Origin of the sequence: Streptomyces sp. NBC_00457 (genome assembly GCF_036014015.1) — a bacterium.
GTDB lineage: Bacteria > Actinomycetota > Actinomycetes > Streptomycetales > Streptomycetaceae > Streptomyces.
In genome coordinates this window covers 10,759,031-10,802,565 of record NZ_CP107905.1, presented here as the reverse complement: position 1 = coordinate 10,802,565, position 43,535 = coordinate 10,759,031, and the positions used below count along the sequence as shown (strand labels likewise).

The following is a 43,535-nucleotide window of genomic DNA, read 5'->3' as shown; positions in this document are numbered from 1 at the left end:
CCTCCGGCAGCCGAATACTCGCTTCGCTCGTTTCGCGCGTCCCCGCGCGAATTGCCCCGCCTCCGGCGGGTGTTATGGAAATTGGCCTCCGGCCATTTTCCATAACGGCAGCCTCCGGCACGGAAAAGAGCGGGAAAGGGGTTTGTGCCTCCGGCACAAATCGAGGGTGTCTATTTTGTTTTATGGGTGGAGTGTTGGGGTTTTAGTTGACGGTTGGTCATATACCTTCGAATGAGCGGGCTTAGGGGAATCTCCGATTCCCTTAAAGATAAGGCATTTGATTTGTATTCCGTGAGGAAAAGTAAATCACGGAATACCAGGGAAAGGCAACAGAGCCCCTCCGGGGCCCAATTGCCCGTGTGCGGATGGAGGGTTGGGGCTGCCTCCGGCAGCACCCCGCCCACTCCCCCACCCCGCGCGACGGCCACAGGCCGACGCGCCGCACAAGACACCAGCCGCGCCCGATCCCCGAAGCCGCCGCGCCGACCACGCCCGCCCCCACCCCCTTCTCTTCTCATTCGGGCAGGGAGCAGCGGCAGCAGAGGGGATGTCAGCAGACGCACCACGCCTGATTGTTGGGATGACCAGGGGTGACGCGGAGACCCCCAGGAGGCCGCGCAACACCCAGCGCAACCTCTACCGCAACACCATGGCGCAACATCCAGCGCAACCCGCAGCGCAACAGGGTTCCATCCGAGCGAAAGAGACACTATTATTTGAAGTCCTGGGGGAGGCGACCCCCGGGAACCGCAAGGGACCAACGAAGGGGAAAGACGTGGAACTGACGATCACTGACGGGATCGTGCGCGGGGTGCGAGGCGCAGACGCGCCCATGACTGGGCTTGCAGTGCAGGCCCGCACGATCGCTAACTTCCTGCCCCTGCTGTGCTCGCGAGCAGGAGTGACGATCGTGCACAACTGCGACCGGAATTACACCGGAATTCGGTTCGAGACCAAGGCCGCCGGTCCGGTCGTGCTGGAAATGCCGACGGGTGAGGAGCCGTACCGCCTGGTTCAGGAATTCATCGACCCGGACGAGTCGGGGCGCATGGAAGTTGAGTTGCGGCGATTCCCGCAGATCTACAAGCCCCACGGAATCGCGCACATCACGGCCGAATTCCTCCGGTCGAACGGATTCCTGAAGTAATCCGCACGGGGGCGCCCGGTTGGGGCGCCCCCTTCCACCCGGCATCAAGGAAAGAGGAAGGGACCATGGAGAACACGCGGATTGCAGAGCAGGCCCGGGAAGCCGGAGCCCCGCTCACGGACGCCGAGAAGGAGCAGGCCCGTTACGCGCTGCGGGAGATGGCGCGCAGCGAGAGGGACCCGGACGCTCTGAGGGTGTCTCCCGAACAGCTGGACGTGGTCGGGTCGTTCTTCGAGTTGGGTTGGGCGATGGGTGTGCGCACCGGCCACACCGGCCCCGCCATGGCCGATGTGCCGGTCGACCGGGCGACGGTTGACCGCGCGTTCATGGAGCTGCTGCTGTCTGAGCGGGTGGCGAATCAGCTTGCGCTCTCAGTAGCTCAGATCCTTGACCCACAGGACGCCGGACCGGTCCTGTGGCAGAAGGTCAGGTATCACGGGAGCCTGACACGGCGTCACGGCCTCTACTGGGTACAGGCGATCAAGGCGCAGGCCGGACCGGTGGGAGCGGCTCACACCGTCCGCTACGACCTGTGCAAGGTGATCGGCGCCATGCCGGTGCCCGCTGTCACGAACGTACGACGGCAGAGCCTGACGCCGCTTCCCGAGTTCCGCGCGCCGATGGTCTAAGTGTGCAGGTCAGGGGTGGGTTCACTCACCCCTAAAACACACTATTATTGCAGTTGTTCGGGGGGCGGTGGCCCCGCCCTCCGACCCGCAGAGACCAACAGCGAAAGGGAACACCGCATGACTCAGCAGTTCGCCGAGCGCGCTACGAACGTCGCCCCCACAAGCGCCCGTAACGCCGACCTGTCCGACCTGGTCAGCATCCTGGAGGACGGACAGCGCCGGAAGCTGGACGTCATCGCCCCCGCGTCCGCGCTGCGGATGCGCGAGGGAAACGTGCACGTCGAAGGCGTTGAGGCCCAACTCAGCGCGCGCGGCGTGACGGCCGTAGACGGCATCTACCGGCCCACCGCCGTTGCCGACGAGGGGATCTCTGACAAGCTCCGCATCCCGCTGGCGTACCTGCGCCGCATGCGCGCGGAAAACGTCCCGCTGCTGGACGAGAACGTCAACGCGTGGCTTCGTGAGGGGCCGGAGCGCCGTTTCATGCTCCGCGCGTTCCGGGGCGAGAACGGCCCCGGCATGCCCGGTGAGGGCGTGGCCCGCGCGCTGCTGTCCGACAGCTACAAGCTGATGGACAACCTTGACATGCTGCTGGCCGCCCTGGACGGGGTGCAGAAGTCCGGCCACCCCACCCGGATCACGGGGTGCGACCTCACCGACCGCCGCATGTACGTGCGCGTCGAGTCCGAAGCGGTCGCGATCCAGGCCCGCAACCTGCTGCGCGGCTACCGCTCCCCGTTCGACGGCCGCAGCGGTGACGAACTCCCGATGATCTCGGCGGGGTTCGTCATCACCAACAGCGAAGTCGGAGCGGGGGCGTACACCATCACCCCGCGTGCGGTCATCCAGGTCTGCCGCAACGGTCTGACCCAGACCAAGGACGTCATGCGCGCTGTGCACCTCGGAGGCAAGCAGGACGAGGGCGTTGTGTCCTGGTCCGGCCAGACCCAGCGCAAGACGCTGGAGCTGATCACATCCAAGACCACCGACGCCGTGCGCACGTTCCTGTCACAGGAGTACGTCGAGGCCAAGGTGTACGAGATGGAGGCCGCCGCCGGTAAGACGCTGGACGAGCCGACGAAGACGATCGAGCACGTCACCAAGTCGCTCAGCATCGGCAACGAGGCCAAGGACATGATCCTTGCCCACTTCGTCCGGGGCGGGCAGATGACGGCCGGGGGTGTGATGCAGGCCGTCACGTCGACCGCGCAGACGCTCGCCGACGCCGACCAGGCCGCCGCCCTGGAAGCACTCGCGGTACCCGCCCTCGCGGCCGCCGCCGCGCACGGCTGACAGACCCCCGTGCGGGCCGGGCAACTCCCCCAGCCCGGCCCGCACGGGCCCGACCGACCCAGAGCCCGGAGCAGCGCCCCAGCCCCGCAGGGAGCGCCGAGCGCTCCCGCCCCGGCCCCTGCCGCGTAGCGGCAGCACGATGCGTCGGCGCAGCCGCCCGCGCGCCCAGGACACCCGTTGTGCCCAGGGGCGCAGTGCGGCCGGCCTCCGGCGCCCACCGCCCACCGCCCGCCATGCAAGGAGTCCTCATGCCTGCACGCCCGGAGCTCACCCACCCCGGAGACGACGCCATCGCAGCCGCCATGAGTCGCACCCTCACCGCCCTTTCCGCCGTGTTCCAGGCACTCGGAGACGGTGAGCACACACTCAACCTCGTGGCCGAGCGGACCGACCACGCATTCGTCACGGGCCGAACCGATCTCTCCATCGGCATGGAGCCGCTCCGCCTGGCCGTCCTGGACGAAGAAGAGTTCTGCGCCCTGCGCATGCTGCTGGTGTTCGCGCTGGAGGGCAGCACGATGCGCAGCGCCGTCCTGATCGCCACCACGGCCGCCGACCCCAACCCCCGTGCGTGCGGCTGGTCCATACGGGACGGGTGGCTTCACCCCATGGACACGGCCGCGCTCCAGGAGGCCGTCATTCCGTGCCCCGACGTCGCCGCTGTCAAGCGCGAGGTCTACCCCGCCCCCGTTCTCCTCCAGCTCCCCGACTCCGACTTGGAGGACCCGCATGCCTGAGCCGGAGGTTCCGCGGCCCGACGACGACGCCCCGGCGTCCGGGGCCGCCATGGGCCGCGCCCTGCACGCACTGACCGCGTTACTCCCGGCCCTGGGCGAGGGGAGCCACGAACTCAACATCACGGCCGACCGTACGGACGGCACGGAAGCGAGCGCCGACCTGTACGTCTCCGTCGAGCCGGGATCATTGCGCGTGGATCACTCCGATGAGGAGTTCGTGCAGTTCTTCATGCTGCTGACGTTCGCCCTGGACAACAGCGTCCGTGACGCCGTCCTCGTCGCTACGACCGCCGACGCTGGCCTACGCGCGTGCGGCTGGGACGTACGGGCCGGATGGCTGCACCCCATGGACACCCACGAGTTCCACGTAGCAGTCACTTCCTGCTCCGCAGACGACCCCGCGCCGCCCGTGCTGGTCTGCCATGCCCCCGTACTGCGCCACCCCCACCGATCCACCGGGGAGCGCTCATGAGCGACAAGCCCGCTGCCACGCCGGACGGCTACTGCACCAACACCGAGCCGGTTTCCGGCACGACCGAGCAAGTCAACGGCCTCGCACTCGGCGGGAAGTTCGTCAAGATGCACGGCCGCCGCTACGCGGACTGTCCGTGTGGCCGCCTGACCGACCGGGGCAACCTCCGCCGACACAAGCAGCCGCAGGAATAGCCCCACAGACGCCGTCCACGCTCCTCCCCGGTACGGGGGCGTGGACGGCCCGCCCCGGCCAGCGCGCCACTGGCCGACTGCCGCCCCGACGCTCGCCCCCTCCCCTTCGCCGAGCGCGGGGCGGCAGGCCCCCCGGCCCACCCCGTCGAGCCCCGAGGAGTCGCAGCCCATGACCAGCCTGAGCCTGACCATCGACACGCCCGCCGGCCCCGTGCGCGCCACCGCCGGCCCCCGCGACGCCGACGCCGTCGTGTTCGAGCTGGGCGGAGCGATGCGCGGCAGCGTGCACGTCACCGGCACCACCGACCCCCACCACTGGGACCAGTTCACCGCCGTACGCGCCTGTCTCGGCCCCGTGAACGCCTTCAAGACCACCGCCCCCGACGAGGACCTCCCGCGACTCGCCAACGGCCGCACCGGCTACCACGGCAGCCTTACCCTCTACCGCGACAGCCTCGACCGCCCCGAGGTCTCGGTATACCCGCTGTTCTCCGCCGCAGATCACCCACCGTCGCAGAAGACGGCCGCGGTACTCACCGCCGTCTTGCGCGGGTGCGCCGAGCACGTCGAGCAGCGCGCCGACCTGCCCGCGATTCTGGAGGCCTCCCGGCAGCGCGATACTCCCGGCCTGCTGCGCTTCCTCACCTGGTCCGCCTCCTACCACCAGGCCGAAGCCGTCCGCCTGGAGCGCGAAGCCCGTGCCGCGCTCCCCGCACGGAAAGCCGCCGAAGCCGCCTGGCGGACCGCCGCACAGTGGCTCGCTCTCTCCCCGCACCCGGTCCTGCTGCTGGTGCTGGCCGACCGTCCCGACTCACTGACCCAGAAGGTCAGGGGATTGCAGTGGTGGGCCCCCTACTGCGTCGACGCAGCCGCTGAAGAGCGCGAGCGCGCCCACCGCACCCAGGAGGAAGCCGACTCTCTGCGCGCCCAGCAGCGCAGGCGCCCGCGCGGCCACCGCCCGTACCTGGTCGGCACTCCCTGACACCCGAAAAGAAGCGCAGGTCAGGGGTGGGTTCACGTCACCCCAAAAGACACTATTATTAGTAGTGCGAGAGGGGGCGACCCGGATCGCCCCGCCCCCTCTCGCACCCGGAAGCCGAGCCGAAGGAGCCACCGTGCCTGAGGAGTTCACGTTCACCGCCAACACCGGCTCGTACGGCTACCGCGTCCTCGACCGCCGAGAGCGCGCCACCTGCTACGGGGTCGCCTGGTACCACGCGGACTGCCGGGCATGGGTGGCCGAGTATCCCGGCAACCGCCCCGGCAGCGGCGGCGGCATCCCCGGCTTCGCCAGCCGCACGTGGGCCGCGCGCTTCCTCTACCGCTACCGCAAGCCCGAGCCGTCCGGGCGCCCCTGACCCACCGCCCCGCACCCCAGACCGACACCGCCAGCCCGACGAGGGAGATGTTCTGACCATGCGTTGGCTGATGAGCCTTGGTGAGCGCACCCGCCCCGACGCACCGACCTACGCCGAGGCCCCCGCCCCCGACCAGGCGCGCGCCCTGGCCCTGGTCGACGACTTCGCCCACCTCTTCACCGTCCTGAAGGAGTGGCGCCAGGAATACGGCGAGGAACTGACCGCCTGGGCCGTACAGGTGGAGGCCGACGACGTCGAGAACCTCCCCGCGGAACTCATCGAGCAGTGGGAATGGGAGGGCGCCCCGGTCCGCCTCGACACCGAGCGGGGCGGCTACGTGAAGGTGTCCGACTACCGCGACGTTCCTGTGCGCCCGGGCGTCAGCGCCCGCACCACCACCGGGCTCCCCCTGTGGACCGCCGCCCCCTGACCCGTCCGGCAGGCCGCCCGCGCTGCTCACCACCCCCTTGGAAGGAGAAACCGTGTCCGCCGGACGCCACTTCGGCCTGGTCATCAGCCGCATGCCCCGCCTGACGTACGCGGCAACGGTCCTCGCCTCTGCGGACTGCCGGTTCGTGTGCTCGACCTGCTACACGGACTGCTGGGCCATCTACCGGCTTCACGGCGAGACGGTGTGGATGTGCTCGGGGTGCACCGACCTGAAGGACAACGGCCTGACGCCTGGCCCCCGCAGCTTCCACACTCAGCCGCCCCGTCCACTCCGGGTGGGTGAGCAGCTGCGCAGCCCGGAGGGCGTGTGGGAGGTCACCAGCTTCCGGCGGGTCTGGACCTGGGGAGGGCGCCGCCTCCAGCAGCAGGCCTGCGTGTATGTCGTCACCCGTGAAGACGGTCACAAGGAAGAGTGGCGGGGCCACGACATGGCCGACTTCCACCTGATCCCGGCCGAGTTCGAGCACATCACCCGGTCGCGCTGCAACGAGCTGGGCAGCGTGCTCACGGCCGCCGGCCTTTCCTGGGCCGACAACGGACACCGGGCCACCCCACGGCGTCTGACCTACACCGTCACCGGCCCCCGCGGCCGCCAGTGGTCCATCCGGCCCGTCCCCGGAATCGACTTCGACCCGTGGCAGCCCTCGAATCTGTGGCGCGCCGTCCGCGCCACCCCGCCCTACCAGAGCCCCGTCATGTCCGCCCGAGCCCTGGCCGACCACATCCGGGAGAGCCCCGCGTGAGCGGCCAGCTGCACCCGTGGCGCCCGGAGGACTTCGACGACCAGTCCGAGACCTGCGGCGCACCCCCAGGCCAGCTGTGCCGCCCAGGGTGCGACACCGGATATACCGCCGAGGACCCCGCCGGGAGGCCGAGCTCCGCGACCAGGGCGCGAGGAACCACGCGCCCGGCACCACCTCCAGCCAGCCGAAGGAGTGAACAGACTGCCATGACACGCGAGTTGACTACGCAGGAGCAGGTGGACGCTTTCGCCGCCGAAGTGGCGCGGGAGCTGGGTACGCACTGCCGGACGGCCAAACTCACGGGCTACGTACGCGGCATGGGACGGCTCATCATCGACGGCGAGGGCCGCGCCCTGCGCCTGTGCCAGCCCGACGACCGCCGCCCCGATCGCCTGAAGATCCACGCCACGGACGAGACCAAGATGATCGCGCCGTCGATCGGAGTCACAGCCAGCAGCGCCCGCCACGTGGCACGCGAGATCACCCGGCGGCTGTATCCCTTGCACGCCGAGGCCGCGCAGCAGGCCGCCGAACTCGCCGCACGGCAGGAGGCGGAGGAGAGCAGCCGACGCGCCGTCACCGAAGCCGTGGCCGCCGCACTCCCCGGGGCCCGGGTCGACGAGCAGTACAGGCGCACCCGGATCATCTGGCAGCACGACACCAGGCCGCCCGACGAGCGCGGCCCCGTCCAGGTCGACAGCGTCACCGTGGTCGTCGGCCCCTCTGGTGAGGGGGCGCAGGCCGAAGTGTCCGGGCGCCCCAGCTCCGTGATTTCCATGCTGACCGCGTTCACCCAGGCGGTCCGGGAGTAAGAAGCGCAGGTCAGGGGTGGGTTCCCCTTAAACCAATTGACACTATTATTAGAAGTCGAGAGCGGTTGCCGCCCCATCGGGTCCCGTCCAGCCTCCGCAGACCCTCCCAGCCCGGCCCCCAGAACGAGGCCGCGCCCCGCCCGACCGGGCCGAAGGGCGCGGCCCTCACAACCGCACACCGAGGTGCTGTAGCTCAGTTGGTAGAGCGCGGATCTTATAAGTCTTGAGGTCGTGGGTTCGAGTCCCGCCAGCACTACTCCAACGCCGTTCCACATGACTGGAGTTGTGATGACCGACACCGAGGTCACCAAGAAACCCGAGACGCCCGCCAACGTGGCGTCTGCCGTCCTGGACGCCATCGAGGCGCAGCCCAATGTCTTCAGCATGGACCACTGGGCATATCTGCCCGAGGCCCTCCGGCTGGCCCCCGAAGAGGCTCCGGCGTGCGGTTCCCAACTGTGCGCGGCCGGATGGACGGCGCGCCTCACCGGCTGGACGCTCGTGTCCCTGCCCGACGAGGAACAGACGGAGGTCACCGGCACGGACGACGACGGTGACGAGTACGAGACGCTGGCCAGCGTCTACGCGGAGCGAGGCGAGGAGCGCCGCCTGATCTGCGACGTTGCCGCCAAGGCGCTCGGCCTGAAGCCCAACGAGACGTTCTGGTACGTCGACGCGCCCACCGCCTTGAAGCGGCTGCGCGAGATCGCCGGACGCTGACCCACCATCACCCGGCCACCGCACCGGCGGCCCCAAGCCTGCGTAGCTCAGCGGTAGAGCGGCTCCACTTGTGGGTGGTCAGGGGTTCAAATCCCCTCGCAGGCACGCACCTACCTGACCGCCCCTGGAGGCCGCGATGGCCGACACCGTCAGCATCCCGTCCGAAGTCGCCGAGGCGTTCACCGACGCCTGGTGCAACAGCGTCATCACGTCCGACGTCGCCGCCAGCCTCGGATGCACCGAAGCCGACACCCTCGCCGACGTGCTCCGTGCCCTCGGTGCCGAGCAGGCCGCCGACGAATGGATCGACGCCCACGCCGAGGACGACGAGCCGGGCGACCACCACTTTCAGGGGACCGTGCCCGCAGGCGCCTCGCTCGCGGCCGACGGGATGCACTGGAGCCCCGCCCCTGCCGACACCCAGGACGAATCCCTTCAGTCCGCCCACGAGAAAGGCGTGCACGTGACCCACACACCTCAGCCCTCCCAGTGCAGCCGGGACGAGCCCCACGCTGCTCGATCGTGCGCGGGAGACAGGACACACACCGACCGCCAGACCACGCGCCGCGTTCTGCGGCGCGAAGTCGCCGGCACGATCGGCCTGCTCACCGACGAACACGACTTCCGTGCCATGCGGCATTACCGCACCTTCGCCTTCGCCGACTTCGCGACCTACCTGGAAGCGGTCGAAGACCTTCTCAGGAGCCGCGCGTCCCAGGGCGCCCACACCACGGTCGCTCACTTCGACCCGCAGGAGTACGCCGACTTCTGCGCCGACACCGGTCTCGACCCCGACAGCCCGTCCAGCCGCGCCCGCTTCACCGCCGAACTCGCCACCATGGGCCCGGCCCTCCCGTACGACGGCCAGCCTTTGGCCGACCTGATCCCGGCCCTGGCCGACGAAGCCGTCCGCCAGGCCACTTGGGAGTACGCCTCCATGCTTCTGGCCCGTCTCGGCGCCTGCACCTGCTGCGGCGAGGACATCGGTCGAACGGCCTTCGCCCGGTCCTCTAGCCTGCTGGCCCGCATCCTCGACACGGCCCGACCGGGCCACCGACACCTCGTCTGCAGCGTCTCGGCGGCACCCGAAACCCTGGTCGCCGTCCTTCACGCGGACACGGACCCGGACGGCGCGAGCCAGCTCGACGAGGCCGAGGCCCTCGAATTCACCACGGTCCTCGCCCTCGGTCTGGCGACCGGGAGCCCCGGCGGGCTCGTCGTGCGGACCACCGCCCCGAGCGCCCCGGACCAGGTCTACGGCTGGCGACTGCGCACAGGAGACTTGCAACCCCTCACCGCGGGCGAGGTCTTCGACGCCTACTGCACCGACGCCGAATCCGGCGGCCTGGTCTCCCCGGAATCCGACGTCGACTACTGCGTGCCGCCGGACCTCGGGCCGGACGCCACGCCGCCGACCCACCGGCACTGAGAGGCCCAGGCACACCGTAAACGAGCAAGTCAGAGGGGGGTTCACGCCAACTCAACTCACACTATTATGGAGGGTGAGCCCGGGTCGTCGCCGCGCCGGTATCCCACCCGCCAGGGTGACGGCCCGCCCTCTTCCCCCGTTTCCAGTTCTCAGGAGCTTGCCGTGCAAGGGAACCCGATGCCGGTCATCGACTGGTACAGCAACAAGGCCTACCAGTGCCCGCGTTGCCGCCACGACACGGTCGCGAGCCCCTCCCGCTGGGAGGTGTACACCTGCTGCAACTGCGCCACCCGCTTCGCCCGCTTCCCCCGTCTGCAACGCCTCCTGCGCCACGTCGGCGTCACCTGCGAGTTCTGCACGGAGCGCCACCCTGTACTCGTCGACGGCGAGCCCTTCGGGTTCCTGCGCTGCCGCCACAACGGCGTCGGGATGTACACGGAGCATCAGTTCGAGGCGTGGCTGTACGACACGGACGAGTTCGCCGACCACCGCGACCGTGTGCTCTACCGCAGCACCCGCGCGAGCCGCGCCGAGGCCATGGCCGACCTCGCCCACTGGCGCAGTATGTTCGGCCCCATCGAGGACGACCTCAGCCCCGTCCTCGCCGTCGTCGCCGACGAGCAGTGCAACAAGTACGGACCGGACGTGACCGGGGAGCAGCGCGACGCGTTCCGCGACGGCACGCTGGAGGTCTACGGCGTCGGCGCCCTGCGCGCCTTCACCCCGCCGCACCCCCGGCGCGGGCAGTTCTACGCCGACACCGCCACCTTCACCTGGGGCCTGATCGCCCCGTCCGGCCTGGAAGGCATCTACACCAGCGCGGCACCGAAGTCGCTGGCCGCGCACGCACCGCAGCTCTGACCTACCGCGCGCGGACGCGCACGCCTCCCCATTTGCGCAGGTCAGGGGTGGGTTCACACCCTCCCCGCTTACACTATTATTAGTAGTGAGCCCGGGGTGCCGTCACCTCCCCCACTTCCTTCACCAGGCGACGGCACCCTCCCCACTTCCAGCCCCAGGAGTTGCCATGCTTCGAACGCTGCGCCGCGCCCTGCGACCGGCACGTCTGCGCATGCCCGCCCGCCGGTTCGCCGCCGGGATCGCGGAACTGCCGCCCACCGCGCGCGAAGCACTCGGCACCGACGTCACGGCCGGGGAAGCCATCGCCTACAACCGCGTCCGTGTCGCCACCGCGACCGCCGTCGCCCTCTACCGCAGCGGATACACGCTGCCGATGACCGACGACGAGCTGGACGACGCGGTGCTCGCCCTGGACTTCCCCTACTCGGTCCCGAGCGCGGAGACCCGCGCGTCCATCCGTGCCGCGCTCGCCGTCCTGGACGCCGACTACACCGTCACCGTCACCCGCTGACCAGCTGCCCGCCCCGGCCGTGGGCCGCCCCGACCAGGGCGGCCCACACGGAAGGAGCCCGGTGTTCCTCGTCGTACCCGACCCCGCTCACGGACTCGTCGCCGCCCCGCAGTCCTCTGACGACCTCACACCCGCCACCGAACAGTCCCTCGCCGACCAGGGGTTCACCTGGAACAGCGAGATCGAGGCGTACACCCGCCAGACCGGCCACAACCCCGCGGCCGTGGACGACACCGCCGGCATGCTGCGCGAGCTCGGCCACTACGTCTTCTCCTCCCACAAGCCGCTGCCCAGGAGCTGACCGCCGCCCCGGCCGGCCCCCGTCCCGCAACCCTCCCTTGTGCAGATGGAGTTCCGCCATGTCCCGACGCCGCACCCAGCCGCAGCGGCCCGTCCGGTATGCCGCCGCAGAGCACGAGGGACGCCACCAGGTCGTTGACCAGCTCCACGGGTACGCGCTCAGCAGCCACGCTACCCGCGCGGCCGCCGAGGAGGCGGTGCACGAGCTGACCACCAACCCGACGGCCGCGATCGAAGCCGTCGAGGAGCTCGACGCCGCCCAGACGGGCCCGGCCGCCCGCGAGCGCCGGATCCTGCGCCGGTACGGGTACGCCTGGAGCCTGCGCCAGGACGAAATGCTGTCCCTGCGCGGGGAGTTCAGCCATGACCGACTGGAGACGCTGATCTCCGGCGGCCATCTGGCCATGGTGTTCAGCCCGGCCGGTCTGCCGTACTACACCACTCCCGAGCGGTACGCCCAGCTGTCGCCCCGCTGGATACGGGACGGTGACGAGTCGTTCCCGGCCGCCGACGCCGCCCGCCTCGAACGCCCCCGCCCCGCCCTGGAGTTGCTGCCCGCGCGCAAGCGCTACGAGCCGTGCGAGGCGCACGGGATCAGGCTGTGGCGGTGCCTGATCTGCGGGCCGCGCGAGCGCTTCGAGTGCCAGTGGGGCGAGTGCACCGCCAACCGCGTCACGGCCTACTGCGAGCGCTGCGTGCGCATGGACCCCCGGCGCACCTTCCCGCTGCCGCCCCGCCGAGAGCACGACTGGCCGTAAAGCGGCAGGTCAGGGGTGGGTTCACCTCACCCTGAAAGACACTATTATTGATGTTGTTGGTCCTGCGGAACACCCCGTACGGCGGGGCCGCCGCCCCGCCGTACGGGCCCCACCCCGCCGCGCACCCTCAACCGCCCCAATGCGCCGAACAGGCAAGGAGAAGGAGAGCCCCATGGCCACCGCCGTCTCGACCCAGCCCACCGAACCCGTCACGCACGAGGAGGAAGACGCGCCGCAGATCGTCCTGCTCGACCCGGCGCAGGTGGTGCGTGACGAGCAGAACGCCCGCGAAACCGACACCGAACCGGACGAGGAGCTGATCGCCTCCGTCAAGGAGATCGGTGTCGAGGAGGCCATCAGTGTCCGGCCCCGGCCCGACGGCACGTACGGCGCTTTCAAGGGCTGGCGGCGCGCGCAGGCACAGCAGATCGCCAACGACACCGCCGAACAGGACGGCCGCCAGGTGCGCAGGATCAAGGCGCACGTGCGGGAAGACCTGGTTGGCAAGGACGGCTGGACCCGGTTCCTGTCCCTGGTCGAGAACACGCACCGCGAGGAGATGAGCGAGCGCGACATCCTGAAGTCGCAGGAGCTGGCCCTGATCGACATGAGCGACGTCGAGCGCCGCCGGGCCACCAGGGCTCTCGGCGTCGGCCGGAACGCCGCCAAGCAGGCCAAGGCGGCGCAGAAGCTCGACGACGCCACCCTTCGCCGGGCAACGGCCGGAGGCATGGACCTGGAGCAGATCGCCCAGCTGGCGGAGGTCGAGAACGTGCGCGGCGCGGAGCGCCGTTTGCTGCGCGCGCTGGAGCGCGACCGTGAGGAGGGCAACGGCGGGCGCGGCCACTGGGACCAGGAGATGGCGCTGCTCAAGGCCGAGCAGGCCGACGACGACGCCCGGACCAAGGCCGAGGAAGCCCTCAAGACGGCGGACATCCCGCTGCTGGGGCAGCCGGGGTGGGGGCAGAAGGACACGTCCAAGCCGCTGGTCGAGCTGACCACCGGGCTGGGCAATCCGCTCACCGAGGACAACCACAGGAACTGCCCCGGCCACAGCGCCCGGCTCGATGACGAGCACCAGCCCGTGTGGCACTGCTCCGACCCTGCCGCGCACGGTCACAAGGTCCGCCCGCAGCCGAAGAAGCCCAGGACGGAGGAGGACGAGGCCAGGGCGGAGGAGCGCCGCAAGGTCATCGCCTGCAACCGGGCCTGGAAGGCCGCCGCCGGTCCCCGTCAGGACTTCGTCGCCCGCCTGGTGCGCCAGAAGACCCTGCCGGATGCGGCCCGCGTCTTCGCGCAGGAGGTCGTGCTCACCCTCCCGTACTTCTACAGCTCCTGGACCGACAAGCACGAGTCCGAGACCGTCGCCCGCTTCCTGGGCATCAAGGAGCCCGAGCACGCGGACCTGACGGATACGGCGGTGCAGCTGCCCAAGGCACGCGTCGTCAACGCGCTGTTCGCGCACGTCGCCGCCGCCTGCGAGTACGACATCCGCGAGCCCAAGACGTGGTCGAACCTCACCGTGCGGCAGGCCCGCTACCTGCTGCTCCTCGAAGCGCTCGGTCAGGACGACAACGGCAGCTACCGGCTGTCCGAGGTCGAGGACGAGGCGGTCGCCCGCCACCGGCCCGCCCCCGCCGCCTGACCGAACCTCCCCGCAAGCTCCGGCCGGGCACGCCCCTGCCCGGCCGGTTCCCCCATCCCCGCGTCACAGAGAGGCGAACCAGCATGACCGTCACCATGGACGAAGTCCTCGACTTCATCGGCCAGTTGCCGGATGCGATCAAGGTCTCGAAGGTCCAGGAGGCCTCCGCGAGGCGGCTCCGCGCGATCGACAAGGAGGCGTTCGCCGGACTCGTGGCCGGACGCCGGGCCCGCATCAACGAGTCGCTGCGCCCGGCCCTGCTGCGCGGTCTCACCGGCACCGTGCAGGAGCGCAACCGCACCGGCACCCGGGCGGGCTTCCTGCTGGACGAGGAATCCACCCGCATCCTGCGCCGCGACCCGCGCAACACCAAGTACCGCATCCCCGAGGACATGACGCGCTTCCGGCTCCCGGGCAGCGGCATCCCCGTCGCCTGCCTGGACGAGATCGAGGACGACTGACCGGGCCTGACGGCGCCGCCCCGGCATCGGGGCGGCGCCCGCCACCCGCCGATCAACCGGCCGGGCCCCTCCCAGCCCGGCCCGCACGTGAAAGGCCGTCATGACTGACCAGCAGGCACCCTCCCCCGGGCCGGACAGCGACGCCCCGGACAGCCCCGTGACCCTCGCCGTGCTGCGCGACCTGGTCCGGACAGACTGGAAGCACCTGCCCGGAGACACGCTCGTCGTGCTCTCCCAGGACGCCGAGGGCAACCTCTTCTCGCCCTTCTCCTACTACACCCGCTCCCGGTACGCGCCGACCCACACCGACCGCCTGGGCGACGTCTACCCGATGCCGGAAGAGCTGAAGGAGGACGAGGACCTGCGCGAGTTGTACGCGGACCGCATCCCCGACACCGCCGTCCCCGCGCTGGTGCTCTTCCCGCTCGGCTGAGCGAACGCCCACGGGCGGGGGCGCCCGCATCCGGACGCCCCTCGCCCGCAGGCCGCCAACTCCCCTTTGCCCGGGGCCCTTTTCTGGTCTCGGTATTCACGAAAGCGATGTGTCACCGCCATGTCCGCCCCAGCACTAGCCCCCAGGGAAGGACCGCAGGCCCCGGTGCTGGTCATCAGCGACAGCACCGACGACGATCCGGTCGGCCTGCGGACGTGCCCGGTCCCCCGCCTGCATCTGCCGTCGCCCCTTTTCAGCGCCGAGGAGTACCGGCGTGCCCCGCTCGTGCTCCTGGACGACCGCAGCTACAGCGACTTCACGCTCCGCCACGTGCCGCACCGCCGGGGACTGATCGTCGTCCTGGTCGACCCCGACGACGGCACCATCTACCCCCGGGCCGCCGCCATCGGGGCCGAGGCCGTCATCCGGGCCGGAGACAACCTCAGCTGGCTGCACCTGCGCCTGCACGACGCCACCGAATGCCGCTACGCCCACTGGGAAGCGCTCCTGGCCGGCGGCCCCGCCGACCCTCCCCCACCGGCCAGCAACTGACGCCGGGCGCCCGGGCCCCGCCGCGCACTCCCGCGATCCGAAGGAACTGACCCATGCACGCGATACCCCAACGCTGTGCCCACCGGCCGCTGGCGGGCGGGCTGGTGGTGCCGTACGTGACCCTGATCAACGACGGCCACGCGGCCTTCGGTGTCCTCGACGCCGACAAGACCATCAACGCCTTCCGGCGCCGCCTGTGCCAGATCTGCGAACACCCGCTGGACGAACGGTGCTTCCTGCTCGTCCGCCCGGCCGACGTCCTCAAGGGACGCTCCCCGGAACCGGCACTGCACCCCGAGTGCCTGCCGTACACCGCCGACCACTGCCCGATGCTGAACGGCACCGCCACGCACTACCGCCGCAGCCCGGTCCTGGCCAGCCACCCCGCCGGACGGCCCTGCACCGATCCCTCCTGCCTCTGCCTGTCGCGCACGACGGGCGAGGGCCCCACCGCCCGCAGCGGAAGCCCTGCCGACCGGTACGAGGCCTGGATGATCCACACCCGGAACTACCAGCTGGTCACGCTGCCCGAGCGGCCCGATGTGCCCTCCGGCATCAGCCTCGACGTGCCTGTCCTGCGCCAGCGCGTGCTGCGCACCGCGACTCTCACCCCCGACCAGCAACACCTGATGGACCTCTGGAACGCCCTGATGGACGGGTCCTGACCGCCCCGTTCCACACGGAAGGAAACCGCCATGCCGATCAAACCGGACCCGGCCACGCCCGCAGGCGGGGCCATCATCGACCTGGCCGACCTGATGGACGGCCTCCAGGAGCGCACCGGCGAATGGCCGGGGGCGGACACCGTCAGCATCCTCGAAGGGTGGCTGAGCCGCTTCAGCTTCGCCGTCGACGAGAACCTCGCCCCGCAGGTGACAGGCCGCGCGTGGGTGCTGCGCCAGTGGGACCGGCACAGCGACGATGTCACGCTCTGGTCTGACGAGGCTTCCGCCCTTGCCTCGCTGGCGCAGCACGTGCGCAATGCCTGGGACGACGTGGCGGGCGAGGACGGCGTCCCGTTCCGTCCGCCCGCCGACGACCGTACGGCCGTGGACCTGTTCTACGAGTCGAGGGAGGACATCGAGGGCTACACGCTGTACGACGCGGACATCTCCCGCTGCGTGATCGCGCCCCGAAATCCCAGCCTCTCGGACGCCGAGGAGTGCGCGGAGGCGAACAGCGCGGCGGTGTTCCACGCGATGCGGGGGCCTGACGACGAGGGCCTGCCCTGCATGGAGATCGCGGGCATCCTCGTGTTCGTCTACCTCGACGCCGACCGCGGGGCCGTACGGGTCTCCGTTCATCTGGACACCACCGACGAGCAGCTGGTCCGGGCCGACGGCACGGTGCCGCTGCTGGTGGAGATCGAGGACGCCACGGTGTTCGACAACCTCACCCCGCCGCCGGCCCCAGCGCCGCCGACCGGGTGGAAAGCCCGCTTCCGGCACCTCACCCGCCGTACCGCTCTCTCCGGCGGCGGTAAGTGCCGGCAGGGGGGTTGACCATCCCCCGAGAAACACTATTATTTTGAACAGGAGGTGTTCGCATGGCCCCGTCCGTCACGCACGTGACCGGCACCATCGCCGGTGGCGTGGAAGTCCGGTTCACCCAAGACGGCATTGCTGTCTGCCGGTTCCGTCTCACCGAGACCCCCACGCAGTGGGATGCCGCCGCGCAGAAGTGGCGTGATCTGGACCCGATTCCCTACATCTGCACCGCCTGGCGGGACCTGGCCAGCAACGCCGCCGAGTCGCTCGCCGACGGGGTCAACGTCCTGGTCAAGGGGCGCATCACCGGGGTCAAGGACGACTCTCTCTACCTGAGCATCGACGACCTCGGCATCAGCCTGCGCAAGCGCATCGCCTACACCGAGACCAGCCTGCCCAGTCCGATCGCCGCCCGCAGGTACACGGCACCGCCGGCGCCTCAGCCCGCCGCCGCGTCCCGACCGGCCACCGGGCCGGGCGGCCCGCCCGCCTGGTGGGAGCAGAAGCCGTCCGCCAACTGGTCCTAGCCCGGCCCGTCCACGGCAGCCGCCGACGGCACTCCCCTTCCCGTCGGCCGCTGGTCCCTTCTCCCTTCGCCCGCCCCGGCGCGGCACCGGTTCGCCTGCCAGTGCCGCGCCCTGCCCGAAAGGCCGGCCGCCCATGCCCGCACGCGCCGTGTCCGAACGAGCCACACGCGCCGCGCTCGCTGCCCACTTCGCCCCCGGCCAACTCGCCGCCGACCTCGATAAGTACATACCGGCCGAGGCGTGGGACCGGCGCGTCCGCGACGACGGCAACGGGCTCCTTGCCTCCTACCGGCCGCGCGAGGAGCTCGCCCAAGCAGAGCTGACCTGCCCGTTCGTCATCCCTTCGGACGAGGAGTGGCCCACCGCCCTCGCCGACCTGGGGCCTGCCTGCCCGCTGGGCCTGTGGGTCCGCGGCCGCGAGCGACTGCCGCGGCCGACCGGCAATGCCGTCGTCGTGACCGGCAACCGGGTCCCCACCGAGCAGGCCGTCACCCGCGCGCACGACTTCGCCACCGCCCTCGCCGAGGCCGGTCACACGGTCACCGCCACGCTCGCCTACGGCGTCGACTCCACCGCCCACCAGGCCGCCGCCGAGGCGGGCCGGGCATCCCTCACCGTCCTGCCGCGCGGCCTGGACGGCACCCACCCCCACGCGCACGCCCCGCTGCTGCGCTCCGTCCTCGACGGCGGCGGCGCGGCGGTCAGCCTCTACCGGCCCGGCACAGCAGCCAGCGGCGCGACGCTGAAGGCCAGCGCCGTCGTGCTGGCGGCGCTCGCCCGGGCAGTGATCCTCGTCGAGGCCCTGGACCACGTCGAGGCGATGTACGCGGCCGAGACGGCCGTCGACCTCCACCGGCCCCTGCTCGCCGCGCCCGCCACCGGCGATGTCCGCTCCAGCGGCAACGCCCGCCTCATCGACGGGCAGCTCGCCGTGAACAGCCCGGACCCCCGTCTCCCGCTCGCTCTGCCCCACGCGCGTGTGGCCCGCGCCGGCGACGTCGCGGACGGCGACCTGCTCCTGGCCGCGGTCGGGGAGCAGGGAGCCGACTACTTCAACACCCCCTACATCGCCCACCCCGAGCCTTTCGACCCGTCGTGCGGCTGCGGCGTGTGCTGCCTCGTCACGGAACCCGGCGAGGTGGTGGTGCTGTCCCAGGGCGATCCCTGGGAGTCCTGCGATCCGTGGCCCGCCGACGACCTCCTGCTCATCGTCTCCGCCCAGCGGCTGACCGGCCGGCCCCTCGAGGAGTGAGAGCCGCCATGCCCCGTCCGACCTACACGCCGCCGCTGCCCGGCCTCAGCTCCGACGACAACCTGGACACCGTCATCAACTGGGGTGCCGGCGCCGACAGCACGGCCTACATCACCAAGATGCTCACCGCCCCGGAGGCCCACGGGATCGACCTCGACCGTACCGCCGTCCTCTACATGGCAGCCGGCAGCGAGTGGCCCGAAACCCGGCTCCTGGCCGATATCGGTAATCCCGGCTATTGAATCTTGCGGAATGGAGGGTGGGGGGCCTTCTGCGAGATGCGACAGGTGCTAGTCGCCCGTTGCGCCCGGAATGCCTTCTCCCTCTTCCTGCTCGCCCCAGTATTTGCGGCTTTCTCCCAGGTTGCCGGAGGCGTAGTCCAAGAGCTCGAACGGTGGCATCCAGGCAGAAGCGAAGGCAGCGTTCATGTAGATCGTGAGGGGGAAAATGATGTCGCCCTGTGGCATCGGATCGACCAGGTGAAGGTTCGTTCCTTGTCGGGATGGCCGGAGAGCCTGCCCGTCAGGGCTGACCCAACCGAGGTAACCCTTGTTGAGAAGCCAGATGGCGTCGGGCCGCTCTGCAGGATCGTGATCGTCGCACCACTCAGCGAAGTGGGTGCCGAGAGTCTCTGGTGCGATGCTGTCGAAGGCGAAGATCATGCCGACCGTCGGGAAGGGCTTGAAGTCGGCTGGCATCAGTCGGTTCTGGGCGCCTGGGCTCTTCTGGTATGCGGATTTTTTGAGGGCCTTAGCCTTCTTGATCTTTTCGCAGTCCTGGACCAGTTGCTTGCCGTCAAGGAAGGACTTGACTTCGATGAGTCCGTATACGCACTCGTTCGGCACGATCCGGTAGTTGTTCATGTCGAGCAAAGGCGGCGTGCTTCGGTCGCAAATGAGGATGTCGCACTGACCTGACCTTTTGCCGTCGACTGAGATGATCTCGGCGTTGTGGAAGGCGCGAAGGTGGCCCGGCAGGTAGCTCTCCGTGAAGTCATGGAAGACGCCTTCGCGGGCAGTCCCCTTTCCCGTGTTATGACTGAATCCTCCAGATAGCTGGAAGTCTTCCTTCATGCGTTGGGCGATCGAGTGCAGAGTCTCTTCTAGAAAGTTCCCACTCATCCCTTGATGGTATGTTTCGCACCTTCAAGTTGCATGCCCCCAGACCTACAGACATCTTGCTTAGCCGTCCACGACCCGGGCAAGGTCCTCCTGGACCTGGACCTGGCGGTCGCGCTCGGCGGGGACTGCCTCGCCGACGTCGCGCTGCTGCGGCCCGAGCCGGCCGTGTTCGGACCGGTGGCCTCCGACCCGGCGGTCTCCCGCCTGATCGACACCCTCGCCACCGTCGGCGGGAAGGCACTGACCGTGATGCGAGCCGCTCGGGCCGAAGTCCGCGGCCACATCTGGTAGTTGGCTGCAGGTCGGGGTCGGGCTCCGGACGCCGACGGGCGGGTAACCGTGGACCTAGGCGGAGTGCTGGTCGTCGCGCACTCGGACAAGCAGGACGCCACCCTCGACCTGGAAGGAGACCTACGGCACCACCCGCCGATGGGTTCGTCGACCACGGACCGGGCAGAACCGGCGAGGCCGTCGCGGCCCTGATGAGACAGGCGTAAACGTACCTCGCGCCGCCCTGCGGATAGCGCACCATGGCGGCTACACAGGGATCCAGGACTGTCGGATGCCGCGACAACACAGGGTCAGCTTCCGTAGACTGACTAAGAAGGCACTCTCACTCTTTCGAGGAAGCCGTTCTCGTTCTTCAACCATCGCTCCGCAGCATCTTGGGGGCACAGGATGGAACTCCGTGAGATAAGCAATCCTCCCGAGTACCCCGATACCTATTGGGCCGCCGGCGACGAAGCATACCAACTTCTGGAACCACCAGGCGAGAAGCGAACATCCCGCTTGCGCGCGAATATCAACCATAATCTTCTTCTGCATCGCCGCCTGTTTCTCGCAGACACAAGTATGTTGGTGAGCCCTTCAATGTTCACCCTTCTTCGCGATGAGCGCTACGGCTCTGGCTATCAACAACTGTTCCGCGATGGGCTGATAGTGACCGCCCTGCGGGCGGAGGCCAATAACTATGCGGAAGTCGCCGAGATAGTAATAGAGAGGCGCCACTTCGTCGCCGAGATGGAGAAGGAAAGGATACGAGAATCGGCAGCCCTCCTAGACAGTCTCAATCCGCAAATCATCCGTACTGACACTCGCGACAAGATGCGAGCGATAGGGGACGAATATCTCCTGAAACCGGAGTACTGGGTATCCCTTGGCGTACCCGAGCAAGTAGCAACTGAAATGATCGATATCGTCAGCCGGAAAATTGAAGAGCGCCACATTGGGTCTATACGGCAAACCGAATTTTGGGAGTACGTTCGCGACAGCCTCGTCAGGCCTGATCAAGTGGCACTGGCGCAACAAATTCGCGTATACATGACTATCGCATCCCTGGGCACTATGGCTAAAGGAATGGGACTGCCTCCAACCTTTCCTGCGGCTTACGGACGAAGCGTTGACCGGCTCTACGGCACACACACTCCATGGCGGCATCGACCTTCCGACGGGAAGATGGAACTACTGGAGCCGTTCGAGGAGAAATCTCCGAGACGCCTTGACGAGGAACGTAACATTCATGAGATAGCAGCACTTCTAGGCGCAGATGAAATCTCCAAAATACGCCGCAGGTCGGAGCATCAGAAATTCCTCAGAGACCTCCAAAAGCACAGCCAAGAAGAGAGCGATTCTGCCGCATTTCGCATCGACCGAGCCATGCAAGAATTCAGGGACTCTCTGGAGGTGAGTACGGGCGAGTTTCTAACGGAATGGGATCATCAAAGAGTAAGCTGGCTGTGGGAGACGCCGAAAGGTCAGCTCACTCGGGTTCCCATCCCTGGAGCGGTCGGAACTATCGCCGCCAGGGTAAATGAACTAAGTCAGGCAATTCCGGATAGCGCACATCTGCTTGGTTATGGGACTGGCGCGTCCGTGGGTGCAGCTCTGACCCTTTTTACTTTGAAAAGGGCGAAAAAAATCAAGAACCGCAAAGAGGACTTCCGGGAGGCGACGGGCGAATTCTTGCGTGATCCCTCGATAATCCCCGAGCTCCGAAGTGACGGCTTCATCGAAATGAGCCTATTTGGCTCCATTCCTTATCAGTTCCGCGCCCATTAGGGCGCCAACTCATCTCGGTTATGGAGGGGAGCGACCAATGGGCCGCGATCCTCCTCCTAAATCGGGGCGGCAGTGCTGCGACGGGAAATCTCGGCAGCGTAGTCAGCTCGGGTTGAACCAGCCTCTTTGGTCCACTTCTCAGCGTCATCGCGGAGCGGGGCGACTGGCCCTGGCTCGGCCGTGCCCGCACGTGCACGGGCCCGTGGAAGACGAGGATGGTGTACCAGGCGCTCACCCCGCAGGTCCGCGCGCTCAGGAAAGAGACGGACGGCCCGCTGATGTTCGCCAACGTGCTCGGGATGCGGGCCGAGGAGAGCCCGGACCGGCGCAATCGGGAGGTGTGGCGCCGTACGACCGACAACTCGGCCCGGGTCGTCGACGAGTGGCTGCCCGCCCACCAGGTGAGCACCGAGGAGGTCTGGGAATGCACGATCAGTGCGGGGCTGCCCTACCACTGGTGCTACGACTCGTACCCCGGCGCCAAGGACCGGCGTGGTTCCAGTCGCTGTTCGTGCTCGGCCTGCACCCTGGCCAACCACCGCGATCTGCTGCTGACCGTCGGGCGCCGCCCGCGGCTCGCCGAGCTGTGCGCGCTGGTCGAACGCGTCCGCCAGGTGCCGTTCAATCCGAACATCACCATGGCCGAGCTCATCGCGCTGTCCCGTCGGCGCGACGCCCCGGACCCTGGCGTCGAGGTTGAGGAGACCGAGGACTTCGAGCGGATGGAGCGCGACGTCCACGCTGCCCTGCGCAAGCCGCCCACATGGGACTCCAAGGCCCGTACCGGGCCGGGCGAGCTCCTGCACAGCGCCGCCGGGTGCGATGGCTGCAGCTGAACCACCAGGCCGGCGCTCACCCCCATCCGGGGAGGGATACTCAATGACGATGACGACGACCCAGCGCATCCTCGACCTCGCTGCTGCGGCACCGGCCAGCCACGGCGAGGACCTGGTGCTGCTCCTGGGCGAGGCGAACGAGCTGTACCAACAGGGCCTGCAGGATCTGCACCGGGAAGTGGCAGCACGTCTCGACGGGCTGGCCACCGCGGACCTGATGTCCGCCGCGGACACCGCCGGCATGCCATGTGATGCCTCGCAGGGCCGCGACGAGGTGATCCTGCTGCTGGCCCTGGTCGAGTGGGAGATGACGCCGGCCGCCATGGCGTACACGGAGATGGCCGAGGCCGCCGCACGCCGGGGTGTCTGCCTGATCCCCGAGGAGTAGCCGTGGTCCGTGAGGCGGGCCGTCAGGGAGAACCCTTGGTCCGCGTACTGGACCCCCAACCCGAACTCCTGCCATTATTTGTTTTGCGCGCCGGGCAGGCCGGCTCGCTGCTGACAGGACGGACGGTTCTGCCATGACCTCGCGCCGTGTGCCTCGCCTGGCCGACGCTGCCGAGATCGCGGCTGAACACGGCCTGACTTCCGCGAGGATCACCGGCCTCTACACCGAGCGTGCGGAGAACTCGGTCGGCATGACGTTCCCGGAGCCTGTCGACATGCGCGGCCGCGCCCGTCTGTGGGACCACGCGGCGGTCACGAAGTGGTTCGCCCACCGCGCGCCGGCACGCCTCCAGGGGCACAAGCCGCCCGCCCGTGATCCGGAGGAGCTGCTGAACGCGGCGGACGCCTCGAGGTTCCTCGGCTACAAGAACCCCAACCAGGTCACCACCTTCGTGCGCGACCACCCCGGTTACTTCCCCGAGCCGGACGCCATCGAAGAGATGGGCACGGCCGAGAACCCCTACCGCCGGCAGCTCTGGAAGGTGGCGACCCTGCAGGAGTGGATGGCCAGCCGGCCCGGCCGCGGAAGGCGAGCCGGAGCCAAGCAGGCGCCGCCCCTGCCCGAGGTCTCCGCCGACGGTGATCCCGACGAGCTGCTGGGGGCGAGCCAGGCGGCCGCGCTGCTGGGGTACAAGAGCGTCGGCTCCTTCTCTAGCAGCCTGTCCCAGGGCAACCTTCCGCTGCTGAAGACCACGGACGGGGTTGCCGAGAATGCCGGGCGCCAGAACGGACGTCGGCGGTGGACGCGCCGGCGCATCCTCCAGCAGGCCGCCCAGCGGTCCAAGAAGTAGTACCCGGCGGTGAGCGGACCTCCGCGCACCGCCCCATGAACGCGGCGCCTGGTTTTGGGAGTTGGTCCCTTGCGGGCCGGGTGTCGCACGATGGCCGGCATGGCGTGGTTCGCCACCACGCCCCGCAGCAGCAATGCGGACCGGCCATCGCTCATCTTCCAGCACCTGTCGTTGAGCTCTGACACGATCGCGGGTCCTCCTGAGCGCTCGCGCAGTCGCGTGGTCAGGGCTGTGGAGCCCCGACCACGAGAGTGTTCCTGTGTTGTGACCGTGGTCGGGGTCTCGTGGTCGGGGGTTGGGTCGAGGGCTGAGGGTTGCCTCTTCTCCATGACCCGTCCCACATCAGGTGCTGCTGCGGCCGCCGAGTTGGCCCCCAGCCCCGCTGAACCGCTGCGTCTGCAAGTCCTGACCGCGCTCGCCCTGCACCGCATGGCCACGACCGGCCAGTTGCGCCAGATGCTGCGGCCGGACAGTTCCCGCCAACTGGTCTCCCGCGGGCTGAACAAGCTGCGTTCCACGGGCTTCGTCGACCTCACCCCGCTGCCGGACTCGGACCGGTCGCGTACGCACGCCTGGTACCTCACCCCGGAGGGGGCGCGTCTGACCCGCGATCTCCCCATCCTGCGGGGGCGGCCGCCGTACCCCATCACCTCGACAACCGCAGCGTCGCTGAAGACACCGCACACGCTCACGGTCGTGCGCGCCCACCTGCCCTTCGCGGCAGAAGCCCGTCGGCTCGGGCATGAGCACGGCCCGTGGGACTGGACCCCTGAGGTTGCTCACTCCATCGGTGAGGGCGAGCGGCTTGTGGCTGACGCCGTCATGCACTACACCGTCGTCGACGGCGAACACCGACGGAAGCTGCGCGCGTTCGTGGAAGTCGATCGCACCACCATGAGCAGCGAGCGCCTGGCCGTGAAGCTGATCGAGTACGCCAGGCTGTTCCAGTACGAAGCGCAGCCCGTCGGCCGCCGCAGGCCGACCACCACCGGCCCGGCATGGCTCCGCTGGTACCCCGTCTTTCCCCGCGTGCTCTTCATCCTCACCGGCGCCTCCCGCACCAGGCTGGAACACCGGATCAGCGACCTGAAGGCGATGGTCGCCCAACACCCGCTCGTTGCAGCCCTCTCCCGCGAAGTCCCACTTGGCGCCTGCATGCTGGACGACATCGAGGAGCGCGGCCCGTCCGGGTCCGTGTGGGTGCCATTGACCGGGGGCGAACCTCGCCCATGGACCGACCTGTAATCACGTCTACTGACCTTGAAAGCGTGGTGTCGTGAGGGCTGACGGCTGGTGATCCCAGCGGTATGCCGTCTTTATGAGGTACGCGCAGGGTGGCGGGCTGACCGCTGAACGTCGGGCGTTTCGTGAGCGGTTACGGAGAGAGGCCGCCGAACGCTTCGTCCGGGGTGACGACAATGCCGTCGTCGCCCGTGATCTGCGGGTCACCGTCCGCTCGGTGCAACGCTGGCGGAAAGCGTGGGCCGAAGAAGGTCCGCGAGCACTGGCGTCGAAGGGCCCGGCGTCGCTGCCGCTGCTGAGCGACGAACTGTTCGTGGTGCTGGAACGTGAGTTGGACAAGGGACCGGTCGCGCATGGCTGGCCGGACCAGACCTGGACTCTGTCGCGCATCAAGACCCTGATCGGGCGCCGGTTCCACAAGAGCTACACGGTCCAGGGCGTCGCGGCCCTGCTCAAGCGGCACGGCTGGACCTGCCAGGTCCCCGCCCGCCGGGCGCTTGAGCGGGACGAGGAAGCGGTGGCCGGCTGGGTGAAAGAGACCTGGCCGCGCGTGGAATGACCGCGGCGGCGCTCGACGCCTGGCTCGTGTTCGAGGACGAGGCCGGCTTCTCGATGACGCCGCCCACCACCCGCACCTGGTCCCGACGCGGGCACACGCCGATCGTGCGGGTCCGTGGCCGTTCCCGCCGCCGCTTATCGGTCGCCGCCCTGGCCTGCTACAAACCCGGGCGGGCGTCCCGGCTGATCTACCGACCCCGCCCCGACACCCGGCCGGACGGACGCAAGAGCTTCGCCTGGACCGACTACCGCGATCTCGTCCAGGCCGCTCACCACCAGCTCGGTGGCCCGATCGTGCTGGTGTGGGACAACCTCAACACGCACCTGACAGCGGGGATGCGCCGCTACATCGCCGAGCGCGACTGGCTCACCGTCTACCAGCTGCCTGCCTATGCGCCTGACCTCAACCCAGTCGAAGGAATCTGGTCCATCCTCCGCCGGACGACACTGGCCAACCGCGCGTTCGCCGACCCGGAGGACCTCATCGCCGCTGTCCGGCAGGGCCTACGCCTACTCCAATACCGCAGCGACGCACTCGACGGCTGCCTCACCGGCACCGGACTTCGCCCCACCCCGCCATGACGACATCACGCATTCAAGGTCGGTAATCACGTCCCCCTGCGGAACAGGAGGGTACCGCCAGACCAGCGAACGGCACGGCCGCGGCGTAAGGGCGCCGTATTGGCAAAGTGAGCTGTGGGATCCATGTGTGCTGTGTCAGCGTCTAGGGCTCTGAGGACACAGGGGGGCGAATGACCAACGAGGAACAACGGCGGGTCAGGCTACGACTGGCCCGCCGTCGCACCACGCCGGACCGGGTACGAGCGCGGGTGCGACAGGAGCCACTCCAGCCCCAGCCTGACACCGAGCCGGAGCCCCAGCCGGAGTCTCGGCCTGAGCCGGAACCGCGATCGGCGCGAAATAGGTGGTGGCGGCGCGTGGCGGAGCGCGTCGGCAGGTGGAGGCGGCGCGTGCCATGGGTGCACGTTGGGGCCGTCTCGGGCGCGATCACTGCGATCGGCAGCCTGGCGTTCACGGGCGTTGCCACGTACTTCAGCGCGGTGGTGGCTAGTGATCAGCTTGAACAGTCAGAGAAGGCCGCCGATCAGCAGGCGAAAGCCCAGGCTGTTCAGGTGGCCGCCTGGGACGAGGCACCTCAAGGTGAGCAACCGCGCGTGAGCGTGATGAATCGTTCGGCAGACCCCGTCACCACTGTGACCCTCTACTTCGCTCTGGATGTGCACGGTGAACACGGAGGCGACATCGACTCCCTGTCCTACGAGATCAAACTGACGAGTGTTCCCCCCTGCACTGTGAAGACAGTCGAAGCCCGTCAACTGAGAATGGTGCTTCCCAGAACCGACAACGCCGGGGGGCACGAACTCAACGAGCTTCCCAAGGAAGCAACGCTCGTCGTCCGATCTGTCCGCCTGCGCTTCGCCGACCGTTCCGGCAAACGCTGGTCTCGCATCGACGGTCAGTTGATAACTGACAACACAGGCGCGTCGCAGGTAGGCCCTGACAATGTGGGTGCGTTGGTTGGGCGCCTGAAGGAGACAGCCGCCCCATCTTGCGGGGCGGAGCGGCACCGACTGAGGGGGAGCGCTGGCCACGGCGAACCCCGGTCGCCATCGGCGACACCAGCGCCCTCCCTGCTCTGGATGGCTGTTCCGCACCCAGCCGCGGGCCATGTTCGGCGACCGCGCTGCCGCCGTCCGAGTCGTCGAGGAACCCGACTCTTGACGCCCCACCCTGATGCCCGGTCTACGAAGGCACTGACACCCGGCCGATCCACGCACTCGAGTTGGTCCCGCTCGACTCCCTGACCGGCATCGGATTCAGCGAGCTATGCGTCAAGCTGTGCCGGGATGGATCCCGGGAGCCGGTTCCTACATGGGACCCAAGTCAGCCATCGGGCTATGAGCAGTACGGGGTCCCTCTCCGATCGCCTGACTGGACGCACAACACCGAGTCCGAACCACGCCAAAGATTCGGCGTCGACTCGGGACAGCCCCACGTCGACGAAGACGTTGCGGGCCACGTCCCCAGCTGAACTTGCCAGCTCTCGCAGTCGGGACGGGCGCTCCTCATCCGGCTCGTCATCCGCTGCTTGGCCGAGACGCTGGGCCAATTCGTCGACGAACTGCTCCGCGGTGGGCCACTGGCCGACCAGACGCCGGGCGTTCCCCGAGACGCGTTTCACGTACCAGCCCTCGGGGCCGCCGAAGGTCTTCCCGAGTTCGATTAGGCCATCGCACCTATCGGCGGATGAAGAGAAAACGATGATGGTTCACCCAGGTTTGCACCGACATGCGGCGTGGCCCTGGAAAGGTGGTTCCAGGGCCACGGGCCTCGTCCCCGGCGGGCGACTCCAGATTACTGATCGTTCAGGTAATACGGGCCCCAGGACGAGATGGAAGCCCCAGAGATGATGCGCCACCGCAGCATACTGCCGGTACCGTCCCACCGTTCGGTGGTGTTCTCGTAGAAGTCTTTGTTGCACACACCCCACTGCCCGACATTGAGTTGCGTAGTCGTGCAGTTGCCTTGGCGGTACAGTTCCCACCCGCCGTTGGTCATGTACAACCAGTTCTCCCACTGCATGTAGGCGGGCGAACTGGCGCTGTGGTTTCTCACCCACAGCTGATCGCCGTACTTCTTGAAGCAGGCATCCAGGTAGGAGTTGGAGTAACAGCTCATGCCCGACGGCGGTGAGCCTGGCACAGCCTGGTTGTAGTCGTCGGCTGCGTTGGCCGGCGCACTACTGATCACGAGTGTGAGAGCAGCAGCAGAAACACAGACGGTGGCTAGACGGCGACCAACACTGCGCGCACGCATAGGCATTCCCCTCTTCTGGGTCGTAACGGTTTCAGATCGCCCGTTTTCCCATGATCGGGTTGTCATAAGCCCTGGAGGGCTCGCAACGACCTTCTCCAGTCTGGTATTCGGGCAGTCGCTCGGATAGTCGGCCCGGCCGCTCCGTGTGCGGATGGAAGCGGGGGACATGCGGACCGGACAGCGAGACAAAGACTGACGGGGGAATGCCAGGCGGCGCAATCAGAGTTTTCTGTCCCGGACAGCTGACACTCTGTCCGGCCTGGTCACTCGCCTTGTCCGGATCCTGTCCGGATCCTGTCTGACGAGCTTTGCGCCGGACGCATCCGCCGTGAAGTCGTGGCCGACGAGGTCCGGCACCTGGCCGGCTGCGGCCTGCGTGAGGCCGAACCTCCTCGGCCGCGGCTGGCAGGGCACCAGGCCCAATTCACGTATGAGGCGGCGGACCAGCTCCGGGCCCGCGGCGACGCCCAGCGGTCCAACTGGGCCTGGATACGCCGGTATACACCTGCAGACGGCGACGGAGGGGTGAGCACGTGACTACCGAAGATGCGGGAACCTTCCCCGCACAGCAGGAACACGCCGGCCCCCTGCGGGGGCCGGTGGTGGTCGCAGTCGAACCCAGCATCCCGCCTGAACCGGACATGCCCGATGATCTAGGTCGTGGTCATCGGCCGCCGACCAGCACGAGTACCCCACTCGTCACGCACACCAGACCCGCGACCTGCGACTTCACGATGCACACCACTCATTGCCTCGTGCGACGACTCGCCTCTCAGTGTCGTTGAAGGAGCCGCCCGTGCGGCCAGGACAGGGGCAGGGTCGCCGCCTGCGAAGGCTCAGGTGCACGGGGCTATCAGCCCGCCCGGACCAGGAAACGCTGATCCGCCGCGCCGGTGCAGCGTTCCTCGATCGCCTCGGCGCCCGCAGTGGTGTCGTTGTCGACGATGCCGATGCACCCGCTGCTGGTGGCCGGACGCAGCCGGAAGGTCCCGGCAGTGGGTTCCAGGCGGAAGAGGGTGCCCTGCGCACAGTTCCGGCGGGGTTCGAGCATGCCTTTGAGCTGGTCCTCGCCCATGACCGTCAGGCATCCCTTTCCCAGCTGGGGATGGTGCCACTGGATGCGGTAGAGCCCCGCACCTGTCGGTTCGAGGTAGGTGCGCGGCACGGGGGCCTGGGCACAGGGGAGTTGGACGGCTACGGCGCTGTCGTAGGCGCCGTCGCGGTCGCGTCCGTCGGTCAGGCAGAGATCGGGCGTGCGGACGGGGTGGATGGTGACCCAGCCGTCGGCGGGAGAAGCCGGTGTCTTTGGCTCGTCGGAGTCGCCGGGGAGCAATCCCCAGGCGGCCAGGGCCAGGAGCGGGAGCGCGGTCGCGGCGGCGGCTGTGCGGGTCCTGGTCCGGCGGGGCCGCACGATCGCAGCCGCTTCGGCTTGCGGATGAGCATCGGTTTCGAAGTCGGGCGCAGGGACAGGCGCGGCAGTCGTGTGTGTGGTGGCGATCCGGTCCCTGGCGTCCAGCCAGGCGTCGACCCGCTCGCCGTCCCCGCAGGCGCGGACGAATGCGGCCAGCAGGTCGGGTCGCGGCAGGCTTGTCCGTCTGAGGATGTCGGCCAGCGTGCTGCGCGCCAGCACGTCGCCGTTTCGGGCGGCCTGCTCCTCCAATTCGCGATAGGTCAGCCCTGAACGCTCCTTGAGCTGCTGCATCGACTGGATGAAACCGGCAGCGTCTCGGGCTTCGTACGGCGACAACTCCCCCAGGTTCCCCATGAACGTCATCTTGCTGTGGCTTTGGCAGGAGGGACAACGGCGGAATCCGCCATGCCCGGCTGTCCGGGACACGATTCAGACAAGGCCCTGACCTGCCCGGACAGCCCATGTCTGTCCGGGACAACCGATGGCCGTTGCCCCGGCCGTGGGCGCCAGCCAGCCTTACGGCTTGTCATCAGCCTCTGCCTTCGGGGCGTTGCAAGCCTGCCCTGATAAGCGAATCCCGCAACACGATGCATAGGAGAAGATCTGATGCGCATACGCCTAGCAGCCGCCGCTACTGGCGCCGCTGCGATCGTAGCCCTCTGCGCCCCCGCCGCGGCACAAGCAGCTGTGCTCCCGTCGTCGGCTTCCGCCCCTTCAGCTGCCGCACCTTGCTCGGGCTATCGGGTCAATCAGGTCACAGGCGAGTCTCGCTGCATTTCTGGCTCATGGGGCATTTCTCACCGAGTAAAGGTCTACTGTCTCAACCCCCGAACCGGCGACCACGTGGTGACAGGACCATGGGTGGGTAGCACCAGCAGGTCTAGGGCTACGTGTCCGAATTTGGAATACGCCAGCGATATTTGGTCGGAGTGGGAATACTAAAAAGGTGAGGCAGCCTGGCGTAGTGGCCTGCCTTGTGTGGCGCTCCAGGTAGTCCCGTTGGGCTCCCTCGTACCGCACTGCGACGCCGGCAGGAGCCAGGCCGACGCGTTCGCTAAGGAGTTCCTCACCCCCTCCACGAGGATCGCCCCCTGCTGCGCCGCCTTGACCTGGCACGCTCGCCGACCTGCATAGATTCTGGGGCGTCAGCGCTAAGTCCTTCATCTACCGCTGCCGGGAAGTCGCCATGCTCTCCGACGCCTGTCGCGGTGCCGCCGGAAAGCGTAGTCGGCGGCACCGCAACAGGTCCTGCCCCGGAACAGTGGAACCTGCGACCACCCGACGCGATTGTCAAGCCACCGGCCTGTCCATCATGACTCTGCAGGGAATTGAAAAACGCAAGACCGAGGCTAGGACGCCGCTGATGGGCCATCGAATGCATGAGAACAACGCTGACCAGAAAATCACTGTCCCTCACTTAGTGAAGTTCCTGCAAGCAGAACAGGGAGAGAATGAAACCTCAATTAGATCAGACGCGATGGGTTCTAGCCTTCGACGGGGCATGTAATACATGCTCTGCCATCTCCGCATCTGTGTCAGAGGCAAGCGCCGGGAAGCTTGAGGTGATGCCACTGGAACATGACGACGTCCAGCGTTGGCGACACAGGAGAATGGGCGCGGACCCGAAATGGGCGCCTACATTGCTGCGAGTGAACGGCGACAAAGTAAAAGCCTGGACAGGCACCGCCATGTCATTCACACTGGCCAGGCATCTCGGTCCCCAGGTGACGGTACGGGTGCTGCGAGCACTGGGAAGACAACGCCAGGGAACCAGTGGGAAGCCTTCAGAGGCATCTGGCCCCGAAATGGGGCGCAAGCGATTCCTTCAGCTGAGTGGTGGCTTGGGCGTCGCAATTGGGCTGACCCTGACCGGTCGGACTCCCGCCTTCGCCCAATCGAAACGTACCGCGGCCGACGCCTGGGTTACAGCAAACATGGACCGTCTGCCGCGCACGTACGAGGAGATCGTCCGGCACACAGTCCCTTACCGGAAGGCAATCGTAAAAGCCCTGTCCCCCGAGGAACGAACCGCGGTCTGGCTCAGGAACATCGATCACTACCGCCGAGATCACCCCCACGCGACAGCCGCTCAACTCCAGGTCATGGATGATGTTTCCGCCCTCGCTGCTCGCGTCTTCGTGTCACCCGGCGATCACACCGAGGAGATGCGCAGACTCAGTAAGCGGGCCAAGGAGACACTAGGTTTGCAGGAAGCTGAAGCTATGGCCATGCGTATCGGTCCTGCTGACCCGCCAGCAATCCGGGGCCCGTCTGCCTATTGTGATTGTTCAACCCAGGACTGCGTTTGCTGCGCCGGCGGCTACTACTGCTTGCGCGGAGGTTGCACCGTTATTCCCTCCGACTGCGGTTTGTTCTGGATGTTCGATTGCAATGGTCGATGCGGATGATGAGGTCGGGGCCATCCTCGCCAGCCACCAGAGCGATGAGGAATCGCCCCAAGTACTGCCACCGCGGTCACGTCCGCGGGAGTGGTGTGTTGACGGCCACTCGGTGATCTCACTTCGAAGATCAGCCGGTGGCCGTTCATCTATGCGGGCACCATCCCCAATGCCGGAGCAAACCCCCGGATCAGGTCGAACCCGTACACCATCTCCATGGACGCAACCGTTGTGACACGGCCTCTGAGCTTGTCTTCGGGCGGCATTCGCAGCCGACGACGCAGGGTTGAACGTGATAACTGGCGCAGCGCACCGACATTGCCGCCGGGCCAGGGGTCAGAACCGGGCTTTTACGCCTGGTGGAAGCGCGGGGGCAGCAGGCCATCGCCCGGCCAGAGGTCCTGCTCGGCTACGAGGCCGGTGAGGAACTTGGTGACCTCGGCCAGGACGGCGGCGCGGTCCGTCGGCCCGTAAGTGGTCGACTGGTCGGCTGCGGTGTCGTAGGCGCGCACGTGGTTGTTCGGCCCGGCGATGATGAGGGCGCGCGCGATCTCGGGGAGGCCGAGGCTGAGGGCGTCGCACTCCCTGGCGTGGACGAGCTGCAGGAGGTCGGTGGTGACCTTCTCCCAATCGCCGACCTTCGGCCAGTCGGCGCCGCCGCCCAGTTCGTGGGTGAGGGTCGAGAGCGGGATGATCTCGCCCGGCTTGCGTCTCCGGGTGAGGCGTTCGTGAATCCGGGCGCCGTCGGGCTGTTGCACCTGGGGGTGGAGCAGGGAGGCGGCGGCGACCACGGTGGTGTTGATCTCCCGTGCGCCATCGCCAGGGTAGTACGGCTCGTGGGCGAAGAGCAGGTAGACGTCCGTGGTGCGGACGGCGTCGTCGGCCTGGGTTTGCGTCATGGGTCGGAATCCCTTCAGCGGTGAAGTGTCGGGTGCGGGTGAAGGTGTTGGCCGTGTCGCTGGTTCGAAGCCGGGCGGGAGCGGGCCCAACGGGCCGTCGCCACCGTGGGGCTGGTCGGCCTCGCCGGAAGCCAGCTCGGCGCGGGTGCGCTCCACGGTCTGGGCGACTTGGTCGGCGAGCTGGACCATCAGCCGTTCCCGGTCGCTAAGGCGAGTCGAGGCCGAGCGGGTGTCCTGGTTCTGGAGCAGGTCGGCGGCGTCCCACAACAGGTGGTGGCCGATCTCGGCCGCCCGGCGCAGGTCGTAGCGGTCCCTGCCAGCGGCAGCCTGGACGATGTAGGTGTGCAGGGCAGCGAGGCGCTGGAGGTACTGGCAGGCGGCGTCTCCTTCGACGCTGCGGACGTGTTCGCGGGCCCGGTCGTCGAGCCGGTCGGGCAGGTGCTCGGTGAGCAGCGGGGCAAGCAGCATCGCCGGCAGCACGAGGTCGGTGGGGATGCCGCGGTTGAGGGCGAACAGGGCGGCGAAGAGGCTGATGACGGCCACGAGAACCGCGGAGAGCCGCAGGGATGCGGGGCTTGTACTGGTCAGGGCGGGGCGCCTGGTCAGCCAGCGCACGGCCAGCCGTTGTGTCATCGTCGCGCCCGGGGTGAGCACCCCGATCTGTCGAGGGAGGTCGGGCAGAGTGCCGTCACCGGGCACGGTCCAGGTCAGCCAGCCCCACCCGGTGCGCTCGCACACGAGCACGGGCTCGCACGTGCCGGTGCACGCGGTGTCGCGGCAGACGTGGCCGGTCAGCAGCGCGCGGGATCGTTCTTCCTCCCACCGTCGCGGATCGCGGGCGAAGGGACGGAGAGGCTGCTGGGGTGCCGTGCGCGGTGTGTGGAGCGTGTCCGTCATGAAGTGCTCGCTTCCAGAGGATCGATCAGGGCTGAGGCGCATGTGGTGCAGCGGCCGTCGCCGTCGGGGTGAGCCCGGCGGGCGGTGGGGCCGGGGCAGGTGCGGCACGGCGACCAGCCGAGGCAGGCCGGGCAGAGGTCCTCGCCGGGGGCGGTGCCGGGCCTGCCGCAGCCGGCGCATTCGACGAGGGCCCGGTAGGTCAGGGCCTCGCTCACCGTGCGCGCGGCCGCGGACCTCGCCGATCGCGGCGGCATGTCACGCCACACGGGCATGTCGTGGTGATCGGCGACCGTGGCGGGCGGTGGGTATGCCTGGGCGGCGCGCAGGCGGGCGGCGATGATCGCGCCGACGGTGGTGCGGACCGGCTGTGGCAGAGGGCGGCCGCTGATGACGTGCTCGAGCTGCTCGCGCGTCCAGCCGGCGTCCAGCATCGCGGTGACGGTCCGGCCCTGCTCGGTGAGGACCTGGTCGGTCAGCAGCAGCTCGGGGCGCCGTGCGCCGATCGCCAGCAGCAGGCGAACGCCCGGTTCGAGGTCCGCGGGCTCCGATGCGGTCGGGGCCGTCCGCGGCGCCGACGGCGCCGCGCGGCGCGGTCGTGGTGCGCAGGCGCCGGGAGGGAGGGGTCTGGTCTTCTGCTGAGTGGTCTTCTTACTGTTGGTGTTCTTAGTGGACCGATCAGCCAACGTAGGGTCATCCAATGGTGGAAAACCCGACTCTGGCCCGGACCTGGTGTTTTGCAGGGCGGGCAGATCGGTGATGAAGTACGCGGCCGCACCGAGGGTGCCGTCCAGGTCGCGCTCGCGTTCGCGGACGAGGAAGCCGTGCTTCTCCAGTTCCTTCAGCCCGCTCTTGACGGCTGACTCGCCGTCGCGGCCCCGGCGGGCGATGTCGGTGACGGTCATCCGCCAGCCCTCCCGGTGCGTGGAGAGCAGTCCGAACAGGCCCTTGGCCTTGAAGGACAACTGGGCGTCGCGGAACAACGCGTTGGCGATCTGGGTGAACTGATCGCCGGCCATCACCCCCCGGCGGATCCCCGCCCCGAAGCGGCCGGCCGCCTCGGTCTCGGGGGCCGTGACCACCACGTCGGCTTCGATCAGCGCGATGTCCAGGGTGGCCGGGCGGTCGGTGATGCAGTAGACGATCTCGCCGAGGGTGCCGTCCGGGCGACGCAGGCGCTCACGGATCAGGTAGCCGTGCGCCTCCAGCTCCTTCAGGGCGGTGCGGACCGCTTCCCGTCCGTCCGGGCCCAGGCGGACGAGGTCGGCGATCGTCACCTGCCAGCCGCTCCGGTGCGTACTGACGTACCCGAAGATCCCCTTGGCTTTGAACGACAGCTGGGCGTCGCGGAACAGCGCGTTGGCGATCTGGGTGAACTGATCACCGGCCATCACACCCCGGCGGATCCCCGCCCCGAAGCGGCTCACCGCCGTGCCCCCGACGCCGGCTGCGCGCGGTAGCCAGGACGGCGCACCGGACTCGCCGAGGTGGGGCAGCCGGTGAGCCTGGGCGTGGAGGCGGGCGTGTGTGCCATGCCGCCAGCTCACCGGCCGACCCCGACCAAGCTGGCGGCCACCAGCCCCGACCATCGGTCACGATCCGGCAACGCAGCCGTCTAGCTGCCGTGGTCGGGTTCATGGTCGGGCCGACCACGCGGGGTCAGACCCGGCGGGCACCCGGTGCGCACGCCCGATTGCGCAGCCCCGAACGAGCAGTGCGCACGGGTGCGCAACCGGTCGAGGGTCGTGCGCAGTCGCGTGGCGCTAAGCGGCTGCGCAGTCCGCCCGAGGGTTCCTGACGTTCGGGTGCGCAGGTCTGGATGGCGCAGCGCGCAACTCCGCAACCGTCCCGGGCGAATGCCGTCTGCGCATCGGTGTACGGATCCGACGGCCGCGCGGCATGAACGCCACGCAGCAGGCGCCAGCAGTAGGGCTCGTGCCAGACAGGGTGAGCGGTTGCCAGCTCGCAGCTGACCCATGGTCGGGGTCATGGTCGGGCCGACCATGACCCCGACCATGGCCTTCGTGTCCCCATCGTGACCGTGGTCGGGGACTTGTGGTCGGTGGTCGGGTCGGGGTCGGCCGGTTGCCTCGGGTCAGAAGCAACAACTCGCTCTGACCTGGGAGTTTGGAATGTCTCCTGCCAAGCAGGCAGCGGAGGAGCACGCCGCTCCTCCGACCGCTGCGGGGGCTCGGCTGCAGCAGATGCGGCGTCGGGTCCGTCTGGGCCGCCTGGGCGTGTGGGCCGCCGTGGCGGCCGGCCCCATCGCGCTGGCCGTTGCTGTGGCTACCCCAGCGACCGTGGTCCGTGCCGCCTCCGCGGCGAAGCCGGCCACCACCGTGAAGACGACCGGGGCGGCCAACCCGGCCGGGTATGCCACGGTGTTCCTCGACGCGTGGCTGCGCAGCCGCGCAGGCGCCGAGAGCACTGCGCAGGCCCGGCTTGCGCAGTCGATGGGCCCGGACGTTGATCTGCCCGAGGCGTCGGATGCGCAGCCCGGCCCGGAGTCGGTCGTGGCGGTGCGCAGTGCGCAGCAGACCGGCAGGGCGTGGTCGGTGACGCTCGCTGCGCAGTACGCCGACGGCTCGGTGCGCTACTTCGCGGTGCCCGTCGTCGCCGACTCCGGCGGCGCCTCGTTCACCGTGTCCGGCGCCCCCGGGGTGGTCTCCGGCCCGGCCCGCGCCCAGGAGGCGCAGTCGCCGTACACGGTGACCGTCCCGACGGACAGCGATCTGTCGTCCGCGGCTGGGGAATTCCTCGCCGCGTATCTGGCGGGTGCCGGTGAGGTCGACCGCTACCTCGCGCCCGGCGTGAGTCTGTGGCCCGTCTCCCCCGCCCCGTACCAGACGGTCACGGTCCAGCAGATCCTTGCCGCCGACCAGGCGGCAGCTGCCGAGTCCGTCCCGGCGGACGGGACCCGGGTGCGGGTGATGGCCCAGGTGGAGGCCCGTGACAGTTCAGGGCGGTGGCCGCTGGCGTACGAGTTGACGCTTAAGGCCCGCTCGGGCCGCTGGGAAGTCGCCGCTCTGGAGTCCGGCACCGCCCGGGCGGGGGGTGCCGGGTCATGACCGGTGTGGTGCTCGCTGGGAGGCTCGACGACCTCGGTGACTCGTGGATCACGATGTTCGAGAACTGGGCGACCAAGGGCCTGCAGGCCGGATTGCTCGTCCTCGTCGTCGTGATCATGGTCCAGAAGTTCAGCCTGAAGGCCGGGATCGGTGCGCTGATTCTGATGGTGATCGCGCTCGGCCTGTACAACTCGCGCAACGACCTCGCCGACATGTTCGAAGACGAGGTCAAGAATCCGTCCAAATCGGCGCCCACAGTTCCCGGCATCGAGCAGGGTGAGCCGCCGGCCGCCCGTGAACACTCCGCAGGCGTCGGAGGCTGGCTGTGAGCGCCACCACCGCCGTACGGATGGGCCGCTTCTACACCGCAGCCCGCCGCCACCCGTGGGTGCTGGGCAAGGTGGCCGACTGGCGTATCCCGCTCGGCCCGTTCACACCCGCGCAGATTCTCCTCGCCGTCGTCGGCGGCTTCGTTCTGGTCAAGACGATTCCGTGGTGGTCGTGGATGGGGCCGGTCCCCATCGCCGCCTGGCTGCTGGCCATTTGGGCGGTGCGTCGCCAGAAGATCAAAGGGCGTGCCCCGATCCCAGCGGCCCTGGGCTGGCTGCTGCTGTGCTGGCAGCCGCGCGGGGGCCGGATCGGCGGCCGCGCGGCCCGCGACCACGCCGCCCGCCCTCTGATCGGCGGCTTCGTCATCGAGGGCGCCGCCCCGGCCGCGCCCCTCGCCACGGCTCCGCAGCCGCGATCGTCGGCCGGGCGTTCGCCGCGCCGGGCACCGGCACGGTCTCGGTCGGGCGATCGCCCGGTGGCCGTCGGCCCGGCGCCGGTGAGGCCGGCATCGGGTGTGCAGCAGTTGCTCGCGCTCGCCGAACAGGGGGGTGCGCGGTGAGGGTGCCGATCCGTCACATCGCCGGGCATCTGGTGTGGTCGACGCACGGCAGCGTGTGGGCCGTCTACCGGCTGCACCCGGGCCCGGACCGTCAGGGCCGCCATGAGGAGACCGTGCAGGGCACCTATGTGCCGGCCGCTGTACGGGAGGAGCAGCTTGCCAAGATCACCCATTTGGTGCGGTCCCTGTCGGGGGCGCCGCGGCTGTTCGGCCTGTGCGCCCGGGTCGATCCGGGTGAGGTCGCGCTCCGCATGATCGAGGGCATCGAACCCGCGGATGCACCGCGGGGCCAGATGCACCCGTGGGTGGAGAACGTCGAGGCCACGCTGGATCTGCTGGACGGGCAGGAGATGCACCGCCGCACCCTGTGGCTGGCGGTCCCGCTCCAGACCGACGGCGCCGGCTTGCAGATGACCGCTCAGTTCGGCGCGCTGTGGGCCGAGATCGCCCCGGCGCTGGGCATGCGGCCGACGCCAGTGGCGCGGCGGGAAGTGACCGCGTACCAGGAGCAGGCTGCACGGGTGGAGGCCGCCCTCGCCGACGGCGCCGCGTTCCGCCCCGCCCGCCCGGCGGAGATCGTGTGGATGGTCCAGCACGCGCTGCACCGCGGGATGGACGAGCCGCTGCTGGCCGAAGCCGAGAGCAGCGAGCTGTTCGGCGGGCAGGTACGCGAGGGGGTTCTGCACTCCCCCAGCTACGCCGATCTCGGGCAGGTCCGCCTCCAGGAGGGCGGCATCGACCCGGACCTCGACGACGTCGACGAGCTCAAGAGCACCGACCAGCTCACCCGGTCGGGACGCAAGGCGTGGTGGCGAGTGAACACGGCCTCGCCGCTGCGCCGCCGATGGCTGCAGATCGAGTCCGACGCCGGCACCGGCTACCAGGCGCAGTTGGCGCTGGCTGAGTGCCCGCCCGCGGTCAGCGTGGATGCCGCCGATCTGTTCGCTCAGCTGGAGACGCTCGATTTTCCTGTCGACTACACCGTCGACCTGACGCTCGTGCCTGCGGAGAAGGCGCGGGACCAAGTGCGGCGCAAGCGGAATGAACTCGTCGACCAGGCCGACCAGTACGACGCCCGGCCGACCGGCATGCCCGCCTCGCTCACGGACGCCGCCCGCGACCTGGGCGAGCTGGACGCCCGCCTGTCGCGCACCTCGGTCGAGGTCGAGGTGCAGTCCGTGACCGTCCTCACGGTGTGGGGGCCGACCGCCGCGATCTGCGACGCCCGCGCCCGGGCCTTGGCGGCCCTGCTCGGCGGCGCCGACTACCGGGCCGTACGCCCGGCCGGACTGCAGGAGGCGCTTTTCATGCTCGGGCTGCCGGGCACCACACGGCCGGGCGTAGTGCGGGAGTTCACGCAGCACCAGGTCTCCGAGGACTGGGCGTTGGGCGGCGCCTTCACCATCGGTGAGGTCGGCGACCCCAACGGCATGTTCCTCGGCATCGACCTGGACTGCGGCACCACCCGCCCCGTCATGATCAACGTGGCGGACGCGCCGAAGCACGACGCCAGCGCCTCCCTGGGCATCGTCGGTGATCTGGGGGCCGGGAAGAGCGTCCTGCAGAAGCTGATCGCGGAGGCGGTGTGGGCGCGCGGCGGCTGCGCGATCTGCATCGACCGCACCCCCATCCGCGAGTGGGCGACCTTCGCCCGTACCGCCGCGAAGGGCCGTGTCCAGATCATCGACGCCGCCCAGGCCGAGGTGTCCATCGACCCCTTGAGGATGTTCGACGGGCCCGAGGGCCGCCACTACGCCCTGTCGTACCTGACCTTGCAGCTCGGCATCGGCCCGATGAGCACCAACGGCGAGGTCCTGCACCACGCCGTCGAGAAGGCCGCCGCCAGCGATGCCCCCTCCATGCGCCGCGTGCTGAAGGTCCTGGAGGAGATGGCCGTACGCGAGGTGGGCAAGCGGCAGGACGCGGCGTCCGCGCTCGCCGGACTCGTCCGCGTCGTGGCCACCAACTCCCTGGCGGCGATGGTGTTCGATCCCACCCTGCCCCCGGTGCGGTTGGACGCCTCAAGCACCTCCGACATGATCGTGATCACGACCGCGGGTCTGAAGCTGCCGCCCAAGGCTGCGTTCGCCAACCCGGAGGTCCTGCACCAGCAACCGCTGGAAGCCCTGATCGGGCGTGCCGTGCTCTACCTGATCGCGGCGCTCGCCCGGCAGACCGCGTTCGAGGACCCCGAGCGGTTCACCGCGGTTGTCGCGGACGAGTTGTACTGGCTCACCTCGTCGGCCGAGGGCACCGCGCTGGTCCACGAGATCCTCCATGACGGCCGCAAGCACGGTGCCGGCCTGCTCGCCGCCTCCCACGACGCCGAGGAACTCGGCCCCGACCGCGGGCTGATGGCCTACCGGGCGCTCGCACGCACGGCCGACCGTGGACGCGCCCGCCGCGGACTTGAGTTCGTCGGCCTCGACCCGAACGACGCCGAGCTGCTGCGGCTGGTTACCACTGGCCTGTCCCCCGTCGGCCAGCGCGGCCGCGAGGGGGAGTTCCTGCTGGCCTGCCCACGGCAGAACACGGGCCGGATCAAGGCCGTCATCCCCCGCATCGAGCGGATCACCACGTCCATCGCCACCACACCGGGCCGCCGTACTGCCGCGCGCGCTGCGCATGCCTCCAGCGATCCCGCCACGGCACGACCGAAGGAACACGTCTCATGACCGCGTCTTCTTTCTCCGCATCCCGCGCCCGGCTCCTCGCCACCGCGGCGAGTGTCCTGATAGCCATCGTCCTACCGGCCGCCCTGCTCGCCCTGGTTGTGGGGGCAGGCGTGCCGGAGCCGTGGTGGCCGCGCACCGAACAGGCCTTCGCCGCCGACACTCACTCCGCATCCGCACGCCAGGATCCGTGCGATCTGATCGCGGGCCCGGCCAAGGAGTACTGCGAGCGCGGCGCCAACTCCGCCACGTCTTCGGCGAACGCGGCTTCCCGCGACGGCGCGAGCGCGGCTTGGATGCTGATTCCACCCGCTGCAGGACTGGCTGCCGTCGTCGTGTGGCGGCGCCGGGGCACTGCCGGACACGGGCGGCGCTGAATGTGGCGCCCAGACCGCGGCACACTCCGCTCGGCCGGTGTCGTCGTCCTGCTCACCGGCGTGTTCCTCCTGGTCAACAGCCAGGTCGTATACGCGGCGAGCAGCAACAGCGAGACCGGAGACCTCCTCGCGCCGCTGAACATCACCTCCTCCGAAGGGGTGCCGATCAACGGCTACGAGCTGAACGCCCAGGGCGGCTCCATCGTCAGCTTCAAGACGCAGTCCCTCGCCTTCGCCCTGTCCGGCCTGTTCACCCTCATCCGGCTCCTGGTCGGACTGGCGGGGTGGGCCATCGAGGTCGCCTTCCGGTTCCCGCTGCTGAAGATCCTCACCGCTCCGGCGCAGAAGGTCGCCGACGCCTACAACACCGTGGTCGTCGACGCCCTCGGTCTCAAGGGGCTGCTGCTGGCCTGGGGTTTCGTCTTCGCCGGCTTCATGATCGTGCGCGGCCGGGTCGGCCGCGGGCTGGGCGAGATCTTCCTGACCCTGCTGATCGCGGCGTTCGCCGCGTCCACCTTCGTCCGCCCCGACTACCTGCTCACCCAGAACGGACCGCTGGGGCAAACTCAGCAGGTGGCCGCCGAGGTCGCCCAGGAGAGCGTCAACTCCTACGACTGGGGCGGCAAGCTCGCCACCTTGAGTCCGTGCGACGGCATGGCCGGCATGCAGGAAATCAAGTGCGAGGAGCTTCAGGCCGCAAAGCCGGTGTCGGCACAAGACGTGGCCCGCCCGCTCCAGGACTCGGTCACCAACGCAATGATCGTCAAGCCCTACATGCTGCTGCAGTACGGGCGCATCCTCGACCCGGCCAAGAAGTCCGACCGCCAGGCCTACGCCGTCCACCTGAAGTGGGTCACCGGCGGCTACCAGGCCACCAAGGACAGCGACGCCAGCGGCGATGAGGACAACGGATGTGACCAACTCGCCCCACCCGCCCAGAAATACTGCGAAGAACGGAACGAAAAGGAGGAAGAGAAGAACACCTGCAGCCTCCTGGACGGCCAAGCCTACGAAGTCTGTATGCGGGACACCGGCGGGGGCAGTGGAGGCGACGATCCCTGCAACCGGATCAAAGGGCCGGCCAAAGCCTACTGCGAGCGCGGCGGCGGAGTCGCTGCGGACGATCTGCCCGAACTCACCCCCGGCGGCGAGCTGCTGAACTCGACCAACGCTGTGGTCAGCAAGGAGGACCGCGAGTTCGAGGCATTCCTCGGCGATTTGAGCGACTCCGGCGACGTCGGCAAGGCCTGCGCCGCGTACGCCAAGCAGCCCACCTGGTGGCGGGTCGGCGGCGCCTTGCTGATGCTGCTCGCCGCACTGTTCGTCTGCGGCATGCTGCTGTCGTCCGCGATCGTCCTGCTCGGTACCCAGGGTGTCTGCGCCGCGGCCGCAGCCGCCGGCGGCGTCACGTTCGTCGCCGCCATGCTGCCCGGGCCCCCACGGCAGTCGGTGTGGAGGTGGCTGTCGATCTGGGGCATTGCGATCCTCGCCATGGTCGGCATCTGCGCCTTCATCCCGTTCTTCGGCATCGCCATCGACGCCACGATCACCGACGGCCCGGACCTGATGGTCGAGCGGATCCTGCTGATCGACGTGCTGGCCATCGCGGGCGCGGCCGGCCACCGCCGCCTGCTGACCGGCATCGGCTCGTTCGGCCGTCGCATGGCCATGCGGATGCGCTACGCCAAGGTCGGCGGCACCCACCTGCCCGGTGACACCTCCGAGCTCGGCGCCGCGCTTGCCATGAACTCCCCAGCTGCGATGGGCGGTTACGGCGGCGGGCTGCGTGCCTTCACGGGCGGTGGAGGCGGCCGGTACGGGATGCTCGGTACCCGCCAGCGGCTGATGGGCGCGCTCGCCTCCTTCGTCGATGGCGCGGGGATGCCGGTGGACACCGGCGGCGTCCTCGCCGATGCCACCGCCGAAGCCGGACGTGGTCTGGCCCCGCTCACCGCGGCGGCGGCCGTGGGCGGGCTGGGCGCACGGCTCGGCGCGAAGGGTGCGCACTGGCTGCTGATCGGCCGTCGGCCGGACAGAGAGCAGCTGGCCAAGTGGCGCAAGCCCACCGCCGGCGGGGACCCGAGTTCGGGCGGCCCGCCGGATGGCGGCGACGGTGGTCCCGGCGGTGCGGGGCCGCGCCGGCCGGGAGGTCCGCCCGACCGCTACCGCAACGAGCAGGGCCAGGTCGTCGACCGCAACACCGGCCAGGTGCTGCACGACCAGGACACCGACCGCACGCTGCTGTCGACGCGCGCCCACAACCG

At 69.0% G+C, this 43,535-nt stretch carries 44 protein-coding genes, 2 tRNA genes and 1 pseudogene (1 of these 47 cut by a window edge); 42 read left to right on the top strand and 5 right to left on the bottom strand.

The window, feature by feature from the left end; all coding sequences use genetic code 11:
- Nucleotides 1-775: 775 nt before the first annotated feature.
- From OG828_RS49390 to OG828_RS49255, 28 genes are all read left to right on the top strand, one after another.
- On the top strand, nucleotides 776-1,147 hold the full coding sequence (locus OG828_RS49390) for a hypothetical protein (RefSeq protein WP_328499592.1): 372 nt from the start codon (nucleotides 776-778) through the stop codon (nucleotides 1,145-1,147).
- 65 nt (nucleotides 1,148-1,212) lie between these two features.
- Nucleotides 1,213-1,776: a hypothetical protein gene (locus OG828_RS49385; protein ID WP_328499593.1), complete on the top strand. Its 564-nt coding sequence runs from the start codon at nucleotides 1,213-1,215 to the stop codon at nucleotides 1,774-1,776.
- Nucleotides 1,777-1,893: 117 nt separating this feature from the next.
- On the top strand, nucleotides 1,894-3,069 hold the full coding sequence (locus tag OG828_RS49380; protein ID WP_328499594.1) for a DUF932 domain-containing protein: 1,176 nt from the start codon (nucleotides 1,894-1,896) through the stop codon (nucleotides 3,067-3,069).
- A 248-nt stretch (nucleotides 3,070-3,317) separates the two neighbouring features.
- Nucleotides 3,318-3,806 carry a hypothetical protein gene (locus OG828_RS49375; protein ID WP_328349043.1) on the top strand — a complete coding sequence of 163 codons (489 nt, stop codon included), beginning with the start codon at nucleotides 3,318-3,320 and terminating at the stop codon, nucleotides 3,804-3,806.
- Nucleotides 3,799-4,278, top strand: a complete 480-nt coding sequence (locus OG828_RS49370; protein WP_328499595.1) for a hypothetical protein — start codon at nucleotides 3,799-3,801, stop codon at nucleotides 4,276-4,278. Before OG828_RS49375 ends, OG828_RS49370 begins: the two co-directional genes overlap by 8 nt.
- The gene (locus OG828_RS49365) at nucleotides 4,275-4,472 is read left to right on the top strand and encodes a hypothetical protein (protein WP_328499596.1); all 198 of its coding nucleotides are present in this window, start codon (nucleotides 4,275-4,277) and stop codon (nucleotides 4,470-4,472) included. The genes OG828_RS49370 and OG828_RS49365 overlap by 4 nt, the downstream gene beginning before the upstream one ends.
- 169 nt (nucleotides 4,473-4,641) lie before the next feature.
- Nucleotides 4,642-5,454 carry a hypothetical protein gene (locus OG828_RS49360; RefSeq protein WP_328499597.1) on the top strand — a complete coding sequence of 271 codons (813 nt, stop codon included), beginning with the start codon at nucleotides 4,642-4,644 and terminating at the stop codon, nucleotides 5,452-5,454.
- Nucleotides 5,455-5,587: 133 nt separating this feature from the next.
- Entirely contained in the window at nucleotides 5,588-5,830 is a 243-nt protein-coding gene (locus tag OG828_RS49355) for a hypothetical protein (protein WP_328349049.1), read from the top strand.
- Between the two features lie 70 nt (nucleotides 5,831-5,900).
- Nucleotides 5,901-6,260, top strand: a complete 360-nt coding sequence (locus OG828_RS49350) for a hypothetical protein (RefSeq protein WP_328499598.1) — start codon at nucleotides 5,901-5,903, stop codon at nucleotides 6,258-6,260.
- Nucleotides 6,261-6,312: 52 nt separating this feature from the next.
- Nucleotides 6,313-7,023: a hypothetical protein gene (locus OG828_RS49345; protein WP_328499599.1), complete on the top strand. Its 711-nt coding sequence runs from the start codon at nucleotides 6,313-6,315 to the stop codon at nucleotides 7,021-7,023.
- Nucleotides 7,024-7,229: 206 nt separating this feature from the next.
- The gene (locus OG828_RS49340; RefSeq protein WP_328499600.1) at nucleotides 7,230-7,835 is read left to right on the top strand and encodes a hypothetical protein; all 606 of its coding nucleotides are present in this window, start codon (nucleotides 7,230-7,232) and stop codon (nucleotides 7,833-7,835) included.
- A 182-nt stretch (nucleotides 7,836-8,017) separates the two neighbouring features.
- Nucleotides 8,018-8,091: transfer RNA gene (locus tag OG828_RS49335), tRNA-Ile, on the top strand.
- A 32-nt stretch (nucleotides 8,092-8,123) separates the two neighbouring features.
- Nucleotides 8,124-8,555 (top strand): hypothetical protein, encoded by a 432-nt coding sequence (locus OG828_RS49330; RefSeq protein ID WP_328499601.1) that lies wholly within the window; start codon nucleotides 8,124-8,126, stop codon nucleotides 8,553-8,555.
- Nucleotides 8,556-8,591: 36 nt separating this feature from the next.
- A tRNA-OTHER gene (locus tag OG828_RS49325) sits at nucleotides 8,592-8,660 on the top strand.
- Between the two features lie 466 nt (nucleotides 8,661-9,126).
- Nucleotides 9,127-9,984 carry a hypothetical protein gene (locus tag OG828_RS49320; protein ID WP_328504766.1) on the top strand — a complete coding sequence of 286 codons (858 nt, stop codon included), beginning with the start codon at nucleotides 9,127-9,129 and terminating at the stop codon, nucleotides 9,982-9,984.
- Between the two features lie 162 nt (nucleotides 9,985-10,146).
- On the top strand, nucleotides 10,147-10,845 hold the full coding sequence (locus tag OG828_RS49315; protein ID WP_328499602.1) for a hypothetical protein: 699 nt from the start codon (nucleotides 10,147-10,149) through the stop codon (nucleotides 10,843-10,845).
- A 166-nt stretch (nucleotides 10,846-11,011) separates the two neighbouring features.
- Entirely contained in the window at nucleotides 11,012-11,356 is a 345-nt protein-coding gene (locus tag OG828_RS49310) for a hypothetical protein (RefSeq protein ID WP_328499603.1), read from the top strand.
- Nucleotides 11,357-11,417: 61 nt separating this feature from the next.
- Nucleotides 11,418-11,657, top strand: coding sequence for a hypothetical protein (locus OG828_RS49305; RefSeq protein ID WP_328499604.1), 240 nt, complete (start codon nucleotides 11,418-11,420; stop codon nucleotides 11,655-11,657).
- Nucleotides 11,658-11,715: 58 nt separating this feature from the next.
- Entirely contained in the window at nucleotides 11,716-12,414 is a 699-nt protein-coding gene (locus tag OG828_RS49300) for a hypothetical protein (RefSeq protein WP_328499605.1), read from the top strand.
- A 172-nt stretch (nucleotides 12,415-12,586) separates the two neighbouring features.
- A complete protein-coding gene (locus tag OG828_RS49295) occupies nucleotides 12,587-14,059 on the top strand; it encodes a ParB/RepB/Spo0J family partition protein (RefSeq protein WP_328499606.1) in 1,473 nt (490 codons plus the stop codon).
- An 83-nt stretch (nucleotides 14,060-14,142) separates the two neighbouring features.
- Nucleotides 14,143-14,520, top strand: a complete 378-nt coding sequence (locus OG828_RS49290; protein WP_328499607.1) for a hypothetical protein — start codon at nucleotides 14,143-14,145, stop codon at nucleotides 14,518-14,520.
- 100 nt (nucleotides 14,521-14,620) lie between these two features.
- Nucleotides 14,621-14,953 (top strand): hypothetical protein, encoded by a 333-nt coding sequence (locus OG828_RS49285; RefSeq protein WP_328499608.1) that lies wholly within the window; start codon nucleotides 14,621-14,623, stop codon nucleotides 14,951-14,953.
- Between the two features lie 120 nt (nucleotides 14,954-15,073).
- Nucleotides 15,074-15,505, top strand: a complete 432-nt coding sequence (locus OG828_RS49280) for a hypothetical protein (RefSeq protein ID WP_328499609.1) — start codon at nucleotides 15,074-15,076, stop codon at nucleotides 15,503-15,505.
- Nucleotides 15,506-15,558: 53 nt separating this feature from the next.
- Nucleotides 15,559-16,170 (top strand): cell envelope biogenesis protein OmpA, encoded by a 612-nt coding sequence (locus tag OG828_RS49275; protein WP_328499610.1) that lies wholly within the window; start codon nucleotides 15,559-15,561, stop codon nucleotides 16,168-16,170.
- 30 nt (nucleotides 16,171-16,200) lie between these two features.
- Entirely contained in the window at nucleotides 16,201-17,007 is an 807-nt protein-coding gene (locus OG828_RS49270) for a hypothetical protein (protein WP_328499611.1), read from the top strand.
- Nucleotides 17,008-17,051: 44 nt separating this feature from the next.
- The gene (locus tag OG828_RS49265) at nucleotides 17,052-17,519 is read left to right on the top strand and encodes a single-stranded DNA-binding protein (protein ID WP_328499612.1); all 468 of its coding nucleotides are present in this window, start codon (nucleotides 17,052-17,054) and stop codon (nucleotides 17,517-17,519) included.
- A gap of 133 nt (nucleotides 17,520-17,652) precedes the next feature.
- Nucleotides 17,653-18,771 carry a DNA-processing protein DprA gene (locus OG828_RS49260; protein WP_328499613.1) on the top strand — a complete coding sequence of 373 codons (1,119 nt, stop codon included), beginning with the start codon at nucleotides 17,653-17,655 and terminating at the stop codon, nucleotides 18,769-18,771.
- Between the two features lie 8 nt (nucleotides 18,772-18,779).
- A complete protein-coding gene (locus OG828_RS49255; protein ID WP_328499614.1) occupies nucleotides 18,780-19,013 on the top strand; it encodes a hypothetical protein in 234 nt (77 codons plus the stop codon).
- Between the two features lie 48 nt (nucleotides 19,014-19,061).
- Here OG828_RS49255 and OG828_RS49250 read toward each other — a convergent pair whose 3' ends face one another.
- Nucleotides 19,062-19,892, bottom strand: coding sequence for a DUF6602 domain-containing protein (locus tag OG828_RS49250; protein WP_328499615.1), 831 nt, complete (start codon nucleotides 19,890-19,892; stop codon nucleotides 19,062-19,064).
- Nucleotides 19,893-19,955: 63 nt separating this feature from the next.
- Here OG828_RS49250 and OG828_RS49245 point away from each other — a divergent pair.
- From OG828_RS49245 to OG828_RS49850, 7 genes and pseudogenes are all read left to right on the top strand, one after another.
- Nucleotides 19,956-20,380 (top strand): annotated as a pseudogene (locus OG828_RS49245) (transposase); the annotation flags it as partial.
- Between the two features lie 190 nt (nucleotides 20,381-20,570).
- On the top strand, nucleotides 20,571-21,950 hold the full coding sequence (locus OG828_RS49240) for a hypothetical protein (RefSeq protein WP_328499616.1): 1,380 nt from the start codon (nucleotides 20,571-20,573) through the stop codon (nucleotides 21,948-21,950).
- A gap of 215 nt (nucleotides 21,951-22,165) precedes the next feature.
- Nucleotides 22,166-22,786 carry a hypothetical protein gene (locus OG828_RS49235; protein WP_328499617.1) on the top strand — a complete coding sequence of 207 codons (621 nt, stop codon included), beginning with the start codon at nucleotides 22,166-22,168 and terminating at the stop codon, nucleotides 22,784-22,786.
- 49 nt (nucleotides 22,787-22,835) lie between these two features.
- Nucleotides 22,836-23,174, top strand: coding sequence for a hypothetical protein (locus tag OG828_RS49230; protein ID WP_328499618.1), 339 nt, complete (start codon nucleotides 22,836-22,838; stop codon nucleotides 23,172-23,174).
- A gap of 133 nt (nucleotides 23,175-23,307) precedes the next feature.
- Nucleotides 23,308-24,024: a hypothetical protein gene (locus OG828_RS49225; protein WP_328499619.1), complete on the top strand. Its 717-nt coding sequence runs from the start codon at nucleotides 23,308-23,310 to the stop codon at nucleotides 24,022-24,024.
- A gap of 327 nt (nucleotides 24,025-24,351) precedes the next feature.
- Nucleotides 24,352-25,269: a replication-relaxation family protein gene (locus OG828_RS49220; RefSeq protein WP_328499620.1), complete on the top strand. Its 918-nt coding sequence runs from the start codon at nucleotides 24,352-24,354 to the stop codon at nucleotides 25,267-25,269.
- Between the two features lie 73 nt (nucleotides 25,270-25,342).
- A protein-coding gene (locus tag OG828_RS49850; RefSeq protein WP_443062357.1) for an IS630 family transposase occupies nucleotides 25,343-26,406 on the top strand; the annotation gives its coding sequence in 2 pieces (ribosomal slippage) (nucleotides 25,343-25,786 and nucleotides 25,789-26,406; 1,062 coding nt in all).
- Nucleotides 26,407-28,200: 1,794 nt separating this feature from the next.
- Here OG828_RS49850 and OG828_RS49205 read toward each other — a convergent pair.
- Both OG828_RS49205 and OG828_RS49195 read right to left on the bottom strand, forming a co-directional pair.
- Nucleotides 28,201-28,596: a hypothetical protein gene (locus OG828_RS49205; protein ID WP_328499621.1), complete on the bottom strand. Its 396-nt coding sequence runs from the start codon at nucleotides 28,594-28,596 to the stop codon at nucleotides 28,201-28,203.
- A 919-nt stretch (nucleotides 28,597-29,515) separates the two neighbouring features.
- Nucleotides 29,516-30,427 carry a helix-turn-helix transcriptional regulator gene (locus tag OG828_RS49195; RefSeq protein ID WP_328499622.1) on the bottom strand — a complete coding sequence of 304 codons (912 nt, stop codon included), beginning with the start codon at nucleotides 30,425-30,427 and terminating at the stop codon, nucleotides 29,516-29,518.
- A 1,097-nt stretch (nucleotides 30,428-31,524) separates the two neighbouring features.
- Here OG828_RS49195 and OG828_RS49845 point away from each other — a divergent pair.
- Complete coding sequence (locus OG828_RS49845; RefSeq protein WP_443062486.1) at nucleotides 31,525-32,481, top strand: bacteriocin fulvocin C-related protein; 957 nt, start codon at nucleotides 31,525-31,527, stop codon at nucleotides 32,479-32,481.
- A 341-nt stretch (nucleotides 32,482-32,822) separates the two neighbouring features.
- Here OG828_RS49845 and OG828_RS49190 read toward each other — a convergent pair whose 3' ends face one another.
- The gene (locus OG828_RS49190; RefSeq protein ID WP_328499623.1) at nucleotides 32,823-34,268 is read right to left on the bottom strand and encodes a hypothetical protein; all 1,446 of its coding nucleotides are present in this window, start codon (nucleotides 34,266-34,268) and stop codon (nucleotides 32,823-32,825) included.
- On the bottom strand, nucleotides 34,265-35,692 hold the full coding sequence (locus OG828_RS49185) for a hypothetical protein (RefSeq protein ID WP_328504767.1): 1,428 nt from the start codon (nucleotides 35,690-35,692) through the stop codon (nucleotides 34,265-34,267). The genes OG828_RS49190 and OG828_RS49185 overlap by 4 nt, the downstream gene beginning before the upstream one ends.
- A gap of 705 nt (nucleotides 35,693-36,397) precedes the next feature.
- Here OG828_RS49185 and OG828_RS49180 point away from each other — a divergent pair.
- The 6 genes in view from OG828_RS49180 to OG828_RS49155 are tightly spaced (each overlapping or abutting the next) and all read left to right on the top strand, a layout consistent with a single transcriptional unit that may run on beyond the window.
- The gene (locus OG828_RS49180) at nucleotides 36,398-37,333 is read left to right on the top strand and encodes a conjugal transfer protein (protein WP_328499624.1); all 936 of its coding nucleotides are present in this window, start codon (nucleotides 36,398-36,400) and stop codon (nucleotides 37,331-37,333) included.
- Nucleotides 37,330-37,662, top strand: coding sequence for a hypothetical protein (locus OG828_RS49175; protein WP_328499625.1), 333 nt, complete (start codon nucleotides 37,330-37,332; stop codon nucleotides 37,660-37,662). Before OG828_RS49180 ends, OG828_RS49175 begins: the two co-directional genes overlap by 4 nt.
- Complete coding sequence (locus OG828_RS49170) at nucleotides 37,659-38,222, top strand: hypothetical protein (RefSeq protein ID WP_328499626.1); 564 nt, start codon at nucleotides 37,659-37,661, stop codon at nucleotides 38,220-38,222. The genes OG828_RS49175 and OG828_RS49170 overlap by 4 nt, the downstream gene beginning before the upstream one ends.
- Nucleotides 38,219-40,897 carry an ATP-binding protein gene (locus OG828_RS49165; RefSeq protein ID WP_328499627.1) on the top strand — a complete coding sequence of 893 codons (2,679 nt, stop codon included), beginning with the start codon at nucleotides 38,219-38,221 and terminating at the stop codon, nucleotides 40,895-40,897. The genes OG828_RS49170 and OG828_RS49165 overlap by 4 nt, the downstream gene beginning before the upstream one ends.
- Nucleotides 40,894-41,271: a hypothetical protein gene (locus OG828_RS49160; protein WP_328499628.1), complete on the top strand. Its 378-nt coding sequence runs from the start codon at nucleotides 40,894-40,896 to the stop codon at nucleotides 41,269-41,271. Before OG828_RS49165 ends, OG828_RS49160 begins: the two co-directional genes overlap by 4 nt.
- On the top strand, nucleotides 41,272-43,535 hold the 5' portion of the coding sequence (locus tag OG828_RS49155; protein WP_328499629.1) for a hypothetical protein. The gene runs 526 nt beyond the window's last position; 2,264 of the gene's 2,790 nt are visible here — the first part of the coding sequence; the start codon lies at nucleotides 41,272-41,274; the stop codon falls past the right edge of the window.

Bases quoted from the DNA above. Each gene is read 5' to 3' on its own strand.
- OG828_RS49385 (WP_328499593.1), top strand. From the start codon at position 1,213: ATGGAGAACACGCGGATTGCAGAGCAGGCCCGGGAAGCCGGAGCCCCG.
- OG828_RS49380 (WP_328499594.1), top strand. From the start codon at position 1,894: ATGACTCAGCAGTTCGCCGAGCGCGCTACGAACGTCGCCCCCACAAGC.
- OG828_RS49375 (WP_328349043.1), top strand. From the start codon at position 3,318: ATGCCTGCACGCCCGGAGCTCACCCACCCCGGAGACGACGCCATCGCA.
- OG828_RS49370 (WP_328499595.1), top strand. From the start codon at position 3,799: ATGCCTGAGCCGGAGGTTCCGCGGCCCGACGACGACGCCCCGGCGTCC.
- OG828_RS49365 (WP_328499596.1), top strand. From the start codon at position 4,275: ATGAGCGACAAGCCCGCTGCCACGCCGGACGGCTACTGCACCAACACC.
- OG828_RS49360 (WP_328499597.1), top strand. From the start codon at position 4,642: ATGACCAGCCTGAGCCTGACCATCGACACGCCCGCCGGCCCCGTGCGC.
- OG828_RS49350 (WP_328499598.1), top strand. From the start codon at position 5,901: ATGAGCCTTGGTGAGCGCACCCGCCCCGACGCACCGACCTACGCCGAG.
- OG828_RS49340 (WP_328499600.1), top strand. From the start codon at position 7,230: ATGACACGCGAGTTGACTACGCAGGAGCAGGTGGACGCTTTCGCCGCC.
- OG828_RS49330 (WP_328499601.1), top strand. From the start codon at position 8,124: ATGACCGACACCGAGGTCACCAAGAAACCCGAGACGCCCGCCAACGTG.
- OG828_RS49310 (WP_328499603.1), top strand. From the start codon at position 11,012: ATGCTTCGAACGCTGCGCCGCGCCCTGCGACCGGCACGTCTGCGCATG.
- OG828_RS49300 (WP_328499605.1), top strand. From the start codon at position 11,716: ATGTCCCGACGCCGCACCCAGCCGCAGCGGCCCGTCCGGTATGCCGCC.
- OG828_RS49295 (WP_328499606.1), top strand. From the start codon at position 12,587: ATGGCCACCGCCGTCTCGACCCAGCCCACCGAACCCGTCACGCACGAG.
- OG828_RS49290 (WP_328499607.1), top strand. From the start codon at position 14,143: ATGACCGTCACCATGGACGAAGTCCTCGACTTCATCGGCCAGTTGCCG.
- OG828_RS49285 (WP_328499608.1), top strand. From the start codon at position 14,621: ATGACTGACCAGCAGGCACCCTCCCCCGGGCCGGACAGCGACGCCCCG.
- OG828_RS49280 (WP_328499609.1), top strand. From the start codon at position 15,074: ATGTCCGCCCCAGCACTAGCCCCCAGGGAAGGACCGCAGGCCCCGGTG.
- OG828_RS49275 (WP_328499610.1), top strand. From the start codon at position 15,559: ATGCACGCGATACCCCAACGCTGTGCCCACCGGCCGCTGGCGGGCGGG.
- OG828_RS49270 (WP_328499611.1), top strand. From the start codon at position 16,201: ATGCCGATCAAACCGGACCCGGCCACGCCCGCAGGCGGGGCCATCATC.
- OG828_RS49265 (WP_328499612.1), top strand. From the start codon at position 17,052: ATGGCCCCGTCCGTCACGCACGTGACCGGCACCATCGCCGGTGGCGTG.
- OG828_RS49260 (WP_328499613.1), top strand. From the start codon at position 17,653: ATGCCCGCACGCGCCGTGTCCGAACGAGCCACACGCGCCGCGCTCGCT.
- OG828_RS49255 (WP_328499614.1), top strand. From the start codon at position 18,780: ATGCCCCGTCCGACCTACACGCCGCCGCTGCCCGGCCTCAGCTCCGAC.
- OG828_RS49250 (WP_328499615.1), bottom strand. From the start codon at position 19,892: ATGAGTGGGAACTTTCTAGAAGAGACTCTGCACTCGATCGCCCAACGC.
- OG828_RS49240 (WP_328499616.1), top strand. From the start codon at position 20,571: ATGGAACTCCGTGAGATAAGCAATCCTCCCGAGTACCCCGATACCTAT.
- OG828_RS49235 (WP_328499617.1), top strand. From the start codon at position 22,166: ATGGTGTACCAGGCGCTCACCCCGCAGGTCCGCGCGCTCAGGAAAGAG.
- OG828_RS49230 (WP_328499618.1), top strand. From the start codon at position 22,836: ATGACGACGACCCAGCGCATCCTCGACCTCGCTGCTGCGGCACCGGCC.
- OG828_RS49225 (WP_328499619.1), top strand. From the start codon at position 23,308: ATGACCTCGCGCCGTGTGCCTCGCCTGGCCGACGCTGCCGAGATCGCG.
- OG828_RS49220 (WP_328499620.1), top strand. From the start codon at position 24,352: ATGACCCGTCCCACATCAGGTGCTGCTGCGGCCGCCGAGTTGGCCCCC.
- OG828_RS49195 (WP_328499622.1), bottom strand. From the start codon at position 30,427: ATGGGGAACCTGGGGGAGTTGTCGCCGTACGAAGCCCGAGACGCTGCC.
- OG828_RS49845 (WP_443062486.1), top strand. From the start codon at position 31,525: ATGAAACCTCAATTAGATCAGACGCGATGGGTTCTAGCCTTCGACGGG.
- OG828_RS49190 (WP_328499623.1), bottom strand. From the start codon at position 34,268: ATGACGGACACGCTCCACACACCGCGCACGGCACCCCAGCAGCCTCTC.
- OG828_RS49180 (WP_328499624.1), top strand. From the start codon at position 36,398: ATGTCTCCTGCCAAGCAGGCAGCGGAGGAGCACGCCGCTCCTCCGACC.
- OG828_RS49175 (WP_328499625.1), top strand. From the start codon at position 37,330: ATGACCGGTGTGGTGCTCGCTGGGAGGCTCGACGACCTCGGTGACTCG.
- OG828_RS49160 (WP_328499628.1), top strand. From the start codon at position 40,894: ATGACCGCGTCTTCTTTCTCCGCATCCCGCGCCCGGCTCCTCGCCACC.